The organism is Cupriavidus sp. UME77 (assembly GCF_014170355.1).
Taxonomy (GTDB): Bacteria; Pseudomonadota; Gammaproteobacteria; order Burkholderiales; family Burkholderiaceae; genus Cupriavidus; species Cupriavidus basilensis.
Genome location: NZ_LZZU01000029.1, coordinates 1 through 43,261, shown reverse-complemented (window position 1 = coordinate 43,261; position 43,261 = coordinate 1). Strand labels below are relative to the sequence as shown.

Annotated in this window: 40 protein-coding genes and 1 rRNA gene; 19 read left to right on the top strand and 22 right to left on the bottom strand. The window is 66.3% G+C overall.

Annotated features, from left to right (window positions below; translation table 11 throughout):
* Positions 1 to 113: 113 nt before the first annotated feature.
* The 3 genes from A9975_RS11355 to A9975_RS11345 are packed head-to-tail and all read right to left on the bottom strand — an operon-like array spanning position 114 to position 2,361.
* On the bottom strand, positions 114 to 1,478 hold the full coding sequence (locus A9975_RS11355) for an MFS transporter (protein WP_370564388.1): 1,365 nt from the start codon (positions 1,476 to 1,478) through the stop codon (positions 114 to 116).
* Between the two features lie 22 nt (positions 1,479 to 1,500).
* A complete protein-coding gene (locus tag A9975_RS11350) occupies positions 1,501 to 1,914 on the bottom strand; it encodes a VOC family protein (protein ID WP_183032769.1) in 414 nt (137 codons plus the stop codon).
* A 27-nt stretch (positions 1,915 to 1,941) separates the two neighbouring features.
* Entirely contained in the window at positions 1,942 to 2,361 is a 420-nt protein-coding gene (locus tag A9975_RS11345; RefSeq protein ID WP_183032768.1) for a GNAT family acetyltransferase, read from the bottom strand.
* Positions 2,362 to 2,511: 150 nt separating this feature from the next.
* On the opposite strand from A9975_RS11345, the gene A9975_RS11340 reads away from it, so the two are divergent.
* From A9975_RS11340 to A9975_RS11305, 8 genes are all read left to right on the top strand, one after another.
* On the top strand, positions 2,512 to 3,126 hold the full coding sequence (locus A9975_RS11340) for an HD domain-containing protein (protein ID WP_043350459.1): 615 nt from the start codon (positions 2,512 to 2,514) through the stop codon (positions 3,124 to 3,126).
* A gap of 92 nt (positions 3,127 to 3,218) precedes the next feature.
* Positions 3,219 to 3,767 (top strand): GbsR/MarR family transcriptional regulator, encoded by a 549-nt coding sequence (locus tag A9975_RS11335; protein WP_150991189.1) that lies wholly within the window; start codon positions 3,219 to 3,221, stop codon positions 3,765 to 3,767.
* A 93-nt stretch (positions 3,768 to 3,860) separates the two neighbouring features.
* Complete coding sequence (locus A9975_RS11330; protein ID WP_183032767.1) at positions 3,861 to 5,372, top strand: TIGR01777 family oxidoreductase; 1,512 nt, start codon at positions 3,861 to 3,863, stop codon at positions 5,370 to 5,372.
* A complete protein-coding gene (locus tag A9975_RS11325; protein WP_183032766.1) occupies positions 5,369 to 5,992 on the top strand; it encodes a DUF4166 domain-containing protein in 624 nt (207 codons plus the stop codon). Before A9975_RS11330 ends, A9975_RS11325 begins: the two co-directional genes overlap by 4 nt.
* Positions 5,989 to 6,423 carry an alkyl hydroperoxide reductase gene (locus A9975_RS11320; RefSeq protein ID WP_183032765.1) on the top strand — a complete coding sequence of 145 codons (435 nt, stop codon included), beginning with the start codon at positions 5,989 to 5,991 and terminating at the stop codon, positions 6,421 to 6,423. Before A9975_RS11325 ends, A9975_RS11320 begins: the two co-directional genes overlap by 4 nt.
* A gap of 138 nt (positions 6,424 to 6,561) precedes the next feature.
* Positions 6,562 to 7,260, top strand: a complete 699-nt coding sequence (locus A9975_RS11315) for a hypothetical protein (RefSeq protein ID WP_183032764.1) — start codon at positions 6,562 to 6,564, stop codon at positions 7,258 to 7,260.
* A gap of 121 nt (positions 7,261 to 7,381) precedes the next feature.
* On the top strand, positions 7,382 to 8,209 hold the full coding sequence (locus tag A9975_RS11310; RefSeq protein WP_183032763.1) for a M35 family metallo-endopeptidase: 828 nt from the start codon (positions 7,382 to 7,384) through the stop codon (positions 8,207 to 8,209).
* Between the two features lie 570 nt (positions 8,210 to 8,779).
* Positions 8,780 to 9,187, top strand: coding sequence for a hypothetical protein (locus A9975_RS11305; RefSeq protein ID WP_183032762.1), 408 nt, complete (start codon positions 8,780 to 8,782; stop codon positions 9,185 to 9,187).
* A 236-nt stretch (positions 9,188 to 9,423) separates the two neighbouring features.
* On the opposite strand, the gene A9975_RS11300 is transcribed toward A9975_RS11305, so the two are convergent.
* Positions 9,424 to 13,017 carry an indolepyruvate ferredoxin oxidoreductase family protein gene (locus A9975_RS11300; protein ID WP_183032761.1) on the bottom strand — a complete coding sequence of 1,198 codons (3,594 nt, stop codon included), beginning with the start codon at positions 13,015 to 13,017 and terminating at the stop codon, positions 9,424 to 9,426.
* A 327-nt stretch (positions 13,018 to 13,344) separates the two neighbouring features.
* On the opposite strand from A9975_RS11300, the gene A9975_RS11295 reads away from it, so the two are divergent.
* Entirely contained in the window at positions 13,345 to 15,240 is a 1,896-nt protein-coding gene (locus tag A9975_RS11295) for an NYN domain-containing protein (protein ID WP_183032760.1), read from the top strand.
* A gap of 78 nt (positions 15,241 to 15,318) precedes the next feature.
* Here the strand turns inward: A9975_RS11295 and gspF are convergent, their stop codons facing one another.
* The 11 genes from gspF to gspG all read right to left on the bottom strand — a co-directional run bounded on the left by gspF (position 15,319) and on the right by gspG (position 27,029).
* Positions 15,319 to 16,536 carry a type II secretion system inner membrane protein GspF gene (gene gspF / locus A9975_RS11290; protein ID WP_043350441.1) on the bottom strand — a complete coding sequence of 406 codons (1,218 nt, stop codon included), beginning with the start codon at positions 16,534 to 16,536 and terminating at the stop codon, positions 15,319 to 15,321.
* Positions 16,537 to 16,552: 16 nt separating this feature from the next.
* Complete coding sequence (gspE, locus tag A9975_RS11285) at positions 16,553 to 18,091, bottom strand: type II secretion system ATPase GspE (protein ID WP_183032759.1); 1,539 nt, start codon at positions 18,089 to 18,091, stop codon at positions 16,553 to 16,555.
* A gap of 8 nt (positions 18,092 to 18,099) precedes the next feature.
* On the bottom strand, positions 18,100 to 20,514 hold the full coding sequence (gspD, locus tag A9975_RS11280; protein ID WP_183032758.1) for a type II secretion system secretin GspD: 2,415 nt from the start codon (positions 20,512 to 20,514) through the stop codon (positions 18,100 to 18,102).
* A 53-nt stretch (positions 20,515 to 20,567) separates the two neighbouring features.
* Positions 20,568 to 21,407 carry a type II secretion system protein N gene (gene gspN / locus A9975_RS11275; RefSeq protein ID WP_183032757.1) on the bottom strand — a complete coding sequence of 280 codons (840 nt, stop codon included), beginning with the start codon at positions 21,405 to 21,407 and terminating at the stop codon, positions 20,568 to 20,570.
* Positions 21,407 to 22,024 (bottom strand): type II secretion system protein M, encoded by a 618-nt coding sequence (locus A9975_RS11270; protein ID WP_183032756.1) that lies wholly within the window; start codon positions 22,022 to 22,024, stop codon positions 21,407 to 21,409. Before A9975_RS11270 ends, gspN begins: the two co-directional genes overlap by 1 nt.
* Before the next feature lie 23 nt (positions 22,025 to 22,047).
* Positions 22,048 to 23,457, bottom strand: a complete 1,410-nt coding sequence (gene gspL, locus A9975_RS11265; protein ID WP_183032755.1) for a type II secretion system protein GspL — start codon at positions 23,455 to 23,457, stop codon at positions 22,048 to 22,050.
* Positions 23,458 to 23,850: 393 nt separating this feature from the next.
* Positions 23,851 to 24,870: a type II secretion system minor pseudopilin GspK gene (gene gspK / locus A9975_RS11260; RefSeq protein ID WP_183032754.1), complete on the bottom strand. Its 1,020-nt coding sequence runs from the start codon at positions 24,868 to 24,870 to the stop codon at positions 23,851 to 23,853.
* Positions 24,867 to 25,544, bottom strand: coding sequence for a prepilin-type N-terminal cleavage/methylation domain-containing protein (locus A9975_RS11255; protein WP_183032753.1), 678 nt, complete (start codon positions 25,542 to 25,544; stop codon positions 24,867 to 24,869). Before A9975_RS11255 ends, gspK begins: the two co-directional genes overlap by 4 nt.
* A 61-nt stretch (positions 25,545 to 25,605) precedes the next feature.
* A complete protein-coding gene (gspI, locus tag A9975_RS11250; protein WP_150991158.1) occupies positions 25,606 to 26,034 on the bottom strand; it encodes a type II secretion system minor pseudopilin GspI in 429 nt (142 codons plus the stop codon).
* Positions 26,031 to 26,525: a GspH/FimT family pseudopilin gene (locus A9975_RS11245; protein ID WP_183032752.1), complete on the bottom strand. Its 495-nt coding sequence runs from the start codon at positions 26,523 to 26,525 to the stop codon at positions 26,031 to 26,033. The genes gspI and A9975_RS11245 overlap by 4 nt, the downstream gene beginning before the upstream one ends.
* 36 nt (positions 26,526 to 26,561) lie before the next feature.
* Positions 26,562 to 27,029, bottom strand: a complete 468-nt coding sequence (gene gspG, locus A9975_RS11240; protein WP_043352406.1) for a type II secretion system major pseudopilin GspG — start codon at positions 27,027 to 27,029, stop codon at positions 26,562 to 26,564.
* A 275-nt stretch (positions 27,030 to 27,304) separates the two neighbouring features.
* Between gspG and A9975_RS11235 the strand changes: the two genes are divergently transcribed.
* The 3 genes from A9975_RS11235 to A9975_RS11225 all read left to right on the top strand — a co-directional run bounded on the left by A9975_RS11235 (position 27,305) and on the right by A9975_RS11225 (position 29,565).
* Complete coding sequence (locus tag A9975_RS11235) at positions 27,305 to 27,916, top strand: type II secretion system protein N (RefSeq protein ID WP_370564380.1); 612 nt, start codon at positions 27,305 to 27,307, stop codon at positions 27,914 to 27,916.
* 162 nt (positions 27,917 to 28,078) lie between these two features.
* Positions 28,079 to 28,660: an EF-hand domain-containing protein gene (locus tag A9975_RS11230; protein ID WP_183032751.1), complete on the top strand. Its 582-nt coding sequence runs from the start codon at positions 28,079 to 28,081 to the stop codon at positions 28,658 to 28,660.
* A gap of 413 nt (positions 28,661 to 29,073) precedes the next feature.
* Positions 29,074 to 29,565, top strand: coding sequence for an Lrp/AsnC family transcriptional regulator (locus A9975_RS11225; RefSeq protein ID WP_043352404.1), 492 nt, complete (start codon positions 29,074 to 29,076; stop codon positions 29,563 to 29,565).
* 81 nt (positions 29,566 to 29,646) lie between these two features.
* On the opposite strand, the gene A9975_RS11220 is transcribed toward A9975_RS11225, so the two are convergent.
* Positions 29,647 to 30,345: a GNAT family N-acetyltransferase gene (locus A9975_RS11220; protein WP_150991152.1), complete on the bottom strand. Its 699-nt coding sequence runs from the start codon at positions 30,343 to 30,345 to the stop codon at positions 29,647 to 29,649.
* 415 nt (positions 30,346 to 30,760) lie between these two features.
* Between A9975_RS11220 and A9975_RS11215 the strand changes: the two genes are divergently transcribed.
* Together A9975_RS11215 and kefC are read left to right on the top strand one after the other, a co-directional pair.
* Entirely contained in the window at positions 30,761 to 31,342 is a 582-nt protein-coding gene (locus tag A9975_RS11215) for an NAD(P)H-dependent oxidoreductase (protein ID WP_183032750.1), read from the top strand.
* Between the two features lie 10 nt (positions 31,343 to 31,352).
* Entirely contained in the window at positions 31,353 to 33,167 is a 1,815-nt protein-coding gene (kefC, locus tag A9975_RS11210) for a glutathione-regulated potassium-efflux system protein KefC (protein ID WP_150991148.1), read from the top strand.
* A gap of 48 nt (positions 33,168 to 33,215) precedes the next feature.
* On the opposite strand, the gene A9975_RS11205 is transcribed toward kefC, so the two are convergent.
* The gene (locus tag A9975_RS11205; protein WP_043350405.1) at positions 33,216 to 33,854 is read right to left on the bottom strand and encodes a TetR/AcrR family transcriptional regulator; all 639 of its coding nucleotides are present in this window, start codon (positions 33,852 to 33,854) and stop codon (positions 33,216 to 33,218) included.
* Between the two features lie 23 nt (positions 33,855 to 33,877).
* Entirely contained in the window at positions 33,878 to 34,672 is a 795-nt protein-coding gene (locus tag A9975_RS11200) for a DUF1835 domain-containing protein (RefSeq protein ID WP_043350404.1), read from the bottom strand.
* 293 nt (positions 34,673 to 34,965) lie between these two features.
* Between A9975_RS11200 and A9975_RS11195 the strand changes: the two genes are divergently transcribed.
* Positions 34,966 to 35,808, top strand: coding sequence for a L,D-transpeptidase (locus tag A9975_RS11195; RefSeq protein WP_255503161.1), 843 nt, complete (start codon positions 34,966 to 34,968; stop codon positions 35,806 to 35,808).
* A 66-nt stretch (positions 35,809 to 35,874) separates the two neighbouring features.
* Complete coding sequence (locus A9975_RS11190) at positions 35,875 to 36,345, top strand: universal stress protein (RefSeq protein ID WP_183032749.1); 471 nt, start codon at positions 35,875 to 35,877, stop codon at positions 36,343 to 36,345.
* 4 nt (positions 36,346 to 36,349) lie between these two features.
* Here A9975_RS11190 and A9975_RS11185 read toward each other — a convergent pair whose 3' ends face one another.
* The 3 genes from A9975_RS11185 to A9975_RS11175 all read right to left on the bottom strand — a co-directional run bounded on the left by A9975_RS11185 (position 36,350) and on the right by A9975_RS11175 (position 40,621).
* On the bottom strand, positions 36,350 to 36,628 hold the full coding sequence (locus A9975_RS11185) for a DUF1488 domain-containing protein (protein ID WP_183032748.1): 279 nt from the start codon (positions 36,626 to 36,628) through the stop codon (positions 36,350 to 36,352).
* A gap of 92 nt (positions 36,629 to 36,720) precedes the next feature.
* Positions 36,721 to 38,820, bottom strand: coding sequence for an FUSC family protein (locus A9975_RS11180; protein ID WP_255503160.1), 2,100 nt, complete (start codon positions 38,818 to 38,820; stop codon positions 36,721 to 36,723).
* Between the two features lie 553 nt (positions 38,821 to 39,373).
* Positions 39,374 to 40,621 carry a nucleoside recognition domain-containing protein gene (locus A9975_RS11175; RefSeq protein WP_183032746.1) on the bottom strand — a complete coding sequence of 416 codons (1,248 nt, stop codon included), beginning with the start codon at positions 40,619 to 40,621 and terminating at the stop codon, positions 39,374 to 39,376.
* A 305-nt stretch (positions 40,622 to 40,926) separates the two neighbouring features.
* Here A9975_RS11175 and A9975_RS11170 point away from each other — a divergent pair, with 305 nt between their 5' ends.
* Both A9975_RS11170 and A9975_RS11165 read left to right on the top strand, forming a co-directional pair.
* On the top strand, positions 40,927 to 41,643 hold the full coding sequence (locus A9975_RS11170; protein ID WP_174428479.1) for a GntR family transcriptional regulator: 717 nt from the start codon (positions 40,927 to 40,929) through the stop codon (positions 41,641 to 41,643).
* 221 nt (positions 41,644 to 41,864) lie between these two features.
* A complete protein-coding gene (locus A9975_RS11165) occupies positions 41,865 to 42,035 on the top strand; it encodes a hypothetical protein (RefSeq protein WP_174428478.1) in 171 nt (56 codons plus the stop codon).
* Between the two features lie 9 nt (positions 42,036 to 42,044).
* Here the strand turns inward: A9975_RS11165 and A9975_RS11160 are convergent, their stop codons facing one another.
* Positions 42,045 to 42,440: a DUF488 domain-containing protein gene (locus tag A9975_RS11160; RefSeq protein WP_043350391.1), complete on the bottom strand. Its 396-nt coding sequence runs from the start codon at positions 42,438 to 42,440 to the stop codon at positions 42,045 to 42,047.
* A 649-nt stretch (positions 42,441 to 43,089) separates the two neighbouring features.
* On the opposite strand from A9975_RS11160, the gene A9975_RS11155 reads away from it, so the two are divergent.
* Positions 43,090 to 43,261, top strand: a 16S ribosomal RNA gene (locus A9975_RS11155); the annotation flags it as partial.

Below are 43,261 nucleotides of genomic sequence, written 5' to 3'. Positions count from 1 at the left end.
GCCGGACGGCGCGGGGGGTGCCCTGGCGGGCGCGGCAGGGTAATCGAGCCCTGCATCGTCGCACATCGGTGCGTCGGGCGCATGACCGGCGGCGGCGTAGCCAGCGGGGCCGGCTACGCCGCCGCCGTGTGGCTGGCCGTGCGCAGCAGCCCGCGCCGGTGCAGGGCAAAGCCGAAAGCTGCCAGCGCCATCAGCGCCAGCGCCACCATCACCCACAGCATCAGCCAGTAGCCGCCCGCGGCGCGCCACAGCAATGCGCCCAGCCAGGGCGCGGCGGCTTGCATCAGCAGCACCGGCGTCATCATCAGGCCGTTGAGGGTGGCGTAATGGTGGCGCGAGATCAGTTCCGGCATGGCCATGGCGCGCAGCATGGTGTTGATGCCGTTGGCGCAGCCGTACAGCACCGCCGCCAGCATCAGCCATTTGCCATAGCCGAGCGCAAAGCACAGCAGGCCCAGGCACATCACCAGATAGACCGGCAGCGACAGCCGCAGCGGGTGGCGCACGGGAAAACGCATCATCACCAGGCGGCCGAGCACCTGCGCCGGGCCGATCAGCGCCGCCACCACCAGTTGCTCGCCCAGCGGCAGGCCCTTTTCGGTCAGCATCGGGATCAGGTGGGCGCCCAGCAGCGAGGCAATCACCGCCAGCGCGGTGAAGGCCAGCACCACCGCCCAGAACACCGGCTGGCGCAGCGCGATCCTGGCGATGCCAGGTTGCGCGGCATCCGCCAGCGGGGCCGGCGCGGGCGCGGCCGCGTAGGTGGCATGCGCCGCATAGCGCAGGCGGGCGTGCAAGGGCGCGCAGACGAAGAGGTTGAGCCCGGCGAAGCACAGCAGCGTCTCGCGCCAGCCCAGGTGCAGCACCAGCCATTGCGCCAGCGGCACGAAGATGGTGCTGGCAAAGCCCGCCATCAGCGTCACGGTGACGATGGACTTCTGGTAGCCATCGCCAAAGGCCTGGCGCAGCACGACGAAGGCGGGCTCGTACAGCGTGGTCGCCATGGCCAGCCCGATCGGTATCCACATCAGCAGGAAGGCCGCCTGGTTCGGGCTCCACGCCCACAGCAGCAGGCCGCCGCCGGCCAGCACGGAGCCCGTGCACATCACGGCGCGCGCCGGCACGCGGTCGAGCAGGCGGCCCACCGCGAACGAGCACATCGCCCAGACCAGCAGCCCGAGCGAGTAGCCGCCGGCAAGGAAGGGCTTGGAGTAGCCCAGCGTCGCGCTCATCGGCCCGATGAACACGGTGAAGGCGAAATACAGCGTGCCCCAGGAAATCGTTTCGGTGATGCCAAGGGTCCAGACCAGCTGGCGTGGCGAGATGGCGCGTGGGCCGGGTGGGGCGTCTTGTCGTGTCATGGCGCGCCTGGACGCGGTATGTACCGCCGGACGATGGCCGCCGTGAGGAGGCGGATGGCGCGCTGGGCGGCGAGGGGTGAACGGGAATTGTAGCGGGCATCCAGGCGGAATGCCCACCTTGCGTCACATGACCTGGCGGCTATTGCTGACCCGTAGGCGGCCCTTTGAGCTCCACCATATTGCCGTCCGGGTCGTGCACGTAGATCGACGGGCCTTTGCCTTCCGCGCCGAAGCGCATCTCCACGGGACCCGGCTCCACGCCGTGCGCGCGCAAGTGGGCGCCGATCGCATCGGCATCGAACGGATCGAGGCGCAGGCAGAAGTGGTCGAGGTTGCGGCCTTCCCGGCCCGGCCCGGCGCCGCCGGCACGGCCCAGCGGACCGTCCAACGCGACCAGGTCGATCAGCCCGCCGCCCGCGCGTAACTGGATCAGGCCGAATTCCGCCTGCACACGTTCGACGCTGCAGCCAAGCACGTCCACGTAAAAGCGCATGAGCGCCGTCACGTTGCCGGTACGCAGGACTAGGTGATCAATGCCGAGGATGCGGAACATGGCCAAAACTCCCTGCGCTCCCAGCGCTCAGATATCCGGAATCAGCCGCTTGCCCAGGCTGACCGCCTCGTCCTGCGCGTACCCGAGGCTGCGGTAGAAGTCGATGACCTTGCTGTTGCCAGTGCGCACCAGCAGGTTGATCTTGGGGCAGCCGCGCTCGATCAGCAACTGCTCGGCGTGCGCCATCAGGCGGCGGCCGCAATCGCGGCGCTGGTGATCCGGGTGCACCGCCAGGTAGTAGACCCAGCCGCGATGGCCGTCAAAGCCGACCATGGCCGATGCCACCGGGCGGCCCTCCACTTCGCCCACCAGGAACAGCTCGGGCTGCTCGGTCAGCTTGCGGGCAATGTCCTTCTTCGGGTCGTTCCACGGCCGGGTCAGGCCACAGGCTTGCCAGAGGTCGATGATGGCGGCTTCGTCGGTGGCCAGGTAAGGGCGGATCTGCATGCGGATTGATGCGCCGCGGCATGCGGCGGCAATGTTAAGTCCTTGACAGTGTAGCCGCCAAACCTGTGCCAGAATCGTTGCTCAATGTTTGTTCAATCGTTGTTCATCACAAACAAAACAAGCAGGATCAGCCTGCACGGAGACCCCACAATGAGCGAAACGACCACGCACGCCCGCGCCACCTTCAGCCACATGGAACAAGGCACGCGCGAGGACTGGGCGGCGATATCCGCCGAGTTCATGCCCTTCGCGCAGGCGCTGGCCGACCGCGTGCTCGATCACCTGCGGCTGCTCGACGGCGACTGCGGCGGCTTTCCCATCGACCGCCTGACCCACTGCCTGCAGACCGCCACGCTGGCCCACCGCGACGGGCGCGACGAGGAGTACGTGGTATGCGCGCTGCTGCACGATATCGGCGACACGCTCGGCAGCTTCAACCATCCCGACATCGCCGCCGCCATCCTCAAGCCCTTCGTCAGCCCGGAGAATCTGTGGATGGTGGAGAAGCACGGCGTGTTCCAGGGCTACTACTTCTTCCATCACCTGGGCCTGGACCGCAACCTGCGCGAGCAATTCCGCGACCAGCCCGCGCTGTTCGAGCGCACCGCGGAGTTCTGCGCCAAGTACGACGGCGCGGCCTTCATGCAGGACTACGACACGCTGCCGCTGTCGTTCTTCGAGCCGATGGTGCGGCGCGTGTTCGCGCGCCCGCGCAACTCGATGTACGTGAAGGAGAACGAGAGCACGCTGGCGCAGCCGGCCTGAACCTGGCCGCCATAGGTTGACTGAAGGAAGCTGACTGCAGGAAGTTGAATTTCTGTCTTGACGGAAATTTCCGAACAGATAAACTGTCAGGCATGGAACTTCAACCAGTCGCACAACGCTTCGTCCTGCACTGGGGCGAAATGGGCTCAAAGTGGGGCGTCAATCGCACCGTCGCGCAGATTCACGCCCTGCTGTTCCTTGCCGAGCATCCGCTGCCGGCCGAGGAAATCGCCGACACGCTCAACGTCGCACGCTCCAACGTCAGCAACAGCCTGAAGGAGTTGCAGAACTGGAAGCTGATCCGCACCGTGCACATGATGGGCGACCGGCGCGATCACTTCGAGACCATCACCGATGTGTGGGACCTGTTCCGCACCGTGGTACGCGAGCGCAAGCAGCGCGAGTTCGATCCCACTATCGATGCCTTGCACGAATGCGTGAACAATCCCGCGTTCGCCAAGGAGAGCAAGGAAGTGCAAAAGCGCATCATCGCCACCTTGCAGCTGATGGAAACGCTGGGCAGCTGGGGCGACGAAATGCTGCGCCTCTCGCCCGATACCCTGGTCAAGGTGATGAAGCTCGGCGCGCGTATCCAGAAGCTGGTACGCGGCGACCAGCGCGCCCGCGAAGCCGGCAAGTAGCACGGGCATGAAAAGCAGGCCGCCGCGGTGGCCGCTTTTTTTGACCAGATATTTCTCTTAAGACAGAAATTAATGTAAATAAGGATGCTTGAGATGGACCCCACCAGCGGCACGCTCTACACCGTCATCCTCAACCTGCTGATCGCGCAGGGATTGATGGGTGCCTTCGATACCGTCTGGCATCACGAACTGCGCTGCGCCTTGCCGCAGCAGCACAACGCCGCGCCGGAGCTGCGCCTGCACGCGATCCGGGCGGTGCTGTACGGCGTGCTGTTTGGCGGCCTGGCTTGGTTTGCCTGGGGCGGCGCCTGGCTGGTGCCGCTATGGGCCATCGTTGCCATCGAGATCCTGCTCACGCTGCGCGACTTCGTGGTGGAAGACCAGACCCGCAGCCTGCCGCCGAGCGAGCGGGTGACACATACCGTGCTGGCCATCAACGGCGGCGTGATCTTTGGCCTGCTGGCCTGGCATTCGCAAGCCTGGTGGGAACTGCCATCGGGCCTGCACTTCCATCCGCAAGGCTGGCAAAGCTGGGTGCTGAGCGTGTTCGCGCTCGGCGTGGCCGCCTCCGGCGTGCGCGATGCGTTCGCAAGCCGCTCGCTGGCGGCCCGCGCCGGTGCTGCGCCGTCGTTCGATTTCGCTGGCGCCGATCCCTCCCGGCGCGCGCAATTGTTCCTGCTGACCGGCGGCACCGGCTTTATCGGGCAGGCACTGGTGCGCTCGCTGCTGGCCGATGGCCATCGGGTGACGATCTGGGCGCGCAACCCGCGCGTGGCTGCACAGTTGTTCGACGGCCGCGCCGCATGCGTCGGCTCGCTGGCGCAGATCGATCCGGCCGTGCGCTTCGATGTGGTGATCAACCTTGCCGGCGCGCCGATCCTCGGCCCGCGCTGGAGTGCCGCGCGCAAGCGCAGCCTGGTGGAAAGCCGAGTGGGCACCACGCGCGCGCTGGCAGCGTGGCTGGCCGCCGCGGCGCACCGGCCGCGCCTGATGATCAATGGCTCGGCGGTGGGCTTCTACGGCATCCAGGGTGACGACGACCTGAGCCAGCGTACGGAGGCCAGCGCGCCGCAGGACATCTTTGCCTCGCAGTTGTGCCAGCAGTGGGAGGACGCGGCCCGCGCCGTGACGCCGCTGGGCATCCCGCTAGCCATCCTGCGCCTTGGCGTGGTCTATGGCCATCAAGGCGCGCTGCCCGCCATGCTGATGCCGGTGTGGCTCGGCCTCGGCGGCCCGATGGGCAGCGGCCGGCAAGCGCAGAGCTGGGTACACATCCACGACGTGCTAGGCGTGATCGCCTGGCTCTGCCGGGGCGACGCCGCGCAAGCCGCCCCGGCGGCCGTCGCCACCTATAACCTGGTCGCGCCGGATACCCCGAGCCAGGCCGGGTTTGTGCGCGCGGCGGCTACGCTGCTGCGCCGGCCCGCCTTCATGCCCACGCCCGCATGGCCGATGCGGCTGGCGTTGGGCGAGCAGGCCACGCTGCTGCTCGACGGGCTGCGCGTGGCGCCGGCGCGCCTGCAGCAGGAGGGCTACGCCTTCCGCTTCCCGACCCTGCAACTGGCGCTGGAGGACCTGCTTGGCAACGGGCGGGCACGTCGATGAACACGTTAGCCGCGCATGGCACGGACGCTGGCCCGCAAAGCCTGTACGGGACCATGCTGGGTGCCGCCCTTGCCAGCCTGCCGCCGGTGCTGCAGCGCGTGCACCGTGCCGAGGGCGTGCACCTGCGCGGCACGCTAAGAGTGCGCTGGAGCGCGCGGCGCTGGCTGCGCGCGCTGATGCGGCTGTCGGCGCTGCCCCGGCCCACGGCGGCGGCGCCGACCCTTGTGACCATCTCGCCGGAGCCCGCCGGCGAGCGCTGGCACCGCAGCATCGGCGGGCACATCGTGGCGAGCCGCATGCGGCTCGCGCGCGCCGGGCAGGTGACGGAACGCATGGGGCCGCTGGCAATCGTGCTGGCAACGCGTGTCGATGGCACCGGCCGGCTGTGGCAGGCCAGCCGCGGCGTCAGCCTGTTCGGCCTGACCGTGCCGTGGCTGCACGTGCTGGCCAGCGAACGCGCACGGGATGCGCACAGCTATCGCTGCGACGTGCGCATATGGGCGCCACGCCTGGGCTACCTGCTGCGCTATGACGGCGTGCTGACCATCCGCGACCCTGAACTTGAACCTGAATCCGAACCTGAATCCGAACCCGATACTTACCTGGAGAATGTGCCGTGAAGTCCAACCCAACCATCGGGCGCCATGCGTCCGTCAGCCTGCCCCGCGTACCGGCGTGGATGCCCGCCGTACTGCGGCTGGCAGCCGTCTATAACCTGCTCTACGCGATTGCGCTGAGCCTGTGGCCGTCGCAGATCTTCGACTGGCTGGGCATGCCGGCCACGCCCGACGCCATGATCCGCTGCATCGGCATGATGGTGGGTGTCTACGCACTGGGCTACTGGATCGCGGCGCAGGACATGCTGCGCTACTGGCCGCTGGTGGTGGTGGGACTGGTGGGCAAGACCCTGGGGCCGCTGGGCTTCTTGCATGGCGCGCTGACCGGCGTCTTCGAATGGCGCAGCGGCTTGTTCGTGCTGTGCAGCGACCTGATCTGGTGGGTGCCGTTCTGGGGGATGACGCTGTTCGCATTGAAGCATCGGGACCGCTGATATTGCTGCGTCAGCCCTATCTTTACCCCTGCTTTTGCGCAATCCCCAAGCAAAAGCAGAAATTTCCTACTCTTTTATCGCACCGTGTTGGGTATAGATTGAGGCACCCCGAATGTAACCTATAGGAGGTGCACTTTTATGGCGCTGCCCAACACGCCCTTTCGCCCATGCGGGCACGTTCTGCATACCCGGCCAGCGCTGTTCGTGCTGATCAACTACGCGCCGGGGGAAGGCCAGCCGGACTGGTGCAACGCGTCCTGCGAATTCGTGGAGGAGGGCAATGCCGATGCCGGCTCGGCACTGGCCGTCCATATCTCGCCCTTTGACGCTCTGCTGAACGCGGCGTTCGTGTCCAGCCCGGGCAAGCCGTATCACGTCGTGCCTGCGGCGGCTTTCGATCCCCGGACGCTGATCCGGGATGGCGGCGGAAAGCTCCATATCAACCTGCACTGCGGCTGGGCTGCGAGCGATGGGCGCATCGTGGTCCGGCGCAAAGGCGCGCTCGCCAGCGTTTGCATGGTGCAGACCGAAGAGATCCCCCCAGCGCGGCGCGATGCCATCGACCTCGAGATCGACCAGCAAGGCATTGCCAGGTACGAACGCCTGCGCGAACACGCCGGGCTCTTCGCGCACGCGGATGCGCATTGCCTGCTGGACGCCTGGACGGAGCAGCAGCGGCATCAGGCCGTGGCGCTGGCCATACAGCGCATGCCAGGAACGGTCCCCGCGGGCGCGCAGATCAACCAGGTTGCCCTCTACGACCCAGAAGCCGCGCAATGGCACTTCGTGCCCATCGAGGTTTTCTTCGGAGAACCGGTCCGCAAGGTGAATGCCTGAATGGTCGGCTTCAGGTTGATGACCGTAGCCCCAGGTCGGCGTCGAGGGGGACTTTGCCACCTGCCCGGTGTGCACGAGCGGTGGCGCTGTCACCAACGATTGCTATCCGGCCTTCAGCCTGATGGACAAGCAGATCCTGGTGGAAGGCGCACGCTTCAACTGCAAGTGTGCCGTCAAGCCGTTCGTCATCGCCTCGCAGAACACCTTCACGATTCACGTGACGCGTGGAGGTCGCACGCCTGTGCCGACGCATAGCGCTGCCGCCGCGCCGGTGGAGGCATCGAACAAACTGGTGGAGGGGGCGCCCCAGTCAACGTCGGAAGACGATCCCACGCTGATCTGCCAGAACATGAGCAACGCGGAGTTCTATTCCACGATGAACCGGCTGCGCGACAAGGCTGTGCGCCTGATGGGTGATCGACTGGTCGAGTCGGACCGGTGGAACCGGGCGGATCAGGACAAGGTCAGGCTTTGGTTTGGCAATGCGAGGGAGGATACGCGGCAAACGTTGCGTGACGGGCTGGCCCGGATGCGGGAGATCATGCGTGGGCTGACTGACAGGAACTATGAGCGCCAAACAAAGGAAGCGCTCGCCCGGGTTGGGTGCGTGCCGCGCGCGAAGGGTGATGAGATTCCAGCGGCCGCCTCCATCTGCAAGCCGGACGGGACGTATTCAATTTTTATTGGACACCTTTTCTGCACGATGCCGGATGAGGCTAATCGAAATAATGTTACTCCATCGGCCAATGATTCCAAACTAACGACTTTGATTCATGAGGTGTCGCATTTTCCATCTGCAATGAATACGGAGGATTCATGGAGCAATATCAAGTGGGCACAAAAGCAGGCTGCTCGTGATAAGTTCTGCCTGAATAATGCGGATAGTATCGCTGCCTATGTTGCAAACATTCCAAATTGGGATGGATTGACGCCGGTATGGAGGCCATAGTGAAACAGCTACTCGTTGCGACTGTATTCTTGTTTTCACTTCCCACAATGGGGTGCACCTTGGGGTATGTTGACTACGAGCCCGTGTTTTCAAATGGTCGATCTGATCTATCGGCAAGTGAGGTCATGCGTCTGGCAAATTGGCGGGCGCAACTTAGACTGTGGCTCCCGAGTGGAGGGAAGTATCTGGTCTATGTTCGCCAGAATGCGCGCGTAGGTGTGTCAGCCAAGCTGGCGGAGCAGAGGCGAAAAAACCTGTTGTCTACGCTTTCGAATATGGGTATCGACAAGGTGGACATTGAGGAATCAGCTGTCCGTAGATTTAGCGACGGCCTGAGGCCAGGTCCGGAACTGCGCCACCTCACCAATGTTGCGGAGATTTCAATCATCCCGCGCTGCCCCCATCCGTGCTGTCCTGGGCCACAACCAATTGATGCGAAACAAGCTGATCGGGGGAATCATGACCAACGGAAATAGACCAGGATCGGTGAGTTCGTATCGGCGGTGGGTCGGATGTGCCATGCTGGCGATGTGCCTGTCGAATAGCGTGGCCTTCGCTTGCAGTCCACGCGTGAAGGGAGTAGACCTTCAGTTCCCGAAGAATGTACACACGCTGAATGCCAGTGTGGCACTCAAGCTTGGGACTTGGCTCGCGGACCTGCGGGTTCACTACCCGAACTACGACTATTTCTTCATTGCGGCATATCTGGTCGGTGGCGATACCGGTGGGAGGCGACTTGTCAGCGCGCGTGCCGAGACAGTTCGCCACTTTCTTGTCAGCCGGGGATTCAATCCCACAAGGATTCATACCAGCGCAAGGGCAACGTTCCTGGATGATCCCGCAATGGGGGAGTCAGGTCGCGCGGTAGGGGTCGATTTTCTTCCTGCGTGCCCGCATGCCTGTTGCGACATGCCTACTCATAGGGTGAAGTTCACCGGGTTGCCGATGCCAGAAGATACCGGCATCGCTCACCAGTAAGGGCCAGGTTTGGCCGTCAGCGGACGGAAAAGTCGGTCAATGCGATTCAGGCGCTGCGGGACGAAGGACACTGAGTTCCGCATAACGAGTGCACAGTGCCATCTTGCCGTGCGAAGCAAGAATTGGCTCCGACAGCAGCCGCGCCGGAAACAAAAAAACCCCACATTTCCGAAAAATGTGGGGCCCGACAGCAACCGGAGCGCCCCTTCGCGGCAGCGCCCCGTTCAACCTAAAACTCAAGCCACCTGCTGCGCCGACTCCGGATGCCGGAACTGCTCCAGCAGCGCCGTCCAGCGCGTACGCACCTTCGCCAGGTTGTCGTCCTTGACGTGCCCGAAGCCGCGAATGTCGTCCGGCAGGCTGGCCAGCGTGATCGCGGTTGCATGGTTGGCCGCGCTCAGGCCGCTCGTCAGCTCCTCCAGCAACGCACGATACTCGCCGATCAGGGCGCGTTCGGTGCGGCGCTCGGCGGTCTTGCCGAACACATCGAACACGCCGCCGCGCAGGCCTTTGAGCTTGGCCAGCACGCCGAAGAGCTTCATGGTGGAGGGGCCGAAGCGGCGCTTCACAAGATGCCCCTTCTCGTCGCGCTTGGCCATCAGCGGTGGCGCCAGCCAGAAATTAAGCTGATAGTCGCGCCCGGGCTCGCCTTCGAACTGGTTGCGCAGCTTGTCGAGGAAGACGGGATCGGTATAAAGGCGCGCGACTTCATACTCGTCCTTGTAGGCCATCAGCTTGGACAAGTTGCGTGCCGCCGCTTCGGTCAGCGGCAGCGGCTTGCCACTGCCAACCAGTGCGCTTTCCGCTGCGCGCACACGGTTCACCGCGTCGCGGAAGACCTGCGCGTAAGCGGCATCCTGATAGGCAGTGAGGTGCTCGGCGCGGTGTGCGATCAGCTTTTCCAGCAAGGCGCCGGACGAGGTGGGCAGCTTGACCACTTCCGCGCCTTCGGCGGTGTTGCGCAGCTTGCCGGTGAGCGACAGCACGTGCTCCGGGTCGTGCGCCATGTGGCGGCCCCAGTCGAAGGCGGCCTTGTTCTTTTCCACCGCAGTGCCGTTGAGCTCGATGGCGCGCACCAGCGCGTCCAGCGATAGCGGCAGCCAGCCCTTTTGCCAGGCGTAGCCCAGCACCAGCGGGTTGGTGAAGATGGCGTCGCCGATCAGCGCCACGGCCAGGCCGCTGGCGTTGATGAAGTCGCAAGCTTCGCCCACTGCGTTGCGCACATCCTGTTCCGCCGACAGGCCGGGGAACTGCCACTTGGGATTCTTGATGAACTCGGCGGTCGGCGTCTGTGCCGTGTTGACGATGGCGCGCGTGCGTCCTACCTGGGTCTTGGAGATGACATCGTCGGTGGCGCTGACGATGGCATCGCAGCCAATCACCAGGTCCGCTTCGCCCATGGCGATGCGGGTGGCGTGGAGCTGGTCCGGGTGCGCGGCAATCTGCACGTGCGAGAGCACCGCGCCGCCCTTTTGCGCCAGGCCGGCCATGTCGAGCACGGTTACGCCCTTGTTTTCCAGGTGCGCGGCCATGCCGAGCAGGCCGCCGATGGTGACCACGCCGGTGCCGCCCACGCCCGTGACCAGCACGCCGTAGGGATGCTCAAGGCCGGGCAGTGCCGGTTGCGGCAAGGCCGGCAGGTTGTCCATCGACACGCCGTGGCGCTCGGGCTTCTTCACCTGTGCGCCTTCTGCCGTGACGAAGCTCGGGCAGAAGCCGTTGACGCACGAGAAGTCCTTGTTGCAGGACGACTGGTTGATCTGCCGCTTGGTGCCAAGCTCCGTTTCCAGCGGCTCCACCGACAGGCAGTTCGACTTCACCGAGCAATCGCCGCAGCCTTCGCAGACCGCGTCGTTGATGAAGGCGCGCTTGGCCGGATCGGGGTAGGTGCCGCGCTTGCGGCGCCGGCGCTTTTCGGTGGCGCAGGTCTGGTCGTAGATCAGGATGGTGGCGCCGGGCACCTCGCGCAGTTCGCGCTGGATCTTGTCGAGCTCGTCGCGGTGGTGCACTTCCACGCCTTGCGGCAGCTTGATGGCGGCGCTGTATTTTTCCGGCTCGTCGGTGACGACGACGATCTTCTTCGCGCCCTCGGCTGCCACCTGGAAGGCCACATCCTGCACCGACAGCTTGCCGTCGATCGGCTGGCCGCCGGTCATGGCGACGGCGTCGTTGTAGAGGATCTTGTAGGTGATGTTGACGCCTGCCGCGATCGATGCGCGAATCGCCAGCAGGCCGGAGTGGAAGTAGGTGCCGTCGCCCAGGTTGGCGAACACATGCTTGTCGCCGGCGAAGGGCGCTTGCCCGATCCATGCCACGCCTTCGCCGCCCATCTGGCTGAAGGTGCTGGTGCTGCGGTCCATCCACACCGTCATGTAATGGCAGCCGATGCCGGCCAGCGCGCGCGAGCCTTCGGGCACGTTGGTCGACGTATTGTGCGGGCAGCCCGAGCAGAACCAGGGCTTGCGCTCGGCCGCCACGCGCGGCACGGCCATGGCTTTTTCCTTGGCCTCGATCACCGCGATGCGCGCGGCAATGCGGGCGCGCACGTCCGACGGCAGTTCGGACTTTTCGAGCCGCGTGGCGATGGCGCGCGCGATGATGGCGGGCGACAGTTCATAGTGCGCCGGCAGCAGCCAGTTGCTCTGCGGGATCGACCATTCGCCGCCTGCGTTGTCTTTTTCGTCAAACTTGCCGTAGACCTTGGGGCGCACATCGTCGCGCCAGTTGTACAGCTCTTCCTTGAGCGCGTACTCCATGATCTGGCGCTTTTCCTCGACCACCAGGATTTCCTGCAGGCCTTCGGCAAAGGCGCGCGCGCCATGCGCTTCCAGCGGCCACACGCAGCCCACCTTGTACAGGCGGATGCCGATGCGCGCGCAGGTCTCGTCGTCCAGGCCCAGGTTGGCCAGCGCCTGGCGCGTGTCGAGATAGGCCTTGCCGCCCGTCATGATGCCGAAGCGGGCGTGCGGCGAATCGATCTCGATGCGGTCGATCTTGTTGGCGCGCACATAGGCCAGGCCGGCGTACCACTTGTAGTCCAGCAGGCGCGCTTCCTGTTCCAGCGGCGGATCGGGCCAGCGGATATTGAGGCCGCCCGGCGGCAGGATGAAATCCTGCGGCAGCACGATTTCCACGCGATGCGGATCCAGTTCCACCGATGCCGATGACTCCACCACATCGGTCACGCATTTCATCGACACCCACAGGCCGGAGTAGCGGCTCATGGCCCAGGCATGCAGGCCGTAGTCGAGGTACTCCTGCACGTTCGAGGGATAGAGCACCGGCAGGCCGCAGGCCTTGAAGATGTGCTCGGACTGGTGCGCCAGCGTGGACGATTTGGCGGCGTGATCGTCGCCCGCCAGCACCAGCACGCCGCCGTGCTTCGAGGAGCCGGCGGAGTTGGCGTGCTTGAACACGTCGCTCGTGCGGTCCACGCCCGGGCCCTTGCCGTACCACATGCCGAACACGCCCTCGAACTTGGCGTCCGGATACATATTCACCTGCTGCGAGCCCCATACCGAGGTGGCAGCCAGGTCTTCATTCAATCCCGCCTGGAACACGATGTCGTGCGCGGCCAGATGCTGCTTGGCCTTCCATAGCGACTGGTCCAGCGCGCCTAGCGGGGAGCCACGGTAACCAGAGATAAAGCCAGCCGTGTTCAGGCCGGCGGCGCGGTCGCGCTCGCGCTGCAGCATCGGCAGGCGTACCAGCGCCTGCGTGCCGCTGATATATACGCGGCCACGCTCCAGCGTGTATTTGTCTTCCAGGGAAACGTTTGCGAGCGCGCGGCGGATGGCGTCGCTGACCGGAGGGGTCAGGGGGGCATTCATAGGTGCTCCTCTATGGGGCATGCAGTCGGGATCACCGACTCACTTCAGTTGTGGGCGACCGTATGCCGCCTCTTGTGAAGGCGGAAAACGACCGTGTCTCGTTGCAGCATGGTAGCACCGCCCCCAAGGGGGCGGCACCTTGCGACGCAGCAAAAAGCGCGCCCGACACAGGCGTGCTTTCCCGAATGGACACGCTTCGCGTGTACACTGCGTTGCAAACAGGTTTACGCAACAAACGGGCAGATGCGGACCGTGCGCCATATCTTCAGGGATTGTGCCCCGGTGCAACCCGCCCCATCCGAGGCCGACCGGCCTCCAGGACCCAACATGACTATTTCCTCCCGCCAGGGCACTGCGACCCTGGCTGTGCTGATCGACGCCGACAATGCGGCGCCCGCCATCGTCGAAGGCCTGCTGGCCGAAGTCGCCAAGTACGGCGTAGCCGCCGTCAAGCGGATCTACGGCGACTGGACCAAGCCCAACCTGGCCGGCTGGAAGGAGCGCCTTCTGTCGCACTCCATCCAGCCGATCCAGCAGTTCCGCTACACGGTCGGCAAGAACGCCACCGACAGCGCGATGATCATCGACGCGATGGACCTGCTGTACACGGGCCGCTTCGACGGCTTCTGCATCGTCTCCAGCGACAGCGATTTCACCCGCCTGGCCTCGCGCATCCGCGAGCAGGGCCTGACCGTGTACGGCTTTGGCGAACGCAAGACGCCCAAGCCCTTCGTCACGGCCTGCGACAAGTTCATCTTTGCCGACGTGCTGCGCAGCGACGTGGACACCGACACCGACACCGATACGGAAGCCGACGGCGCCGCCGCGCCCGCGCGCAAGCGCAACAGCGGCGAACTGCGCCAGGATTCGCGCCTGGTGCGCCTGCTGCAAAGCGCCTCGCAAGCGGTCTCCGACGAAGACGGCTGGGCCACGCTTGGCGGCATGGGTAACCACATCGCCAAGCAGGCACCCGAGTTCGACTCGCGCAACTACGGCTACGGCAAGCTCTCCGAACTGGTAGCTGCCACGGGCCTGTTCGAGGTCGAGACCCGCAACGGCAACAACAACAAGACGCTGTGGGTGCGCCTGAAGCGCCGTTCCAAGTCCGGCGAAGCCGAGCCCCGCCAGGGCGACGAGCGCCAGGCTGAGAACCGCCAGCCCGAAAGCCGCCAGCCCGAGAACCGCCAGCCCGAGAACCGCCAGGGCGAGAACCGCCAGGGCGAGAGCCGTCAGAGCGAGAATCGTCAAGGCGAGAACCGCCAAGGCGAGAGCCGTCAGAGCGAGAACCGTCAGGGCGAGAACCGTCAGGGCGAGAACCGTCAGGGCGAGAACCGTCAGGGCGAGAACCGTCAGGGCGAGAACGCCCAGGCAGAAAGCCCCCAGGCTGAGAACCGCGAGAACCGTGACAACCGCGAGCGGCGCGAGAGTCGCCGCAACAAGCGGCGTGGTGGCGATCGCCAGCCTTTCCCGCAGCAACAAGGCTCACGGCCGGAGCGTGCGCAACAGGCTGCACTGCCTGTGCAGCCCGCGCCGGTGCCCGAATTTGCAGCTCCGGCTCCCGTTAGCGAAACCGCCCCGTCGTTCGTGGTCGATCCGATGGACGTGCTGGAGCGCGCGGAGCAGTCTTACAACGGCGCCGAGTCCGAGGACGAGCAGGACGACGCCGATGCTGGCGAAAACGGCGAATCGAACGGTGGCCGCCGCCGCAAGCCGCCCAAGCCCGAGGTCACGCTGAGCGAGATCCCGTGGCCGATCGACAGCTCGATCTTCGTGGCACCGTCGTCCACCGTGGTGGCGGCGGTTGTCGAAGCCGCTGAGTTCATCGAGATTGTCGAGGTGGCGCCGGTTGTGGAAGCGGTTGAGGTTGCCGAGGTCGTCGAAGTCGTCGATGTCGCTCCGGTTGTGGAAGCCGCCGAGGTGGTCGAGGTTGCCGAGCCGGTCGAGCCCGTGGCTGAAGTCAAGGCGAAAGCCAAGGCCCCGGCCCGCGCGAAGAAGACCGCTGCACCCGCCAAGAAGGCTGCGGCACCGGCCAAAAAGGCAGATGCAGCCGCCAAGAAAGCGGAAGCACCAGCCAAAAAGACCGCTGTAGCCGCCAAGAAGGCTGCTGCGCCGGCCAAGAAGGCCGCCGCTCCCGCCAAAAAGGCTGCGCCCGCAGCCAAGAAGGCAGCCGCTGCCGCGCCGGCCAAGCGCGCACCGAAGAAGACGGCGAAGGCTGCTGAATAAGCCACACTCGTCAGAACGCAAAACGGCGCCGCAAGGCGCCGTTTTGCATTTCGGCGGCTTGCGCCGCCAGCCGCATGACTACCGTACCAACTGGTTGATCTCGATGATCGGCATCAGCACCGCCAGCACGATCAGCAGCACCACCACGCCCATGCTGAGGATCAGCAGAGGCTCGAGCAGGCTGGTGAGGAACAGCGTGCGGCGCTCCAGCTCCGCGCCTTCGCCCTGCGCCGCACGCTCCAGCATGATCGGCAGGTTGCCGGTGGCTTCGCCGGAGCGGATCAAATGCACCAGCACGGAAGGAAACTGGTTCTGTGCTGCCAGTGCGCGCGCCAGCGATGCGCCTTCGCGCACCCGCGTGGTGGCGTCATCCACATTCGCCTTGAGCGCCTCGTTGGTCAGCGTTTCCCCGGCTGCCTGCAGGCTGCGCAGGATTGGCACGCCAGCGGATACCAGGATGGCGAGCGTGCTGGCGAAGCGTGCGGTGTTATAGCCGCGGATCAGCTTGCCGACCAGCGGCGCGGTCAGCAGCCAGCGGTGCCACTCCAGGCGCACACCGGGCTGGCGCAGCAGGCTGCGTATGCCCAGGCTCACCGCCACGATGAACGCCAGCGCGGCCCACCACCAGTTGCGCACGAAATCCGACAGCGCCAGCATGATGATGGTCAGCGTCGGCAGCTTCTGCTTGGTGTTGGCGAAGACGCTCACCACCTGCGGCACCACATAGGACAGCAGGAAGATCACGATGGCGAACGCCACCACGGTGACGATGGCGGGGTAGGTAAAGGCCAGCCGGATCTTGGCGGTGAGCGAGTTGCGCGTCTCGATATAGTCCGCCAGCTTCTCCAGCACCAGGCCGAGGTGGCCCGAGTGCTCGCCGGCGGAAACCAGCGCGCGGTAGATATCCGGAAAATCGCGCGGATGGTGCAACAGCGCCACCGAGAGCGAGCTGCCGCCGACTACGTCCGCGCGGATGCCGGCCAGCAGCTCGTGCACATAGCTGCGCTCGGCCTGGTCGGCCAGCGCCGCCAGTGCTTCGTCCAGCGGCAGGCCAGCCACGATCAGGCTGGCGAGCTGGCGCGTGAACAGCGCTTGCTCTTGCGTGGAGAGCCGGCGCACGAAGGCAGCGGTGCTGCTTTTCTGCACGCCGCCGACGCCTGCCAGCGGATCCACATTGAGCGGTGTCAGGCCGCGCGCGCGCAACTGGCCGCGGGCCTGCTTTGGGCTGTCGGCTTCGATGACGCCGCGATCGGTCTTGCCGGCGGCGTCGACGGCCTCGTAACGATAGGCTGGCATGTCTCTGGGCCCGCCCTTAGTCGCGCGTGACGCGCAAGACTTCTTCCAGCGCGGTCGCGCCCGAGTCGATCCAGCGCTGCGCATCGCGGCGCATGGTGTGCATGCCGCGCTCCAGGGCCACCTTCTTGATTTCGGATTCGGCCGACTGGCGGTGGATCATGGTGCGGATCTCGTCATCCACGCTGAGCAGCTCGTACACGCCCATGCGCCCCTGGTAGCCCGAGTGGCCGCATTTGTCGCAGCCCACCGCATGCCACACGCGTTGCAGCGGTTTGCCTTGCGCCAGCAGCACGTCGGCTTCGTCGGGTGTGACTTCGATCACTTCCTCGCGCTTGCAGTGCTGGCACAGCCGGCGTACCAGCCGCTGCGCCAGCACGCCGAGCAGCGAAGACGACAGCAGGAAGGGCTCGATGCCCATATCGACCAGCCGCGTCACCGCCGAAGCCGAGTCGTTGGTGTGCAGCGTGGCCAGCACCAGGTGGCCCGTCAGCGAGGCCTGCACCGCGATCTGCGCGGTTTCCAGGTCGCGGATTTCGCCGATCATCACCACGTCCGGATCCTGGCGCAGGATGGCCCGCAGCGCCTTGCCGAAGGTCATGTCGATGCGCGGGTTGACCTGGGTCTGGCCAATGCCGTCGAGGTCGTACTCGATCGGGTCTTCCACCGTCATGATGTTGGTGGTGCGCGAATCGAGCCGCGACAGCGCGGCGTACAGCGTGGTGGTCTTGCCCGAGCCGGTCGGCCCGGTCACCAGCACGATGCCGTGCGGCTGGCGGATCAGGTGATCGAAGCCGCCCAGCGTGCCCGGCGCCATGCCGAGCTTGGCGAGATCCAGGCGGCCGGCTTCCTTGTCGAGCAGACGCAGCACCGCGCGCTCGCCGTGGCCGGTGGGCAGCGTGGAGACGCGCACGTCCACGGGACGCCCGCCCACGCGCAGCGTGATGCGGCCGTCCTGCGGCAGGCGCTTTTCCGCAATGTCGAGCTGCGCCATGATCTTGATGCGCGAGATCAGCGCGCCGTGCAGCGCCTTCTTCGGGCGCACCACGTCGCGCAGCGTGCCGTCCACGCGGAAGCGCACCACCGAGGATGACTCGAACGGCTCGATGTGGATATCGGAGGCGCCTTCGCGCGCGGCCTGGGTGAGCAGCGCGTTGATCATGCGGATGATGGGGGCGTCGTCCTCGGACTCCAGCAGGTCTTCCACGGCGGGAATGTCCTGCATCAGCCGCGACAGGTCGACTTCGCCCTCCACTTCGCCAACCACCTGCGCGGCGCTGCCGCTGTCCTGGCGGTTGTAGGCCTCGGACATGGCGAGCTCCAGCGCATCGGGCTCCAGCACGCGCAGGCGCAGCGGCCCGTGCACGCGTGCCACTTCGGCCAGCGCTGCGGGCGAGGTGGCGCGGCTGACCCACACCTCCAGGCCGTCGGTGCGCTGGTGCGCGATCAGCAGGCGGGCCTCGCGCGCGAAGCCGTAGGTGACCAGGCGCGCGGCGACGGTCGACGGCGGCTCCAGCGGCTCGTCGGGCATGGCGGCGGGGGCGATGCTTGTGGCCATGGCGAGTCTCAGTTCACCGGGCGGACGGCGTCCACCGTGGCGTTGCCGAGATTGACGCCCGGCGGCAGCGGCGTGCCGTTGGCCGCGGGTGCCTGGGCCTGCGGTTGCCTTTGCTGTTGCTGTTGCGATTGCGGCAGCGTCTGCTCCAGCGGCAGTGGACCCGGCACCGGCCCGCGCGAGCGCGGATCGACGAACGGCGCCATGGGCGCGTCCGCCGGCGGCAGGATCGGCGTATTGCCGTCGCGCACCATGATGTTGGGCGAGGCGAAGCCCTGCTGCAGGCCACGCATATAGTCGTAGCGGTCCTGCGTCAGGCGGTCGGTGGCGCCGGCGGTGCGCATCACGTACGGGCGCAGGAACACCAGCAGGTTGGTCTTGCCGCGGTTCTTGTTTTCGTAGCGGAACAGCCCGCCGATCCACGGCAGGTCGCCCAGGCCCGGCACCTTCTGCACGCCGTCGCCGTAAGTGTCCTCGATCAGGCCGCCCAGCACGATGATCTGGCCGTCGTCCACCAGCACGTTGGTCTCGATCGAGCGCACATTGGTGGTCGGGCCCTGGGTGAGGGCGGCAGTGCCCTGCACCACGGACGACGATTCCTGGTAGATCTGCATCTTCACCAGGCCGCCGTCGGTGATCTGCGGCTTGACCCGCAGCGTGATGCCGACGTCCTTGCGGTCGAAGGTCTGGAATGGCGTGACTGACGCTGAACTGCCGGTCTGCGCGTAGGAGCCGGTGGTGACCGGGATATTCTGCCCGATCAGGATCTTGGCTTCCTCGTTCTCCAGCGTGATCAGGTTGGGCGTGGACAGCAGGTTGACGCTGCCGTCGGCGCCAAGCGCGTGCAGCAGCGCGCCCAGGCCCATCGCCCGGTTGACGATGCCCAGGTTCAGGCCGGCCAGGTCGGGCACCAGGCCCGAGACCGACGGAATGGCGGCGGCGCCGCCCGCGTTGATCGCGGCGGCAGCGCCCGTCAGGTTGATGATGTTCTGGCCGCCCGTGCCGAAGTTGGTGCCGGCAAAGACGTTGGTGTTGCTGTTGCGCGAGTTGAGCAGGCCCTGCCACTGGATGCCCAGCTGGCCGGTCTGGGTGGACGAGACTTCCACGATCATCGACTCGATATAGACCTGCGCGCGGCGGGCGTCCAGATCTTCGATCACCGCACGCAGGTTGCGGTAGACGGGCTCGCTGGCCGTGATGATCAGCGAGTTGGTGGCCGGATCGGCCTGGATGATGCCGCCGGTGGTCGGCAACGTGTTGGTGGCGAACGAGTTAGCGAAGGCCGAGCTGCCGCCACCGGATCCCGAGCCGCTGCGCGAGCTTCCAGTGCTGCCACCCGTGTATTGGCCGGTGTTGGGCGTCGAGGTGTTGAGCAGGCCGGTGCCGCCGGCGACACCCGCCGCGCCGGTTGCGCCCTGCGTGCCGGACTGGCTGGTGTTGAAGGAGCTGTCGGCCGCGACGATGGCGCGCAGCGTCTGCGCCAGCTTGGTGGCTTCCGCGTTCTTCAGGGGCACCACCCAGATATTGCCGGGGCGCGCATAGGGCTGGTCGAGCTTGTCGATCAACTGGCGCGCTTGCTGCAGCCGTGCCCGGCTGGAGGCACGGATCATCAGCGAATTGCTGCGCGGCTCCGCCACCACCGAGGTGCGCAGGCTGGCGTCGGCGCCTGCCACGGCCCCGCCAGCAGCGCCGGCGGAACCCGGGTCCAGCAGCTTTTGCAGCACCAGCGCGGTATCGCTGGCGATGGCATTCTTGAGCGGCACGAGTTCGACCTCGCCGGAGGCCGGCGCGTCGATGGCGGCGATGATGCGGCCCAGGCGCTGCAGGTTCTCGGCGTAGTCGGTGATGACCAGCGTGTTGTTGGCTGGGTAGGCGGTGATGGTGTTGTTCGGCGCGATCATCGGGCGCAGCACCGGCACCAGGTTGTTGGCCGACTCATAGTTGAGGCGGAACACCTGGGTCACCACCTGGTCGCCGCGGGACCTGCCGCTGCCGACCACGATGGGCGAGCCCTGCAGCTTGGCGTCGGCTTCCGGCACCACCTTGGTGAAGCCGTTGCTCTCGACCATCGCATAGCCTTGCATGCGCAGCACCGAGCCCAGCGTTTCCAGCGCCTGCGAGCGCGACACCGGCTGCTCGGTCACCAGGTTCACCGAGCCTTTCACGCGCGGGTCGATGACGAAGTTCTTGCCGGTCGCCTGTCCCACCGCCTTCACCACCGATTCCAGGTCGGCATTGACGAAGTTGAGCACGACCTGGTCGCGGCTGCGCGGGGTCAGGTCGGGCGGCTGGCCTGGCTGGGCCGCCGGCTGGCTCGGTTGCTGGGCCCACAGCGGCGCGGGTGCCAGCAGGGAGAGGCCGCATAGCAGCGCGGTGGCGCGGGCGCAGCGGGTCTTGAGCGAAGGTCGAAGGGCTTGGGTTTTCATATTCGGTTCCGGGCTGCGGGCATCGGCGCGAAGGTTTCGCGCCGATGCCGGGGTCAGAAGCGCAGCCGTGTCACATTGTCCTCACGTCGTCCCAGCAGGCTCAACAGGCCCACCAATTGCGTAGCGGCGTCGGGGTCGGCATCGGCCGTGCCCTCGAAGCGCGCCTGGCGGCCCAGGGTGCCGCTGCCCTGCAGGTGCAGTGGCCCGGCGAGGGTAGTCAGTTGCAGCTTGCCGTCGGCGCCCGACCAGTCGATTTCGGCGCGGTAGCTGCCAAGCGGGCGCACCCGGCTGACGGCCGATGATACTTGGTCAAGGCGTATGGTCAGGTGGCCGGTCATGCCACCCGCGCCACCTGCGCCGCCCGGCTCGCCGGCACGGGCAAAGAACCGGCCTTGCAGGCCGGACCAGTCAATGCGCATCAGCCCGTCGGGGCGCAGGGTATTGAACGGGGCGCCGACGCCTTCGAGCAGCGCTGCCGGCATGCGGATGGCGCCGGCCTGGGCGGTCCAGCCGAGCGGGGTCACCGTCACGGCGACCGGGCCGCTCATGGCCTCGGTATGGCTGACCACCATGCGCAGCGTGCCGCTCAGCAACGGCCAGAAGGCCACTGACCATTGCAGCCGCCCGGGCAGCACCGTGGCGGTCTCGCTGCCAGCGCCGGCCGACAGGGCCAGGGTGGCGCTGCCGTTCCACAGCGAGCCATCGGCATCGGCCAGCAGCACGCGGCGCTGGCTCTGGCTGGCGATGCCGTCGGCGATCCATGCCGCGGGAAATGCCGCCAGCACGGTCAGCGCCACGGTGACGCAGCCAAGCGCCAGCCAGCCCGCGCGTTGCCAGCCACGGGGGCTGGCAACGCGGCGGCGGGCGAGCCTCAGGGCTTCCAGGCGCGCCATCAGCCGCGCCCGCCCGGATTTGCCGCTGGGCCTTGCAGGGTGGCGGTGACGTTCACCAAGGCGGTGGCGCCCACGTAGACGATGCGGGTATCGATCACCTTGAGGCGCTGTTGCTGGCGCACGTCCTGCAGCCAGCTCACCACGGAGCCGAAGGGCACCTTGTCGAGCTGCACCTGCACGCTGTTGTCGCCGGTGCCATTGAGGCGGGTGGCCTTGAGCCCGTGCTGGGCAAGGCTCTCCTGCAAGGCCTGGTTGAGCGCCTCGCCGCGCAGCGACGGGGCCGGGCTGGCTGCCAGGCCGCGCGCTTCCTGCGCCAGCGTTTCCATCTCCGCCGAGTCGCTGCGCAGCTGCGGCAGGCTGCGCAACAGCTTGTCGCGGCCGTCGGCGGCGGGCTCCCAGAGTACGGTGTAGCCGATCACCAGCGCCAGCACGGCGCTGCCGCCGGCCAGGATGGCTTGCTCACGCGGGTTGCGCGCCGACCAGAAGGCGTCGAATTGTTCCTGCCAGCGCTGCGGCACGCGCGGGCGCAAGCGCGCCAGCCGGTCCGCGGCGCGCGCGCGGCCAGCCGGGCTGCGCTGGGTGGCGCGGGGGCCGGGCTTGGATGCGGTGTCTTTCATCGGGTTCACTTGGCGGTCCGCGCTCACAGGCTGGGCTTGATCGACCAGCGCGTGCCGGCCGGTGCGTTGGCGCGCGCGGCGTCGGGCGGGCTATTGTCGGCTTCCATGGCCAGCCCGGCCTGGCGCGCCGCGCTGCGCAGCGCGTTGGTGTCGGTGCCAGGCTTGAGCGTGGCGAACAAGGTGTGCCCGCGGTATTCGAGCGCCAGCAGCGCGTCCGGCGCAAGCTGGCGCGCGGCCTGGCCGAAGCGGTCGGCCAGCGGCAAGAAGTCGTCGGGCGTGCTGCGCCCGCTCGCCAGGCGCAGCTGGTCCACTTGGCGGCGCATCTGCAGCGGCGGATCGATTACCACGGGGATCTGCGCAAAGGCGCTGCGCAACGTCTGTTCCTGGCCGGCCGCGAGGCGCTGCGCCTCCTGGCGCAGCAGCAGCCAATGCACGTTCATGCCGATCAACTGGACCAGCACCAGGCCGGCAGCCAGCGCCAGCGGCAGGCGCCAGGCCTTGAGGTTCCAGCGGTCGGCACGGCCCTGGGCGAATTCGAACTGGCCCAGGTCGAGCGCGGGTTCGCGCAGGCTGGCCTGTGCCCCTTCGATCCATACCCGCCAGTCCAGCGGGTGCGCGCCCGGCGGCGCCACCTGCGCCAAGGCGTCCTTTGATGCGTACCAGTCACCGGCGGGGGCGAGTCCCTGCCAGGCGGCGAGCGCGTCGGAACCCAGCAGCAGGCCATAACCGGCGTACTCACTGCTGCGCACGGTCAGTTGCCAGTAACGCGAAAGCTCGGCTGGCGCGGGTACGCCCTGCGTTTCAAACAAGGGCGACGCGCTGGTCAGCGAGGCGGCTTCGAGCGCCAGCGTGGCCGGGGCCGCGCTGGCCGCGGAGGGGTGGCCGACGGAATCCGCGCCGGGCTCGGCGGGATGCGCCACGGGCTGCTGGGGCAAGCACAACTGCGCCGGCAACACGTGGCGGCGGCGGTGGCGATGCTCGGCAAAGGCGTCCAGCACGGCGCGCAGCCAGGCGCGGTCCGTCACCATCAGCAAGCGCTGGCGCGAGCCGCTGGCCGCCTTGCTCTTGCCCTGCAGCGCGTCGAGGGTCGGGCCCACGGCGATATGGCAAGGCTGGGCGTCGGTGGCCAGCACGTCCTCGACCAGGTTCGGCAGCGCCAGCTTGAGCCGCGCCGGCGCGAGCGGCGGCACCGTGGCTGCGGTGAGCAGCACATCGCTGGCCGCCATGATCAGGACCAGGCGTTCGGCGGCAGGCAGTTCGGCGATGACGGCGTGGCCTTCGCGCAACAACTGCCCTGTCGCCTGGGGGCCTTGCCGGTGGCTACGGTCGGCGACGGCCGTGCGGACCAGGGCAAACGGCAAGGCACCGAAGTGCCAGGGTTGCGGCTGGTCGTGCGGCCGATGCGGCAGGCGGACGTACAGGGTGGTGCTCAAGATTTCCTTGCTACAGCGCCAATCGTGGCGTCAATGAACGATAGCGGGGGGCATGCGGCCCATGCAGCGGACGGCGCTGCTTGCATGGCTGATGCCGGCTGCGATACTGCCGGCGGCACAGGACAGGCGGGAGCCAGGAGCCGTGGACTACCGCTTCCGCCGGGCCGGAGCATACCTTGCCTGTGTGACGAATTGGCGTCAATACGTATCTGTCTGATACCGCTGGCCAAACGCCCGGGAATGGCGCCGGCAGGCGTTTCGCGGGGCGCCTGGGAGTCCCGGGGGCTGCCCCTTGTGGTCACCTACAGTAACCCTTTTCGCCCCGCCTGATCCGACAGCATGATCCCAAAATCCGCCAGCCACGACGGCCACACGGACGAGGGGTTGCACGCATCAGCGCTGCTCCGGCATCCGGTCGATATCGCGCACCCAGACCACCCGGGTGGTGTTGGCATTGCCCAGCACTTCGCCGCGGTAGACCAGCGACACCTGCATGCGGCTGGCGCGCTCGTGGCGGATCAGCCCGTAGATCAGGAAATAGTGGGTGCGTACGTCGAGCGTGCTGGTGGCGGTGTTGGGGTCGGCCTGCGGCGCCAGTGTGCGCAATTGCGTCTGCAGGTCGCCAATGTTGTTGAAATAGGCGCGGTCGCGCTGGCGCACCACTTCGCGGGCGCGGTCGAGTGGCAGCTTGTCGATCACGGCGGCGAGCACTTCGGCCTCGGCGGTATTGGCATTGACGAGCGTGCGCTCGGGCAGCACGTCGACGAAGGGCGCCAGCACGGCCACGATCTGCGGTGTGTAGCCCGGAATGCCGAGCAGGTCGTTGACGTCGTCGGGCGCGCGCTGCCCGCGCTGGCTGTCGCCGCTGCCGCCGGCGGCGCTTACCAGGTAGCGGGCGGTCGGTTCGGCCAGCGAGGCGTTCAGGCCCAGCGTCTGCAGCAGGCGGCGATAGATCGCCAGGCTGGGGGCGTCGATGGTGGCGATCCGGCCTTGGGACTCGCTGGCGGTCCACAGCACGAGGTTGGAGAGGTTGAAGCGGGCCTGGGCGTCGAGGATGCGGCCCGACAGGAAGGAGGTTTCGCCTTCCTGGTCGGTGCGCAGGCCGGCGCCGAGGAAGTCCGACAGGCGGGTCTCGGCGATCGGCACTGCCCAGGGCTCGCCGAGCTGGTCCACGCTGGTGCGGCGCTGGTCGTCACGCAGGATCAGGCGGGCCCAGTCGACGGCCGCGCGCTCGATCCAGCTGGCCTGGGCCAGCAGGCGCTGGTTCTCGATGGAGCGGATCTGTACCTGCTGGCGCCAGAGCATGCCGGATACCACCACGACCGCCAGCGTGACCACCAGCAGGGCCGTGACCACGGCGGCGCCGCGCTGGCGGCGGCCGGCCGGCACAAGGGAAGCGATGCGCTTGCTCATAGGCCGGTCATGCAGATTTTCTGGAAGCGCCGCGGCGTGTCGCCGTCGCCCATGCGCGCCGTGAGGTTGAGCTCGATCGCACGCACCGCCGTGGTGGCTACGCCCAGGCTGGCGCTCACGCCGGAGGCGGCCACCGCGCTGGCGCTGGCGTTGCCGCTGAGCAACGCGGCGGCGATGCGGCCGTTTTCGGCCTGCCAGCCACCGGGTTCGACCCAGACGCGCGCCGACAGGCTGTCGGCATCGCCGACCAGCGGCCGCGCCAGGTTTGCGCCGCCGCCCGCCTGGCGCAGCGTGATCATCGCGGCCTGCACCGCGCTGCGGTTGTCCGCCGGCGGGCTGGCAGCGCGTACCACGGTGTTGCCGTTGAGGCGATAGGCGACGACTTGCCACTGGCTGGGGCGACCCTCGTCGCGGCGGTCGCGCACCATCAGCAACAGGCCGTTGCCGAGCTCTACCGGGCTGCCCTGCAGCAGGGTCGGGCTGGTCAGGTGCTCGCAGTCAGACTGGAACTGGCCGTATAGCAGCTTGAGCGTATTGAGGCGGTTGTCGTGGTCGGTCAGGCGCTCGCGGCCGCGCGTCATCGCGTCCAGGCCGCGCCAGGCGATCACGGCGATCACCGCCAGCAAGGTGATCGCCACCAGCATTTCCAGCAGCGTGAAGCCGCGCGTGGCCACGGCCTGGCGTGGCCGCCCAGGGCACTGAGGGCCTTGGAGGCACTTAAAGCGCTTAACGCGTTTAAAGCAGGTTGCGCGTTTCATTGGGAACGATGGTGACCAGCCAGGCCAGGCGCACGGATTTGTCGGCGCCGGACGGGTAGACCGCGATCTCGACGCGGCGGAAAGAGGGGTTGGGCGTGCCCGAGATGGTTTCTTCGCAGTACAGCTCCACACCGCCTTGCGGGCAGGCGTAGCCGCGCGTGCCGGGCTCGGGCCAGGTTTTGGACAGGCGCAGGGTGGCGAGGTGGTTCTCGGCGCTCCACTCGGCCAGCATGCGGGTCTGCAAGGCGGAGCCCGCCTCGATCATCGATCCCATCGCGCGCATGGCGGCGGTCAGCGCCACGGCCAGGATGGTCAGGGCGACCAGCACTTCGATCAGGGTGAAGCCGCACATCGGCACGCGCCGGGCGCTGCGTGCACGGGGAGGGGATTTGGGGTGGCGCGTCATGGCGTGCTGGCGAAGTAGCGGCCGGCGCCGTCGCTGGCCACGTCGACGCGGATGCCGCCGCGCACCAGCACGACATGCTGGGGACTTTCGATCAGCTCGCGCCCGAACACCAGGCGGGCGCCGCCGTTGCCGCGCCCGCCTTCGGTCACCGCTACGCCGTCGAGTTGCAGGCGCCATTTGGTCGGCGCGAACACGTCCCCGGAGAGCGGGGCCCATCCGGCCGGCGTGGCTTGCAGGAAACGCCAGCCGACCGTATCGGCCTCCCAGGCGATTGGCCGGGCGCGCAGCTGGGCTTCTTCCTGGGCGAGCTCGAACAGCCGCGCAATGCGCTGTCCGTCATCGAGCACGCGGCCGCGCTCATTGGGCGCGGCATTGATGGCTACCAGCGAGATCACGATGCCGGCGATGACCATCACCACCAGCAGTTCCAGCAAGGTGAAGCCGCGGTCGCGATGGCCGTGAAGCCGCCCTGCCTGTGGCCAGGTGCTCATGGCTGCGCGCCTGGCCCGGATCATGGCAGTGGTTCCTTATTCCCAGTTGCCGATATCGGCGTCGTTGCCACTGCCGCCAGCCTGGCCGTCGGCGCCGAAGCTGAACACGTCGATCTCGCCGCGCACGCCCGGGTTCAGGTACTGGTACGGATGGCCCCAGGGATCCTTGGGCAGCTTTTCCAGGTAGCCGCCACCCTTCCAGTTGTTGGGCACGGGCTCGGTGGTGGGCTTGGCCACCAGTGCCGCAAGGCCTTGCTCGGTGGTGGGATAGCGGCTGTTGTCCAGGCGGTACAGCTTGAGCGCTTGCATGATCGAGGAAATGTCCTGGCGCGCGGCGACGATACGGGCTTCGTCGGGGCGGCTCATGATCTTCGGGACCACCAGGGCGGCCAGCACGCCGAGGATCACGATCACGACCATGATCTCGATCAGGGTAAAGCCGCGGGCACGGCGGCGGCCGAGGCGGGGTGAAGAGTCGGGAAGGGTGGCAACGTTCCTGCGCATCATGGTTAGCCTTATGGAATATCTGGCGGAGCGCCTGCTCACATCCGCGTTGCATCGCGCGTGGCAGCGATCCAGTGGTCGAACAGTATAACCGCCACTTCATGACGATTTTGCGAGCGAGTGCTTGCATGTTCACTCGCGGCAAAACGGCGCGGGATGCGCGAAACGCACCGTCTTGCCTTGGGCGCGCCGATGCGTCGCGGGCCTGACGGAGGCAGACAGCTGTCATGCGGCTCTGGTAGGCTTGGTGTTTTGATGCCTACCAGCCCACTTCCGTGCAACTCTCCTTGCGGCCCGCCCTTCGCTTCAACCCCTCCAGCCTCTGGCTGCCGCGACTGGCCGCGCTCGTGCTGTTCGTCGCGCTATGCGCCCTGGCTACCCGCTGGGCGCTGACCTTCAGCGCGATGCAGACCATTGCCGTGCCGAACGCGGCCCGCGTGGCGCAGACCGAGGCGGTGGAGACCGGCGTGGCCGGCACGCTGTTTGGCGGCAACGCGCAGTCCGGCGTGCGCGATGTGCAGTTGATCGGGGTGGTAGCCGACATTGGCAGCGGCGCCGGGGCGGCCATTGTTTCGCTGGATGGCGGCCCGGCCAAGGCGGTGCGCGCGGGCACCGCGCTGTCGCCGCAGATCCGGCTGACGGAAGTCCGTGATCGCGGGGTTGTGATCGAGCGCAATGGCGTGCGCCAGGAAATTGCGCTGCCGGTACCGGCCATCGTCACGCGCGGCTCCGCGGCGGCCACGCAGCCGGCTTTGCCGGCAGGCGCGGCGGCGCCGCTATCCACGCCAATGCCCGTGCCCGCCACGCCCATCCCCGCACCGCCGCCGCAGTCCTTGCCGCAGCAGCAGTCCCAGGGCGGCAACGAGCCTATCTCTGCGAAAGACTGATTTGTAACAGCGCTTCGCCCACTTGTTTACGTTGCCTTCGGCGGTTTACGCCGGCGGTCCTTAACTGTGAGCCGCGTAACAACGTATTAGGTGGACCAACTTTCCAGCCTGGCGTGCGCTCTAATCCTTACCAGTCCACCGAGACGAAAAAGGAGCAAAGACATGCAAGGCAATCTCAAGGCACGTTCGATCCGGAATTTCATGGCCGCTTCGGCGGTGTTCCTGGCGATGGGCGGCGCAGCTTTCGCCCAGACCACTGCCCCCGCCGCGCCGGGCCCGGGACCCAAGGCGGGTATGGGCCACCATATGGAGCATGGGGAGCATGGCGGCGGCATGTGGTTCAAATCGGTCGATACCGACGGCGATGGCACGATCTCCAAGGCGGAGGCCGACGCGCTGTTCAACAAGATCGACACCAATCACGACGGCAAGCTCGACAAGAGCGAACTGGCTGCCTATCGCAAGACGATGATGGAGCAGCGCCGTGCCGAGATGCGGGCCGAGCTCGATGCCCGCTTCAAGGCGGCCGACAAGAATGGCGACGGTGCGCTGACCAAGGCAGAGGTGCAAGCCGGGATGCCTCACCTGGCCAAGTACTTCGACCAGCTCGACACCAACCACGACGGCAAGCTGACGCTGGACGAGATCCACGCTGGCATGCAGAAGATGCACGAGCAGCGGATGCAGCGGATGCCCCGCGGCAGCCAGTCCAACCCGGCGGCGCCGTCGAGCAGCGGTGGCTGATCGCGGTGACTGATGGAGGCAGGATCCACGGCGCGCCGCGCCGTGGGCAGATGAAAAAAGCGCGACCGTTGCCGGCCGCGCTTTTTTTTTTGCTCCGTGGCTGGCGGCCCTGGCCGGTGTTGGCACCATCCTTGCCTTCCAAACGCTCGACCTGCCGGATCACCGGATAGTCCACGCCCCTGAAGGCCGGAACGTCCGGGGCGATCCGGTCGCATCTGCCATGGCTGTCGCTGACGCCCTGTTCCTGTGCATGGGCTATACGCCGCGGCGGCATCTTGCACCCGGAAGGCGATCGCGCAGGCCGAAATGAAGCTGGAGGAGACAGGTCGCCATAAAAAATTGCGTACTTGTGCACGGTTTGCTAAATTTGCGCAAAAAAATTGCCGACAAACATATTGCGGAGCAACAATATCGTGAGCAAGGTGGAGCTGGACAAGATCGACAGGAAGATCCTGGAGGTGCTGCAGACCAACGGGAGGCTGACCAACCTGGAAGTGGCCGAGCGCGTGAACCTGTCGCCCAGCCCGTGCCTGCGGCGCATCCGCCGGCTGGAGGAGGTTGGCGTGATTCGCCAGTACGCGGCACTGCTGGAACCTGGCCGGATCGGGCTGGGGCTGCTGGCCTATATCAACGTACGGCTCGAGAAGCACGGCGGCGCGCCCAAGGGCAAGGCACCGCTGGACTTGTTCCGCGCCGCCATCGAGATCTGGCCGGAAGTGGCCGCCTGCCACGCCATGACCGGGGAGATGGACCTGCTGCTCAAGGTCTACGTGGAAGACATGGAGCATTTCGCACGCTTCATGAAGGACCACTTGCTGGCCCATCCCGCCGTCATCGACGTACGATCGAGCTTCGCGCTCGAATGCATCAAGGACACCACGGCCTTGCCGGTGCCAGGGGGCTGAGGGCCTCGCGGTGATCGCCGGCACCAAAGAAAATGGCGCGCCGGGCGGGCGCGCCATGGGTACGATGCCGGCAGGCTTGGCTCAGGCGGTGTGCTTTTGCGGCACCATCGAGCGCCAGAAGCGCAGGCCGAAACGGCGCGCATCGCGCAGGTTGCGGCGCAGCATGTAGTCGAGGTCGGCAACCTGCTCGTCGAGCGCCTCGGTCAGGCGGCTGACGGTATCGGCAGGCGGCAGCTCAAGGTAGGCATCGGCCTCGCCGTACGCATACTGCACCTTCATGCCGGCCTTTTTGGCAATGTGCATCATGGCGGCATTGCGCGACAGGCAGTGCATGTACAGGGTGCGCACGTTGCTGTTGCGGCCGTGCATGGCCGCACGCTCGAACAGCGAGCTGCCAATGCCGCGGCCACGTGCGCTTTGCGACACGGAGACGCCGAACTCGGCAACGCGGCCCTGCGTGTTGTCGCGCAGGTTGGCAAAGTGGCCCACGCCAATCAGTTCCAGGTGCTCGTCGTACACGCCGAACACGGTGTCGTGGTCGAAATCGATGCTGTCGACGTAGGCTTCGATCACATGATCGCCAACCGACTGGCCAAAACGGAGCAGGCGATCCTCCTCGCCCAGGGCGAGAAAATGCTTCAGCAGGCGCGAGCGATGATGCGCAGCCAGCTCGCGCACCAGGGTGGTGGGGCGATGTGAGGCTTGCGCTGCTGCGGCTGCACGGCGGAGATCTTCGTCGGATACGGCCCCGACGGCCTTGCTCAGTTCGAGCGGATTCACTTTGTTTTCCTTACGACGTAATCAGGTATAAAAATAGCACTCAGCGGGTGTTCGTCCATGCACTTTCGACAAATTGGCCGGGTACGAGGGCAAACACTATCTTGCTGCAATGCAAAAAGTATTGTAGTGGATTTGTCAGTTCCGCGTAAGGTGAGCATCGCTTCAACCTTGTTCGATTTTGTAAATTCCAACTAAATATATATAAATCAATGGGTTATGTGGCGATTGAAGAGCGCTTTCCGCCCCATGGTGTGGGCTTGCTGCAACGCCGCATATCGGTTCTCACCGGGCTGATGCATGGGATTGGCCCTGCTTCGCGGTGACGCAGCGCCCGTCACCCACAGATATAAGTGCTTTAAGAACATCTTTTTGGCCTAGCGGCTACTGTTGCGCAGCCGATTTTTCAGGATTTTTCGTGGACCCCAAGGCCGAGCCTCCGATTCTCGTTATCTACGCCCACCCCAGGCCGCACCTGTCGCGCGTCAATCGTCCGCTGGCAGCGGCACTGGAAAGCCTGCCCGGCGTGACCGTGCACGATCTCTACACCAGCTATACCGACTACGACATCGACGTGGTAGCCGAGCAGCGCGCGCTCGCGCGGGCCGGCACACTGGTGCTGCAGTTCCCGGTGCAGTGGTACAGCATGCCGGCGCTGCTCAAGCTGTGGGTGGACGATGTGCTGGAGAGCGGCTGGGCTTACGGACCCGGCGGTACGGCGCTGCGTGGCAAGTCCATGCTGGTGGTGGCCAGCACCGGTGGCCACGCCGACTCCTACGGGCCCGACGGCACGCATGGCCACAGCATCGAGGAATACATGCTGCCGCTGGAGCAGACCGCCGTGTTGTGCGGCATGAGCTGGCTGTCGCCGCTGGTGCTGCACGATGCCAACCAGGCTGATGCCCAGGCGCTGGCCGATCATATCGGCCGGGTCACCGGCGTGCTGGGCGGCATTGCTGACGGCGCCCGTGGCGTTGCCTCCAACGCCGCCGCAAGCTGAGGAGCACGCCATGGAACAACATGATTTCCTGGTGGCCCTGGTCGTCTTTCTGGTTGCCGCGGTAGTGGCGGTGCCGGTGGCGCGCCGCTTTGGCCTGGGCGCGGTGCTTGGCTACCTGCTGGCCGGCGTGGCGATCGGCCCGTGGGCCCTGCGGCTGGTGACCAACGTCGAATCCATCCTGCATTTTTCCGAATTCGGCGTGGTGCTGATGATGTTCGTGATCGGCCTGGAGCTCGAGCCCAAGAAGCTGTGGGCGCTGCGCCGCGTGATCTTCGGCTATGGCGGCGCCCAGATGGCGGCCTGCGCGATCCTGCTCGGCGGCGTCGCCGCGCTGGTCGGGGCATCGTGGCAGGTCGCGCTGGTGGCGGGCCTGGGGCTGGCGCTGTCGTCCACCGCGATCGCGCTGGCCACGCTGACCGAGCGCAATCTCTTTGGCACGCCGGCGGGCGCCGCCAGCTTCGGCATCCTGCTGTTCCAGGACATCGCCGCGATCCCGATGATCGCGCTGTTGCCGCTGCTGGCTGCCGGCGGCGCAGACGCCGGCGCGTCCGGCGCGGGGGGCTGGCTCGGGGCGGCAAAGGCGGTCGGCGTGATCGGCGCCGTGGTGGTGGGCGGGCGCTATCTGGTCCGCCCAGCGCTGCGCTTTATCGCGCGCACCGACATGCGCGAGATGTTTACCGCCTTCGCGCTGTTGCTCGTGGTGGGCATCGCGCTGATGATGGACGCGGTGGGATTGTCGATGGCGCTGGGCACCTTCCTGGCTGGCGTGCTGCTGGCGGACTCGGAGTACCGCCATGCGCTGGAAGCCGACCTTGAGCCTTTCAAGGGCCTGCTGCTGGGCTTGTTCTTCATGGCGGTAGGCATGTCGATCGACTTCGGCGTGCTGATGCATGCGCCGCTGCAGGTGGCGGCCCTGGTGGTTGGCTTCGTGCTGCTCAAGACGCTGGTGCTGGCCCTGCTGGCGCCGCGCTTTGGCATCGCGCGCGGCCAGTGGTTATTGTTTGCGCTGCTGATCTCACAGGGCGGCGAGTTCGCCTTCGTGGTGTTTGGCGTGGCGGGCGGCGCCGGCTTGCTGCCGGCGCGCATCGAGGCGCTGCTGGTGCTGGTGGTGGCGCTGTCGATGGTGGCCACGCCACTGCTCCTGCTGGCCTTCGACCGGCTGGTGGCGCCACGGCTGGCCCGCCTGGCGCGGCGCCCGGACGACGTGATCGCGCCGCAGGACAACCCCGTGCTGATCGCCGGCTTTGGCCGCTTTGGCCAGATCATCGGCCGCCTGCTCTATGCGCAAGGGATCGGCGTGACCGTGCTGGACCATGATCCCGACCAGATCGAGTTTCTGCGCCAGTACGATTTCAAGGTGTTCTACGGGGACGCCACGCGCATGGACCTGCTTGAATCTGCGGGCGCGGAGCGAGCCCGCATCCTGGTGGTGGCGATCGATGGCATGGAGGACAGCCTCGCGCTGATCGACAGCGTGCGGGCGCGTTTCCCGCACCTGCAGATCTATGCGCGGGCGCGCCATGTGTCGCATGTCTACCAGCTCAAGGACCGCGGCGTGCATCTGTTCGAGCGCGAAGTGTTCGAGGGCTCGCTGTTGCTGGGCCGTCGCGTGCTGGAGGGGCTGGGCTACGATCCCGTGCAGGCACGCTCGGTCGCGCTGCGCTTTCGCCGGCATAACATCGCGGCGATCGAGCGCTTCTACCCGCATTACACGGATCAGAAGAAGCTGGTCTCGCTGGCGCGCCAGGCGCGCGACGAGCTGGAGGAAATGTTCCGCCAGGACCGCGATCAGCGACGCCAGCGGGAAGAGGAGGACTGGTCCTGAGGTGCCGTGCCGGCGCTGCAATGGCGCCGGCATTGCCTATGCAATGTGTTACTCGACACCGCGCAGCCGCGCCGCGGGTTCTGCGCGGGCGCCGGGCAACCCGCCCGCCAGCAGGTCGATCACCATCTCGGCGAACTCCGCGTACGACAGCTTGCCGCCCGGCTTGAGCCAGGTGAAGGTCCAGTTGATCATGCCGAACACCGTCATCGTCAGCGCGGCCTGGTTGTCGCGGGTGACGCGCTCGGGATAGGCCCGGCGCAACTGGCGGGAGAAGGCGGCCACCACGTCGCGCTCGCGCTTGAGGATCTGGTCGCGCTGCTCCTCGGCGAGGAACTTGACGTCGTTGATCAGGGCGACATGCCGGGTCTGCGAGGTCTCGTACTCGGCCAGGAAGGCCCGGATCAGGTTGGAGAAGCTATCCAGCTCGCTGCGCCCCTGGCGTTCCGCCTCCGCCTCGACCTCGGTCACGATCAGCATCAGCCGGCGCGTGTAGCGGTCGAGCAGGTCGAACAGGATCGCCTCCTTGCTCTCGTAATAGTGGTACAGCCGGGCCTTGGAGGTGCCGCAGGCGGCAGCCAGGTCGGCCATCGAGGTGCTGGGGTAGCTGCTCGCGGCAAAGGCGGCGGCGGCCAGGTCCAGGATCTGCTCGCGCTGCGCCTCGAAATCGGGTGCCTTGGTACGGGCCATGGAGACCTTCGCCTTTTTTCTTTTTACTCGCCGCCGGCGGACAAGTTGCGGCGCAGCTCGCAGGTCTGCAGGGATTCGGCGTTGCCGCGCAGCACCAGCTGGCCGGCGCCGATCAGCTCGCGGCAGCGCCAGAACACAAACCAGTCGCTGGCCAGCAGGCCTTCGATGGCGCCCATCACGCCGCCCACCACTTGCGCGGCCGGCGCCCATTCCAGAGGGGCGCGCTCCAGGATCACTTCATCGACCGTGTGGTAAGCCGCGGGCACCAGCGTATTGCCCTTCCACAGGCGCACGTCGGCGTTTTCCTTGACGTTCTGCTGCCACTCATAGCCCAGCCGGCCAAGGCGCAGCACCGAGACCGGGGCGATGGTGGAGAAGCGCCTCGCCAGCCGGGCTGCGGGATACATGCCGATAGCGGCCAGGTTGCCGCGCGCGGGCGCTTCCAGCTCGCGCAGGTCCATGGCCACTTCATTGATGCGCTGGGGCGACTGGTAGAGGTGAAATACCACCCGGCGCAGCATCAGCTGGTCGGAAGCGCTCTGGCCATGCCAGATGGCAACTTCCAGCTCGTCCTTGCGCAGGCCATGCAGCTGGTCCAGCGCCTGATGCATTTCGGCGGCGAAGTCGATGTCGCTGTGCGGCGCCACGCGCTGCCAGAAACCGGAGCGGATGAGCCCGCTGCTATCGACATCGGCCAGCGGCCCGACGGCGAGGTCGTCGCGAAGCACGACGACCGGGTCGGGCCTGGCGGCCTGGGCGAGGGCTTGCCGTAGCGTGTTGCCCGCTACGTCACCGTTGACGACATGGATGTATTGCATGGGCGTGATTGTATATGGATGCGACCTGCGCAAGGCACGAAACGCGGCGGCTGAGCCGCAACGCTACGCAACGCTCGGTACGCTGGCGATCCTTCGTCCCCGGGAAGCGGCGTCTGGCATACACAACGGAAATAGTCGTTGCCTTCGCGGTCTATATAGGTAGACCGTCCACCGTTTCCGGACGGTGGCGTTGGAGCGCTTCCGTGCATGGAGCTTGATCCTGCACAAGGCGCCGCGCCGCCTAAACGTCAACCATGGCGTTTAGCCGCAACGCCTGTCTAAAGGAGGCAATCATGCCGTGCGCTCGCCTCGGGCGGGCCCGCGTCAAGGGTTTTCGGCGCTGGCTCGCTCGCATCAGACGTCTGGCGCCATTGGCGCTAGCCGCGCTGGTAGCGTTCCAGCCAACACTTGCCGCCGCCAATGAGCTCAGCATGGTCCGGCAAGCATTCGCGCAGCAGGTGTCCCGCCATCTCAGCTTCCCGGCGGCCGTCGCCGTGCGGTATGCCGGCTTGCTGACGTCCGCGCTACAGGCAGACGGGCGGGAGGCCGATGCAGGCGACTGGGCTGTGCTGATCGATCGCAACCCGCGCGTCCAGGCCGCCATGCTGTTCGCGCGGCCCGCCGACGATGCGCCCTGGCAGTGGGTGGGCGCCGCGCCCGTATCGACAGGCAAGCCAGGCACCTTCGATCATTTCATCACCCCGACCGGTGTATTCAGCCACAGCATGGACAACATGGATTTCCGCGCCGAGGGTACCTACAACGAGAACGGCATCCGCGGCTACGGCGTCAGCGGGATGCGCATCTATGACTTCGGCTGGGTCGATGCCCAACGTGGCTGGGGTAAGGGCGGGGAGAGCCAGATGCGCTTGCAGATGCATGCCACCGATCCGGACCGGCTTGAATCTCGGCTGGGCCACCCGGCCTCCAAGGGATGCGTGCGGATTCCCGCCACCCTGAATCGCCTCCTTGACCACTATGGGCTTCTGGATGCCGACTACCTGGCGGCTGTGCAGCGCGGCGACTCGCTCTGGGTCCTGGCGCCGGGCCGGGCACCGGTGGCCCGGCCCGGGCGCTACCTCGTGATTGTGGACTCGGGTGCCCACGGAACGTCCGCGTCGCGCGGGGGCGAGTAGTATCGAATCCGGCGGAATGCGAGGTCGCTTCCGCCACTATCCGTTGTTCTTCTGGAGAAAATGGCAATGACGAATGCGGCTTATAAGAAGATTGTGGTGGCAGTGGACGGCAGCGCAACCTCCGACCTGGCGCTTGCCGAGGCAATCCGGATCGCGGGCACCGGGGACGCGCAAGTCCTAGCCTTGTATGTCGTGGACAACGGCCAGCTTATGTTCGATGTTGCGTATTACGACCCGACGCCCGTGCTGCAAGCGTTGGCTGACAGCGGCGAACGCGCGCTGGCGGCTGCTGCGCAACGCCTGAGCGCGCAGGGCGTGCGCCATGAAACGCGGCTGGTCAGCCAGCAGGCCGTGGGGGCCGACATTGCAAGCGCAGTAAACGATGCCGCCGCCGAGTGGGGCGCAGACCTCATCGTGATCGGCACCCACGGCCGGCGTGGCGTGCGCAGGCTGGTCCTGGGCAGCGTGGCCGAGTCCGTGATCCGGCAGGCCAGCGTGCCGGTGCTCCTGGTGCGCGGCCCGGCGGCGGAAGGCTGAGCCTTCAGCCTGCGAATCGGATGTGCCCGCTGCGCAACAGGATTTCACGCGCCTGAGTGAGTTCGAACAGGCCCTCGGCAATGCGTTCGATGCGCTGCCGGTGGCTGGTAAACGCCCGCACCAGGTCCTCCTCGCGTGGAGAGCGGGCGCCGAAATGGGTCTCGAGCGCCTCGGCCGTGATCGAATACAAGGTGGGTTGCCCGTTGACAGTGGCGGGGCAGGAGAGGGTCAGGCTAGCCGCACAGTAGGTGGGGACGCTGCGGGGAAAGGAAATTTCGGGCATGGCGTGCCTCACACCGGTCACTGAGGAATGAAACCATTCTAGGAGATGGTTCCGATCCGTGATGAACGCAGAGTGCCGGGCTTTGACCGCCATCAACCCGGATACGGCAAATGCGGCTCGTTGGGCTTGGGCTGGCCACCGGCCAGCCGGTGCACGGAGGATACGGCTGCGTGGGTGGCGTTGACCTGGGCCCAGGCGTAGCCGGCCTGTTCAACCAGAAACCGGTCCAGCGGCGCAGCGGAATCGGGCAGGAACCAGCTTGCAAGCGAAGTCACGCCTGCGCCGGGGTTGGCTGCCAGGTCGGACAGCTGTGCGGCGAGGCCTTGAAGGATGGCCTGCGTGGCCGGTTGCGGCTGGCTTTTGCCCGCTTCGGCCTCTAGCCCGGCGCGCACCAAGCCAGCCAGCGCTGCCATGCGCCGCAAGGCCAGGTGCAGCTGGCTGTACTCGCGGGCCAGCTCTGGAGCGAGCTCTGCCACGCCCTGTTGCAAGGTTTGATCCGCACGGCTGGAGGTACGCCCGGCCGCCATGCGCAAGGCTTCCAGCCGTGTCTGCGTCGGCGCGGGCGAGCGGGTGGGCGAGGTCGTGAACGCGCTGGCGCCGGCGAACGCTGCCCGCAGGTACGCCGTGTTTGCCACCAGGGCGTCGAGGCTATGGCGATAAACCCGCGACAGCTCGGCCCGCGGCGCAAGCACATAGTAGGTGGCCAGGGCGATCAGGCAGCCCAGCGCCGTGTCGATGCCCCGCAGCGCGGCAAAGTGGCTGCTGTCCGCCGCTGGGGCCCCGACCCACGAGAACAGGATCACCGCGGGCGTCAGGCACATCGCGAAGGCACCGGGGCTGCCGGAGAGCCGGCACGTGTAGGCGGCAGCCAGGCAGCCCGCGCTGATTGCCAGGGCCACCGGCGCCGGCGGGTGAGCCAGGCCGATGGCACAGGCCAAGAGCGCGCCGGCCAGGGAACCCGCGAAGCGCAGGAACGAGATTCTGCGGGTGGTCTGCAACTGAGGGCTAAGCACCATGATGACGGTGACCGCCACCCAGTATCCGTGATCGACTCTCCAGAACTGCGCCGGCATCAGGCTCAGGCCGCCAGCCAGCGCCAGCCGCACCGCATGGCGGGCCACGCGGGCATCGCGAGCGGTGTGCTCCGCAACCACGGCGCGCCAGCGTTGCCATGTCCGGCGCATGGCGCGCCGCGGCCAACGGTACTCGCGGCGCCAGTCGCCAAAGGCCGGATAGCGGGCCAGTGCGCTCAGCGCAGCCTGGTACAACGGCGGCGCCCCGGCATTGGCCAGCGGTGCATGCAGGCGGCGCAGTTCGCCAGCCAGCGCCGCGCATAGCGACGGCAGGTCAGGCGCGTGATGGGCCAGACCTTCGCAGACCTGCTCCCGGACATCGGTGACGCAGCGCAGCAAGTGGCGCAGCGGCAGGTGCTCTACACTGCCCGCGTCACCGGCTTTGGGACCCGCGTCATCGGCCCGGCTGCGCAGTTCGGCGGCAACGATCAACAGGGCAAACATGGCGTCGGCCAGGCCCACCATATAGGCATAGTGCATCAGCCCAAGCGGGTCCCGCAGGCTGCGCCGCATGTTGATTGCCTGATGCGCAGCCTCGATACGCTCACGGATGTCGCGCTTGATAGCCGTCGCATCGCCCACGGGCGCCTCGGCTGCCAGATCGGAGGCAAAACGCAGCAACGCATCGAACACCGCCAGTATCTCGGCGCGCGGCCGCGTGTCGCGCGCCGATCGGATCAGGGCCAGGCTGACGACGCAGGCGAAGATCCCGCCAAGCAGGAATTCCTGGCTGCGGGCCAGCACACGCACGGCCAGTTCGGCCTCGCCCGCTGGTTGCAGGCAGGAGGCGATCAGCACCACATAGAGCAGCTTGGCCGACAGCGCGGGCACGGGGCCGCGGGTCTCGGCCAGCCCGGCGAAAAGCCCGGCGAAAAGCACCACGGCCAGCGCCGTCCATGGCGTCACTGCCGCAGCGGTGCCCAGGGCACATGCGGCCGCGCCGCCAATGCCTACGGAGCCGAGTGCCGCGAGCCGTTCGGCGGCGGTGCCGCGGCGGTCGGCCAGGCAGGTCCAGATCGAAGCCGTTGCCGCCCACAGATAGCCCGCTTCCCCGGTAAGCCATCCCGTGCCGGCCAGGACCAGGAACGAGAAGGCGTAGACCAGGCCTCTTTGCAACATCGAGGCATCGGGGCGGGGCAGGCGCAGCGCGGAAATCATGTCAGCAAGGAGGGTGGGCGCTGCGAGGCGGAGATCCGCCCTGCCAGGCGCAAGGGACAGGCTGACTCTACGGGATTGAATGTTGCGTCGCAACATTTCACGCAAAATTCGGGGTTTTACACCGGAGCGGTGCGGTTTGGCCTTCTCATGGTGCAGCGCCTGGGCTTCTTTGGTGCGCTGGGCAGGATCGACTACTGGCTTTGCCGTGAGCCGCCACAGCAAGGGCAAACCATGCGGACTGGCAAAATGCGGGCAAAAAAAACCCGCGCAGTTTCGTGCGCGGGCTGGAATCCACCGAGGTGGTGGAGGAGACAGACTCCACTATATATGATTTGTTGCGTCGCACCAAGCGGCGCGCAGGCCAAGCGTGTCTGGCTTCACAAACATGTTGCATGTGAGCAACAAAGTGGCGGCTTGGTACATTGGAAACTGGTTTTTTCTCTCTTTTTGTCCTGTTTTCATCGAGTGTTTGTTGACGATTCGCTGGCTTTTATCGCGGCGCGGCGTGCCCGTTTCAGCGGAAAAACAGATAGGCGATGCCGACCGCGGCGCACAATCCCACAAGATCGGCAAACAAGGCACAGGCAAGCGCATGCCGCGTGTTGCGGATGTTGACGCTGCCGAAGTACACGGCGAGCACATAGAAGGTGGTTTCGGTCGATCCCTGGATGATCGCGGCGAGCTTGCCCTGGAAGGAGTCGACGCCATAGGTGCTCATGACGTCGATCATCAGCCCGCGGGCGCCCGCGCCAGACAGGATTTTCATCAACCCGACCGGCAGCGCGGGGACGAAGGCGGTGTCGAGGCCCAGCCAGGCAAAAGCGGCGCTCAGGCCCTGCATCAGGACATCCATGCAGCCGGTCACCCGAAACAGCCCGATCGCTACCAGGATTGCCACCAGATAGGGAATGATCTGCACCGCGACGCCGAAACCTTCCTTGGCGCCGTCAATGAAGGCCTCGTAGACGTTAATGCCGCGTATGGCGCCGCAAATCAGGAAGACCACAATCAACGTCAGGATGAAGCCGCTGCCAGCCAGCGCGGTGGCGGTGCTCACCTGTTCCGGGGGCGCGTGCCGCAGCCAGAGGAAGAGTCCGCCGACAGCCGCCGCCAGCAGCCCGAAGGCGGCTAGCACGGCTGGCTTGAGGACGTTGAGCCGCTGCGTCCAGGCCACTGCCAGCAAGCCGGCAACGCAGGACACGCAGGTGGCGAGCAGGGTAGGAAGAAAGATATCCGCGGCATTGAACCCGACCAGGCCTTGCTTGACGGCGATCGCTTGCCGCATGGCGATCACCGAAGTCGGGATCAGCGTCAAGCCAGCCGTGTTCAGCACGATGAACATGATCTGCGCGTTGCTGGCCGTCTCAGGGCGCGGATTGAGTGACTGCAGCTCCCGCATGGCATTGAGGCCGAGCGGAGTCGCCGCATTGTCGAGCCCCAGCATATTGGCCGACACATTCATCATCATCGCGCCCTGGGCTGGGTGGCCCTGCGGAACACCGGGGAAGAAGTGGCGCAAAAGCGGGTTGACCGCGCGCGCAAAGGCGTCGACTACGCCGGCGCGTTCGCCAATGCGCATGATGCCCAGCCACAAGCTCATGACGCCCGCCAGGCCAAGCGAAATCTCGAACGCGGTGCGTGCGTTGTCGAACAGGCTCGCAAGCATCGCCGGAAACACCGCGGTATCGCCTGTCGCCACACGAATGCAGGCGACGACGAAGGCGAGCAGGAAGAAGGAGAGCCAGACCAGGTTAAGAGCCATTGGCGAATCGCAGGCGGGGTTTGGGACAGGCTACGCATCATAGCCTGCCGGACCGGTGCCAACGGCGCATGGGTGGCGCGTTGTGCCAGGGTCGGCGCGCCCTGGCGTGAGCCGGCACCGGCAACGTGTGTTGCGCAAAAACCGTAGTGCGCCGGTATACAATGCGGACAATGCCGCCGCGGTCGCATTGCCCCTCAGTCTTCCGGGCCAGCGCCGCGGTCCCTGATCCCTTTGACACTCGTCCGCGATGGCTCGCCCGCGCGCCACACCCGAGGACAGTGTCACGCCGACCCAAGCCAGAATCTATGTCCGACGCCCATGGTACCGAACACGCACTTCCTGGTTCGGATTCCGCCGGCGCCAGTCTTGGCGCCCAGCACTCCCCATTGTTTGCCCTGGTGACCGATACGTTGCGTGAGCGCATCCTCGGCGGGCAGTACAACCAAGGCGAGCGCCTGGTCGAGAACAAGCTATCCACCGAACTTGGCGTGTCGCGCATCCCCGTGCGGGAAGCGCTGCGCGCGCTTGCCGCCGAAGGCCTGGTGCGCATCGAGCCCCGGCGGGGCGCCTCGGTGGCGACGCTGTCGCCGAACATCGCCAAGGAAATGGTCGAGGTGCGGGCCACCCTGGAGGGGCTCAACGCCAAGCTGGCTGCCCAGCGCCGTGATCCCGCCTTGATCGCCGAGCTCAGCGAAGTGCTGCGTCAGGGTACCGAGGCCGCCGCGAGCGGACGCTCGGAGCGCTTCATCGAATTGAACACCCGCTTCCATGAGGTGCTGGGCAATATCGCGGCCAATAGCGTGCTGCAGGATATGGTGCGTACGCTCAGGGAGCGCACGGGTCTGCTGTTCGCGCCGGCCAACGTGACGCGTGCCCGGCAGAACTGGGAAGAGCATGCGCAGATCCTGCAGGCCGTCATCGCCGGCGATGCGGATCTTGCGGCGCTGTTGGCGACGCGGCACGTCTATAGCGCCGCCAAGGCGGCCGAAGATGTGGCCGAAGCCGGCACCACAGGTTCCTGAGCGCTGGTAGATAGTATTCGATATACGAAATTGATCCCTCGCCGGGTCAAGTCAGCACCGCCGCCGCGATAACGCCGCTTTTCGTTGATTTCATTGGCATTTCTGAGCGCTCTGGCAGCAACCTAATGCCCCGGAATGGGGCGTTTGCAAGCCTCGGCATGACGCAGTGCACCAAAACTCGGTATACTGTTAATCCTGATGAACCACAATAGGGATTGACCATGGACTACCCGACGCCCGCCTATTTCCGGCAGTCGGTTGGCGAGCAGCTGCTGGCCCACTATGCCGAGCGCGACGCTGTGCGCCATCGCACCCCGCTCCTGCCTATCCGCTGGCCAAGCCTGCGTCCCTTGTTCCGCCGCCTGTGCGTGCGCGACCAAAAGGCGGTTTGAGCGCACTGCCTAAGATAGCGCGGCCCCGCGCGCCGCCAGCAGGGCGCGCAATATAGAGCGGTGGCATCTTTCCTCGTGTTCGCAATAACAGCCAATCGAGAAATTCGTTTGCTGTGACATCGCGGCCAGCAGATCCAGTGTCCTGCTGGCCTCCGGACGTGCCATTTCCGCACGAAAGTGCCGCTCGAATGCCCGCCATGCCTTTTCATCCCCTCCGGCCTGTATGTCCAGGGCCTGTGCAACCAGTTCGGCGGAGGGTGACAGGTTCGGAAACCACACATCGTAGTAGTCCCGCTTGGCGAACTCGGCTTTCGGCACGCCTCGGGGCGGCCTGCGTACGGTGCCGATGCGGATTCCCTCGTCGGGCTGTCGGGGCGAGCCGAGCTTCACGATGCGAATGGTCATGCAAGTTTCTCCTTCTATATAGATAGAGCGACTAGATAGAGCGACCCACGGGTGTAGCGGACTTCGTCGTGTGCCGCCCGGGCCTGTCCCGCGGCCATAGTTTGCCGCAGCCAGGTGGCTGCCGGCTAGCGCCGTGGCTCGGTGGTGCCAGCCAGTCTTCATAAGCCTTTTGCGGCACTTTTCTGTTGATGCCAGAATCATTTCAGAAAACGCTTGCCAAGGCCGAGGGGGTCCCCTATGATTCGCCCCCTCGCAACACGAAACACCGCTGCAAAGCAGACGGGACGAGGGTTGCGGGGTCGGCAGGGGTGGTTGGCGGCGCGAACGGCGCGGCGAGCTGAAGGAAAAAAACCTGTTGACGAAACGATGATCACGCTTCATAATCTCGTTTCTCTGCTGCAGCAAACGCAGCGACGCGGTAAGCAAAGCGAATCGTGGCAAGTTCTTTAACAAACAAACAACCGATAAGTGTGGGCGCTTGATAGCGGATGCGGAGGACTTCGGTCTTTTAGCTTACAAGTTATAAAGTGCTCGCACAGTAAAACATGTTGGTTATGTCCGGGGTGCAAATCGCGGACGTAACCAGTCAGTTTTCTGAGAGTGAGCGACCGCTCGAAAGAGCGAGATCCGCAAGGATCACACAGGTATTAAACTGAAGAGTTTGATCCTGGCTCAGATTGAACGCTGGCGGCATGCCTTACACATGCAAGTCGAACGGCAGCACGGGAGCAATCCTGGTGGCGAGTGGCGAACGGGTGAGTAATACATCGGAACGTGCCCTGTCGTGGGGGATAACTAGTCGAAAGATTAGCTAATACCGC

Coding starts and splice junctions, on each gene's coding strand:
- A9975_RS11350 (WP_183032769.1), bottom strand. CDS start 1,914: ATGTTCCGCATCCTCGGCATTGATCACCTAGTCCTGCGTACCGGCAAC.
- A9975_RS11345 (WP_183032768.1), bottom strand. CDS start 2,361: ATGCAGATCCGCCCTTACCTGGCCACCGACGAAGCCGCCATCATCGAC.
- A9975_RS11340 (WP_043350459.1), top strand. CDS start 2,512: ATGAGCGAAACGACCACGCACGCCCGCGCCACCTTCAGCCACATGGAA.
- A9975_RS11335 (WP_150991189.1), top strand. CDS start 3,219: ATGGAACTTCAACCAGTCGCACAACGCTTCGTCCTGCACTGGGGCGAA.
- A9975_RS11330 (WP_183032767.1), top strand. CDS start 3,861: ATGGACCCCACCAGCGGCACGCTCTACACCGTCATCCTCAACCTGCTG.
- A9975_RS11325 (WP_183032766.1), top strand. CDS start 5,369: ATGAACACGTTAGCCGCGCATGGCACGGACGCTGGCCCGCAAAGCCTG.
- A9975_RS11315 (WP_183032764.1), top strand. CDS start 6,562: ATGGCGCTGCCCAACACGCCCTTTCGCCCATGCGGGCACGTTCTGCAT.
- A9975_RS11310 (WP_183032763.1), top strand. CDS start 7,382: ATGGACAAGCAGATCCTGGTGGAAGGCGCACGCTTCAACTGCAAGTGT.
- A9975_RS11300 (WP_183032761.1), bottom strand. CDS start 13,017: ATGAATGCCCCCCTGACCCCTCCGGTCAGCGACGCCATCCGCCGCGCG.
- A9975_RS11295 (WP_183032760.1), top strand. CDS start 13,345: ATGACTATTTCCTCCCGCCAGGGCACTGCGACCCTGGCTGTGCTGATC.
- gspF (WP_043350441.1), bottom strand. CDS start 16,536: ATGCCAGCCTATCGTTACGAGGCCGTCGACGCCGCCGGCAAGACCGAT.
- gspE (WP_183032759.1), bottom strand. CDS start 18,091: ATGGCCACAAGCATCGCCCCCGCCGCCATGCCCGACGAGCCGCTGGAG.
- gspD (WP_183032758.1), bottom strand. CDS start 20,514: ATGAAAACCCAAGCCCTTCGACCTTCGCTCAAGACCCGCTGCGCCCGC.
- gspN (WP_183032757.1), bottom strand. CDS start 21,407: ATGGCGCGCCTGGAAGCCCTGAGGCTCGCCCGCCGCCGCGTTGCCAGC.
- A9975_RS11270 (WP_183032756.1), bottom strand. CDS start 22,024: ATGAAAGACACCGCATCCAAGCCCGGCCCCCGCGCCACCCAGCGCAGC.
- gspK (WP_183032754.1), bottom strand. CDS start 24,870: ATGAGCAAGCGCATCGCTTCCCTTGTGCCGGCCGGCCGCCGCCAGCGC.
- gspI (WP_150991158.1), bottom strand. CDS start 26,034: ATGACGCGCCACCCCAAATCCCCTCCCCGTGCACGCAGCGCCCGGCGC.
- A9975_RS11245 (WP_183032752.1), bottom strand. CDS start 26,525: ATGAGCACCTGGCCACAGGCAGGGCGGCTTCACGGCCATCGCGACCGC.
- gspG (WP_043352406.1), bottom strand. CDS start 27,029: ATGCGCAGGAACGTTGCCACCCTTCCCGACTCTTCACCCCGCCTCGGC.
- A9975_RS11230 (WP_183032751.1), top strand. CDS start 28,079: ATGCAAGGCAATCTCAAGGCACGTTCGATCCGGAATTTCATGGCCGCT.
- kefC (WP_150991148.1), top strand. CDS start 31,353: ATGGAACAACATGATTTCCTGGTGGCCCTGGTCGTCTTTCTGGTTGCC.
- A9975_RS11205 (WP_043350405.1), bottom strand. CDS start 33,854: ATGGCCCGTACCAAGGCACCCGATTTCGAGGCGCAGCGCGAGCAGATC.
- A9975_RS11200 (WP_043350404.1), bottom strand. CDS start 34,672: ATGCAATACATCCATGTCGTCAACGGTGACGTAGCGGGCAACACGCTA.
- A9975_RS11195 (WP_255503161.1), top strand. CDS start 34,966: ATGCCGTGCGCTCGCCTCGGGCGGGCCCGCGTCAAGGGTTTTCGGCGC.
- A9975_RS11190 (WP_183032749.1), top strand. CDS start 35,875: ATGACGAATGCGGCTTATAAGAAGATTGTGGTGGCAGTGGACGGCAGC.
- A9975_RS11185 (WP_183032748.1), bottom strand. CDS start 36,628: ATGCCCGAAATTTCCTTTCCCCGCAGCGTCCCCACCTACTGTGCGGCT.
- A9975_RS11180 (WP_255503160.1), bottom strand. CDS start 38,820: ATGTTGCAAAGAGGCCTGGTCTACGCCTTCTCGTTCCTGGTCCTGGCC.
- A9975_RS11175 (WP_183032746.1), bottom strand. CDS start 40,621: ATGGCTCTTAACCTGGTCTGGCTCTCCTTCTTCCTGCTCGCCTTCGTC.
- A9975_RS11170 (WP_174428479.1), top strand. CDS start 40,927: ATGTCCGACGCCCATGGTACCGAACACGCACTTCCTGGTTCGGATTCC.
- A9975_RS11165 (WP_174428478.1), top strand. CDS start 41,865: ATGGACTACCCGACGCCCGCCTATTTCCGGCAGTCGGTTGGCGAGCAG.
- A9975_RS11160 (WP_043350391.1), bottom strand. CDS start 42,440: ATGACCATTCGCATCGTGAAGCTCGGCTCGCCCCGACAGCCCGACGAG.